Here is a 57671-nt window from a genome sequence, read left to right on the forward strand (position 1 = left end):
ACCGATCGAGTCACAATTTGACTACGCTATTCGTTCTGTACACCCGGTGACTGATTAACTCCTGTTCCTGATCACAGCTTCGTATCCGCTCTCCTTGGTGGAGTGGGTCTGAAACTATAGTGACTCACTTTGGTGCCGAGATTATCTCTTTAGCTCCAGCAGATCAGGGGCTATCAGCTCCCTCTCCCTGTAGGAGAGGGTTGGGGGGAGGGGACCACGCGAAACAGCCGGCGGCAATATTCCAGAAAATAGCCGTATACCACGCCCATCGCCATCGAGATCACCGCATTACTGGTCACCGCGGCCAGGATCTGTTGTCCATCGGCGCCCACGCTCCACAGAATGACGGCGTAAACCGGCGATTGGAAACTGACATAAGCCAACAGATCGGCCAGGTTACGCAGCAAAAACTGCCCGCGTGGGCTGCGGCGTGCGGTGGCGATGAAGAAATCGCGGTAGCGGCCATAGGGCCAGGCGATCACGATATTGACGGGGATCGACACCAGTCTGGAGGAGAGTGATTGGCTAAAGCTCATGCCCGAAATCAGTATTTCAATCGCCATCCCGACGATAAAACAGTACACCACTAGCGCAAAAGTATCGGCGGCAGCGCTGCGCCATGGTGAAACGGCTCTAGACATGACACGATCCCTGAATTTATCGGTTAACATGTTGCTTATTAATGTTAATTAGGTGTTATTAACTGACCTTTAAGCACTTTTGTAGTGTACTTGACTGCATGGAATGTTTTAAGTGGCTTAAAATTTTTATTTTTAACATTTGGCTGATTTTTATCCTGACAACAGGGGGAAAAGCTCGTAAAGCAGGAGTTTAAAATGGTGAATGAAAATATTGTTAATATAAACAATGTATTATGATTGTCTGGTGGCGGCGAGATGACGGTTTTGCGGCTGATTCAGCGATAGGCGCACTAAATTTGCGCATATTCCTAAATGCGCAAAAAAATCCAGGTTAATTGTAAATAGGTGTTTTGAGAATAATCTTACCATTTTGATTTGAATCATAATTAACGGCTTAAGCCAGTGCTTCGCCATTTATTTTATCTTTGGGTTGTTCTTTGACGGAATAATTGAAGTAAAATAGCGCGCCGTTGGCAGCGAAATACTTGCTGAGTGTTATTAAGTCAAGGGTTTATGGCATTTCCCTGCTGGCAAGCGGCTTGTGGCCAAGCCTTGACCGACGCGGGATGCGGTGGGGGTATCCCCGCCGAGAGCGATGTTGAAAAGTGAGACCTGGATTGCAGAAGGACATAATGAGTTATTTAATCGTCAATTTGTGTTTATTTTAATCGCACTCTTTCCGCTTAGAAAATTCTCCTCTTTAATCATGATGTTAATTTATATTCATGCAATAAATAGAGTTCCTTTCGTGAGCCAGCCTCCAGAATATGCCTATAAATATTGCCAAACCGCTCTTGCTCTGGCTTGACAAGGTTTTCATACCCTCCGTAAACTCCCTTATGTGGGAATTTGTGGTGTAAAGTGGTGAAAAGGGTCACGAGGGGGTAGCTCAGGTATGTTTCGTGGGGCAACGATGGTCAACCTCGACAGTAAAGGACGGCTCGCCGTACCGACCCGTTATCGGGATTTACTGAATGAGGAATCGCAAGGCCAAATGGTTTGCACCATTGACCTCCATCAGCCCTGCCTGCTGCTTTATCCATTACCTCAATGGGAAATCATCGAGCAAAAGTTGTCCCGTCTGTCGAGCATGAATCCCGCTGAGCGCCGAGTCCAGCGCTTGCTGTTGGGCCATGCCAGCGAGTGTCAGATGGATAATGCCGGCCGGTTGCTGTTAGCCAATACGCTACGCCAACATGCCGGGCTTACTAAAGAAGTGATGCTGGTCGGGCAGTTCAACAAGTTTGAACTGTGGGATGAACAGACCTGGTATCAACAAGTCAAGGATGATATTGACGCGGAACAATCCACTCAGGAACCGTTGTCTGAGCGGCTACAGGACTTGTCACTATAAGCATGCTGGAAAATTATAAACATACGACCGTACTGTTGGATGAGGCCGTGAAGGGGCTCAATATTCGCAGTAACGGCATCTACATCGACGGTACTTTTGGTCGCGGTGGTCATTCTCGTCTGATCTTGTCCCAACTGGGGCCGGAAGGGCGCTTGTTGGCTATCGATCGCGATCCGCAGGCAATTGCCGCAGCTCAATCTATTGCAGACCCACGTTTTACTATCATCCACGGCCCGTTTTCCGATTTGGCTGACTATGTGCAGCAACGGGAACTGGTAGGCAAGATCGACGGCGTGTTGCTCGACTTAGGTGTCTCTTCCCCGCAGCTGGATGACGCAGAACGCGGATTTTCCTTTATGCGTGACGGCCCGCTGGATATGCGTATGGATCCATCAAGCGGCCAATCTGCCGCCGAATGGTTGATGAAAGCGGAAGCCGACGATATTGCCTGGGTGCTGAAAACCTTCGGTGAAGAACGCTTCGCCAAACGCATCGCCCGCGCCATTGTGGAAAGAAACCAAGTAGAACCGATGACCCGCACCAAGGAACTGGCCGAGCTGATCGCCCATGCCAGCCCGTTCCGTGATAAGCATAAACACCCGGCAACCCGCAGTTTCCAGGCGATCCGTATCTACATCAACAGCGAGCTGGAAGAGATCGAACGCGCGCTGGACGGTGCATTAGCCGTGTTGGCACCAGAGGGCCGCCTGTCGATCATCAGCTTCCATTCGTTGGAAGACCGTATCGTCAAAAGCTTTATGCGCCACCACAGCCGTGGTGCCCAGGTTCCGGCAGGAATTCCGCTAACCGAAGCGCAGTTGCGTGAAATGGGTGGCCGCACGCTGAAAGCCTTGGGCAAAATGAAGCCTGGTGATGTTGAAGTGGCGGAAAACCCACGAGCGCGCAGTTCGGTGCTGCGTATTGCCGAGAGGATGCCTGCGTGATTGGTAATGAGCGCCACGGTTTAGTTGGCGTCATTGGTGGCGATCTGCTGCGTAACGCCAAGATCCCGCTGATTTTGATGATTGCCGCGCTGGTTTCCGCCGTGTTTGTGGTGACCACCGCGCACCGTACCCGCCTGCTGACCGCCGAGCGCGAACAGCTGGTGCTGGAGAGGGATGCGCTGGATATCGAATGGCGCAACCTGATCCTGGAAGAGAATGCCCTTGGCGATCACAGCCGCGTAGAGCGTATCGCCACCGAAAAACTGCAGATGCAACACGTTGATCCATCGCAGGAAATTATCATTGTCAAGCCATGAGTGGTTTAGCCGAAGTCACGATACGGAGCAAATAGCTAACGCATGAAAGCAGTACGTCCCGGTAAGAAGTTGAAACGCCAGGAAGATCAGGCCAGCTTTGTCAGCTGGCGTTTTGCGTTGCTGTGCGGCTGTATTCTGTTGGCGCTGGTTGGGCTGATGCTGCGTGTGGCTTATTTGCAGGTGATCAATCCAGATCGGTTGGTGAAAGAAGGCGACATGCGCTCGCTGCGTGTGCAGGCGGTGCCCACCGCGCGCGGCATGATTAGCGACCGCTCTGGCCGCCCGCTGGCGGTGAGCGTACCGGTGAACGCCGTGTGGGCCGATCCGAAAGAGTTGAACGAACGCGGGGGTATTACGCTGGATTCGCGCTGGAAAGCGCTGTCCGACGCGTTGCAAATTCCGCTCGATCAGCTCTCCAATCGTATTAATGCCAATCCGAAGGGGCGCTTTGTCTATCTGGCCCGGCAGGTTAACCCGGCGATTGGTGATTACATCCACAAGCTGAAATTGCCTGGCATCTACCTGCGCCAGGAATCGCGCCGCTACTACCCGTCTGGCCAGGTTACATCTCATATCATCGGCGTGACCAACATTGACGGCGAAGGGATCGAAGGGGTCGAAAAGAGCTTTGATCGTTGGCTCACCGGTCAACCGGGCGAAAGAACCGTACGTAAAGACCGCTATGGCCGAGTGATCGAGGACATCTCCTCGGTAGACAGTCAGGCGGCGCACAATCTGGCACTGAGCATCGATGAACGCCTGCAGGCGCTGGTTTACCGTGAACTGAATAACGCAGTTGCCTTCAACAAGGCGGAGTCTGGTACCGCAGTGCTGGTGGACGTGAACACCGGAGAAGTGCTGGCGATGGCCAACAGCCCATCGTACAACCCGAACAATATGGCCGATACGCCGAAAGATACCATGCGTAACCGTGCCATCACCGATATTTTTGAACCTGGTTCTACCGTGAAGCCGATGGTGGTAATGACGGCGTTGCAGCGCGGCGTAGTGAAAGAAAATAGCGTGCTCAACACCATTCCTTACCGTATTAACGGCCATGAAATCAAAGACGTGGCGCGTTATTCGGAACTGACCATGACCGGGATCTTGCAGAAGTCGAGTAACGTCGGTGTTTCAAAGCTGGCGTTAGCGATGCCGTCCTCAGCGTTAGTAGATACTTACTCACGTTTTGGGCTGGGAAAAGCGACCAATTTGGGGTTGGTCGGAGAAAGCAGTGGCTTATACCCAAAAAAACAACGGTGGTCTGACATAGAGAGGGCCACCTTCTCTTTCGGCTATGGGCTAATGGTAACCCCGTTACAGTTAGCGCGAGTCTATGCCACGATTGGCAGCCTGGGCGTTTATCGTCCACTGTCGATCACCAGGGTTGACCCTCCGGTTGCCGGTGAACGCGTCTTCCCTGAGGCTACCGTGCGTACGGTAGTGCACATGATGGAAAGCGTCGCCTTGCCGGGCGGTGGTGGGGTGAAAGCCGCCATCAAGGGTTATCGTATCGCCATTAAAACCGGTACGGCCAAAAAGGTCGGCCCGGATGGTAAATACGTCAACCGATATATCGCTTATACCGCGGGGGTGGCGCCAGCAAGCCAGCCTCGTTTTGCTCTGGTGGTGGTCATCAACGATCCACAGGGTGGGAAATACTACGGTGGTGCGATTTCTGCGCCGGTGTTTGGTGCCATCATGGGGGGCGTGCTGCGGATCATGAACATTCAGCCAGATGCCCTGCCTACCGGTGACAAAAGCGAATTAGTGATTAATAACAAAGAGGGTTCAGGTGGCCGATCGTAATTTGCGCGATTTACTCGCTCCGTGGGTGCCAACGGCACCCGAGCGCGCGCTGCGGGAAATGATATTAGACAGCCGTATTGCGGCTGCCGGGGATCTGTTTGTCGCCGTAGTTGGCCATCAAACGGATGGACGCCGCTATATTCCGCAAGCCATCGCCCAAGGGGTTGCCGCCGTTATCGCTGAAGCGGAAGGCGAAGCTGAAGACGGTAAAATTTGCGAAATGCACGGTGTGCCGGTGATTTACCTGAGCCAACTTGGCCAGCGTCTGTCGGCGTTAGCCGGGCGTTTCTATCATCAGCCTGCCGAGCGTCTGCGCCTGATTGGCGTGACGGGGACCAACGGTAAAACCACCACCACCCAACTGTTAGCCCAGTGGAGCCAACTGTTGGGCGAAACGGCCGCAGTAATGGGCACCGTGGGCAACGGTTTGTTAGACCAGGTTTGCCCAACGGAAAATACCACCGGATCTGCCGTCGACGTGCAGCACGTGCTTAACGATCTGGCGCAGCAAGGGGCTACCTTTGCCGCGATGGAGGTCTCCTCTCACGGTCTGGTGCAACACCGCGTGGCGGCTTTACCCTTTGCCGCAGCCGTATTCACCAACCTGAGCCGCGATCATCTGGATTACCACGGTGACATGGCCAGCTACGAAGCGGCCAAATGGTCACTGTTTGCCAGCCACGACGTTGGGCAGGCGATCATCAATGCCGACGATGAAGTCGGGCAGCGTTGGCTGGCCAAATTGCCAGACGCGGTCGCCGTCACCATGCATGACAATTTGCAGCCTGGCTGCCATGGCCGCTGGCTGAAAACCACTGCGGTGGACTATCACGATAACGGTGCCACCATCCACTTCAGCTCAAGCTGGGGCAACGGTGAGATCGAAAGCCGCCTGATGGGAGCATTCAACGTCAGTAACCTGATCATGGCTTTGGCGACGCTGCTGTCACTCGGTTATCCGTTTGAGACGTTGGTAAACACGGCCAATCAGCTACAGCCGGTCTGTGGTCGGATGGAAGTCTTCAATGCGCCAGGCAAGCCGACGGTGGTGGTGGATTATGCCCACACCCCGGATGCTCTGGAAAAAGCGCTGGAAGCCGCTCGCCTGCATTGCCAAGGGCAACTGTGGTGCGTGTTTGGCTGTGGTGGCGATCGTGATAGAGGTAAGCGCCCACTTATGGGTGGCATTGCCGAGCAGTTTGCCGACCGGGTAGTGGTAACGGATGACAATCCGCGCACCGAAGAACCGCAGGCCATCATCAAGGATATTCTGGCCGGGCTGCTGGATGCCGGGCATGTGCAGGTGATCCACGGGCGCGCCGAAGCCGTGACCAGCGCCATCATGCAGGCTAAAGAGCAGGATGTGGTGCTGGTGGCGGGTAAAGGCCACGAGGATTACCAACTGGTAGGTAACCGTCGTCTGGATTACTCCGATCGCACCACCGTCGCACGTTTGCTGGGGGTGTTGGCATGATCCCGGTCTCGCTTCAGACGCTGGCGGCGGTATTGGATGCCGAGCTGATCGGCACCGACTGCATCATTACCGAAGTGACGAGGGATACTCGTCAGGTCACTGCGGGTTGCCTGTTTGTGGCCCTGAAAGGGGAGCGTTTCGATGCTCACGACTTTGCCGCCGATGCTGTCGCCGCTGGCGCAGGCGCTTTGCTGGTAAGTAAGCGCTTATTGGTGGAGGCCCCACAGCTGGTGGTGAAAGATACCAGTCTGGCACTGGGGCAGTTTGCGGCCTGGGTACGTCAGCAGGTGTCAGCCAAAGTGGTGGCGCTGACCGGTTCATCGGGCAAGACCTCGGTGAAAGAGATGACCGCGGCCATTTTACGTGAATGTGGCGAAGTGCTGCATACCGCCGGGAATTACAATAACGAGATCGGTGTGCCGCTAACGCTGCTGCGTTTAGAACCGCAGCATGATTTTGCGGTGATCGAACTGGGTGCCAACCATATCGGTGAGATTGCCTATACCACCGCCTTGGCGCAACCGCAGAGCGCGCTGGTGAATAATCTGGCCGCTGCCCATCTGGAAGGTTTTGGCTCACTGGCAGGCGTTGCGCAAGCCAAGGGCGAAATTTTTGCCGGTTTGCCGGCGGATGGCGTGGCGATCCTCAACGCCGATAGCAACGACTGGCCGCACTGGCAGGCGCAGTTACAGGGCAAGACAGTCTGGCGTTTCTCCCCCCAGGCTGCACAAGCAGTAGATTTCTTTGCCAGCGATATCCAGGTTGAAGGGAGCGTAACTCACTTCACCCTGCACAGCCCGTTCGGCACGGTGGCAATCGAGTTGCCATTGCCAGGCCGCCATAACGTGGCCAATGCGTTGGCGGCAGCAGCACTGGCGATGTCGGTTGGCGCAACGCTGGCTGCTGTGAGTGCTGGCTTGCAACAGCTTCGGGCGGTGCCTGGGCGTTTGTTCCCGATCGCCTTGGCGCAAGACAAGCTGTTGCTTGATGACAGCTATAACGCCAACGTCGGCTCCATGACGGCAGCAGCGCAGGTGCTGGCAGAAATGCCGGGTTATCGCGTGATGGTCGTTGGCGATATGGCCGAGTTGGGCGCAGAGGCCGAAGAGTGCCATCGTCAGGTGGGTGAAGCTGCCCGTCTGGCCGGTATTGATAAAGTCATCAGCGTGGGTGGGCTGAGCCAGGTATTGAGCTCCGCCTCCGGTAACGGTGAACATTATCAGGATAAAACAGCAGTGACCGCGCGCGTAGCGGAACTACTCTCAGCACATGCGGTAATTACCGTGTTAATCAAAGGTTCACGTAGTGCCGCAATGGAGCAGGTAGTACGCGCGTTACAGGAGAAAGCACCATGTTAGTTTGGCTGGCCGAGCATTTGGTCAAATATTACTCAGGCTTCAACGTCTTTTCCTACCTGACGTTCCGGGCCATTGTCAGCCTGCTGACCGCGCTGTTCCTTTCCCTGTGGATGGGGCCGAAGGTGATCAAACGCCTGCAGGAAATGTCCTTTGGTCAGGTAGTGCGTAACGACGGGCCAGAATCGCACTTTAGCAAGCGCGGCACGCCGACTATGGGCGGCATCATGATCCTGACCTCCATCACTATTTCTGTGCTGATGTGGGCCTATCCGTCCAACCCTTACGTGTGGTGCGTGCTGTTCGTGCTGGTGGGTTATGGCATCGTCGGCTTTGTTGATGATTATCGCAAAGTGGTGCGCAAAGATACTCGGGGGCTGATTGCCCGCTGGAAATATTTCTGGCAATCCGTGATTGCCCTGATTGTGGCCTTTGCCATGTATGCCGTAGGAAAAGACACGCCAGCCACCGAGCTGGTTGTGCCGTTCTTTAAGGACATCATGCCGCAGCTGGGCCTGCTGTATGTGCTGTTGGCGTACTTCGTGATTGTCGGCACCAGCAACGCGGTCAACCTGACCGATGGGCTGGATGGCCTGGCGATCATGCCAACCGTGTTCGTGGCGGCGGGCTTTGCGCTGGTGGCCTGGGCGACCGGTAACATGAACTTCGCCAACTACCTGCACATTCCGTATCTGCGTCATGCCGGTGAGTTGGTCATCGTCTGTACCGCGATCGTCGGAGCCGGTTTAGGCTTCTTGTGGTTTAACACCTATCCGGCTCAGGTGTTTATGGGTGACGTGGGTTCACTGGCACTGGGCGGCGCGTTGGGCACCATCGCCGTGCTGCTGCGCCAAGAGTTCTTGTTGGTGATTATGGGCGGCGTGTTCGTGGTTGAAACGTTGTCGGTGATCCTGCAGGTGGGATCGTTCAAGCTGCGCGGGCAACGTATTTTCCGCATGGCGCCGATCCACCATCACTATGAATTGAAAGGCTGGCCAGAACCACGGGTGATCGTGCGCTTCTGGATTATTTCGCTGATGCTGGTGCTGATTGGCCTGGCAACGCTGAAGGTGCGCTGATTATGGTGGATTATCAGGGTAGAAAAGTGGTCATCATCGGGTTGGGCCTCACCGGCCTGTCCTGCGTTGATTTCTTTACGACCCGTGGCGTGACGCCGCGGGTTATGGATACCCGTATTTCGCCACCGGGCCTGGATCAACTGCCCGATAGCGTTGAACGTCATCTGGGCTCCCTGAATCAGGAATGGTTGCTGTCTGCGGATTTGATTGTGGCTAGCCCTGGCATGGCATTAGCGACTCCGGCTTTGAGCGCTGCCGCCGATGCCGGGGTTGAGATCGTCGGTGACGTTGAGCTGTTCTGCCGTGAAGCCCAGGCGCCAATCGTGGCGATCACCGGCTCCAACGGCAAGAGCACCGTCACCACGCTGGTGGGCGAAATGGCCAAGGCAGCCGGTTGGGCCGTGGGCGTTGGGGGCAATATCGGCCTGCCAGCGCTGAGTCTGCTACGCCAGGAGTGCCAACTGTACGTGCTGGAGCTGTCGAGCTTCCAATTGGAAACCACTTACAGCCTGCATGCCGCAGCGGCCACCATTTTGAATGTGACCGAAGATCATATGGATCGCTATCCATTTGGCCTGCAGCAATACCGTGCCGCCAAGTTACGCGTCTATGAAAATGCCGAAGTCTGCGTAGTGAATGCGGACGACGCGCTGACCATGCCGGTACGCGGTGCCGATGAGCGCTGTGTCAGCTTTGGTGCCGACGTGGGGGACTACCATCTCAACCGCCAGCAGGGTGAAATCTGGCTGCGGGTGAATGGTGAGAAAGTCCTCAATACCAGTGAGATGAAGCTCACCGGTCGCCATAACTTTACCAATGCGTTGGCGGCCCTGGCCCTGGCCGATGCCGTCAAGCTACCGCGTGCGTCCAGCCTGAAAGCGCTGACGACCTTTACCGGCCTGGAGCACCGCTTTCAACTGGTGTGGGAACACAACGGCGTGCGCTGGATTAATGATTCCAAAGCCACCAACGTCGGCAGCACCGAGGCAGCGCTGAACGGCCTGCAGGTTAAGGGTACGCTACATCTGCTGTTGGGCGGTGATGGCAAGTCTGCGGACTTCTCGCCGCTGGCGCGCTATCTGCAAGGTGACAACGTGCGTTTGTACTGTTTTGGCCGCGATGGCGCACAGCTGGCACAGCTGCGCCCAGAAGTCGCCACGCAAACAGAAACGATGGAGCAGGCGATGCAAGCCATTGCTCGCCAGGTGACATCTGGCGATATGGTGCTGTTGTCACCGGCCTGCGCCAGCCTGGATCAGTTCCGTAATTTTGAAGTGCGTGGCAATGAGTTTGCCCGTCTGGCACAGGAACTGGGCGGATGAGACTACGGGTGCCGACGTTTGGCCTGACCAACAAGCTGAAAGACTGGGTGATGGGATCGCGTGAAAGCGATACGAGCAGCATGGTGCTGTATGACCGTACCCTGCTGTGGCTGACCTTCGGTCTGGCGATTGTTGGTTTTGTGATGGTGACGTCGGCCTCAATGCCTATCGGCCAGCGCCTGGCAGAGGATCCGTTCCTGTTTGCCAAGCGTGATGCGCTTTACCTTGGCCTGGCGTTCGGCCTGTCGCTGGTGACGCTGCGTATCCCGATGGCCATTTGGCAGCGCTATAGCAACGTGATGCTGCTGTTATCGATAGTCTTGTTGCTGGTGGTGCTGGTGGTTGGCAGCTCGGTAAACGGGGCTTCGCGCTGGATTTCACTGGGCCCGTTGCGTATTCAGCCCGCTGAGTTATCCAAACTGTCGCTGTTTTGCTACCTGGCGAGCTATCTGGTGCGCAAGGTGGAGGAAGTCCGCAGCAACTTCTGGGGCTTCTGTAAGCCAATGGGCGTGATGGTGGTGTTGGCGGTGCTGCTGCTGGCCCAGCCGGATTTGGGGACGGTGGTGGTGCTGTTCATCACCACGCTGGCGATGTTGTTCCTGGCCGGGGCGAAGATGTGGCAGTTCCTGGCGATCATCGGTTCAGGGGTGTTTGCCGTAGTGCTGCTGATCATCGCAGAACCTTACCGTATGCGCCGTGTGACTTCGTTCTGGAACCCGTGGGCCGATCCGTTTGGCAGTGGCTACCAGCTAACCCAGTCGCTGATGGCGTTTGGCCGCGGCGAGTTCTGGGGACAAGGGCTGGGCAACTCGGTACAGAAACTCGAGTATTTACCCGAGGCGCATACCGACTTTATCTTCTCCATTTTGGGCGAAGAACTGGGCTATATCGGTGTGGTTTTGGCCCTGTTAATGGTATTCTTCGTCGCTTTTCGCGCCATGTCGATCGGCCGCAGGGCGTTGGAGATAGACCAGCGATTTTCTGGCTTTCTGGCGTGTTCGATCGGTGTCTGGTTCAGTTTCCAGGCGTTGGTGAACGTCGGTGCGGCAGCGGGGATGTTGCCAACCAAAGGCTTGACCTTGCCACTGATAAGCTACGGTGGTTCAAGTCTGTTAATTATGTCGACGGCGATCGTGCTGTTGCTGCGAATTGATTATGAAACGCGCCTGACCAAAGCGCAGGCGTTTGTGAAGAGGTAGCGGATGAGCGGTAAAGCTAAGCGTTTAATGGTGATGGCAGGCGGTACCGGTGGACACGTGTTTCCGGGGCTGGCGGTCGCGCATCATCTGATGGCGCAGGGCTGGCAGGTTCGCTGGCTCGGCACCGCAGACCGTATGGAAGCCGATCTGGTGCCAAAGCACGGGATCGAGATTGATTTTATCCGCATCTCCGGGTTGCGTGGCAAAGGGCTCAAAGCACAGTTGACCGCACCGGTGCGTATCTGGCAGGCGGTGCGTCAGGCTAAAGCGATTATGCGCAGTTATCAGCCGGACGTGGTGCTGGGGATGGGCGGTTACGTTTCTGGCCCTGGTGGCTTAGCTGCCTGGCAGTGTGGTATCCCGGTGGTGTTGCATGAGCAGAACGGCATTGCGGGCCTGACCAACCGCTGGCTCTCAAGGATCGCCAAGAAAGTGTTACAGGCGTTCCCTGGTGCGTTCCCGAATGCGGATGTTGTGGGCAACCCGGTGCGTACCGATGTGTTGGCGCTACCGCTGCCTGCCGAGCGACTGAACGGGCGTGAAGGGCCAATCCGCGTGCTGATTATCGGCGGTAGCCAAGGTGCGCGCGTGCTGAATCAGACAGTTCCTGAAGTCGCCGCGCTGCTGGGCGATAAAATAGTTCTCTGGCATCAGGTAGGTAAAGGTGCATTGCCAACGGTACTGCAAGACTACGAGAGGGTAGGGCAGACCGGGCACAAGGTGACCGAGTTTATTGATGATATGGCAGAGGCTTATGCCTGGGCTGATGTGGTGGTGTGTCGCTCTGGTGCGCTGACCGTCAGCGAGGTGGCGGCAGCGGGATTACCGGCCATTTTTGTGCCGTTCCAGCACAAAGATCGTCAGCAATACTGGAACGCACGTCCTCTGGAAGAGGCCGGTGCGGCCAAAATTATTGAACAACCGCAGTTTACTGCCGATGTCGTGGCGGAACTGCTGGCAAGCTGGGATCGCCCAACGCTGTTGAAGATGGCCGAAAAGGCCCGCGCGGTGGCGATCCCGGATGCAACAGAACGCGTGGCGGCAGAAATTATTCGTGCAGCCCTGTAAGGCCGTAGGGGTTACCCCTGTTGAGCTAAATCGAACCTGATAGATAGAGAAGTGATGAATACACAACAATTGGCGAAACTACGTACTTTCGTGCCTGAGATGCGACGCGTCCGGCACATCCACTTTGTTGGCATCGGTGGTGCCGGCATGGGTGGTATCGCCGAGGTGTTGGCCAACGAAGGTTATCAGATCAGCGGTTCCGACCTGGCGCCGAACCCGGTCACCCAGCAGTTGAGCGAGCTTGGGGCAACGATTTACTTCCATCACCGCCCGGAAAACGTGCTGGATGCCAGCGTGGTGGTGGTGTCGACCGCCATCCCGGCAGACAACCCGGAGATCGTCGCAGCCCGCGAGGCGCGCATTCCGGTGATCCAGCGAGCAGAAATGCTGGCCGAGCTGATGCGTTATCGCCATGGCATTGCCATCGCCGGTACGCACGGCAAAACCACTACCACGGCGATGGTGTCCAGCATTTACGCTGAAGCCGGTCTTGACCCAACGTTTGTTAACGGTGGGCTGGTGAAGGCGGCGGGTACCCACGCACGTTTGGGCTCTAGCCGTTACCTGATTGCGGAAGCGGATGAGAGCGACGCGTCGTTCCTGCATTTGCAACCGATGGTGGCGATTGTCACCAACATCGAAGCTGACCATATGGACACCTACCATGGCGACTTCGAGAATTTGAAGCAGACGTTTATCACCTTCCTGCATAACCTGCCGTTTTATGGTCGTGCGGTAATGTGCATTGACGATCCGGTCGTGCGTGAGTTGTTGCCGCGCGTGGGTCGCCATATCACCACCTACGGCTTTAGCGAGGATGCGGATGTGCGCATCGAGAGCTACAGCCAGATCGGGCCGCAGGGGCACTTTACCCTGAGCCGTCAGGATAAGCCGTTGATGACGGTGACCCTGAATGCGCCGGGCCGCCATAACGCCTTGAACGCGGCGGCGGCGGTTGCCGTGGCGACGGAAGAAGGCATTGCCGACGAAGCCATTCTGCGTGCGCTGGCCGGTTTCCAAGGGACGGGGCGTCGCTTCGATTTCCTGGGAGAATTCCCACTGGCGGCGGTGAACGAAAAACAGGGTAGTGCCATGTTGGTGGACGATTATGGCCACCACCCAACGGAAGTGGATGCCACCATCAAGGCCGCGCGTGCCGGTTGGCCAACCAAGCGGGTGGTGATGATCTTCCAGCCGCACCGCTATACCCGTACTCGCGATCTGTATGACGATTTCGCCAACGTGTTGTCGCAGGTTGACGTATTGCTGATGCTGGATGTCTATCCGGCGGGTGAAGCTCCAATCCCTGGCGCTGATAGCCGAAGCCTGTGCCGCACTATTCGCAATCGCGGCAAACTGGATCCGATTCTGGTGTCCGATGCGGATACCGTGCCAACACTGTTGGCGCAGCTGTTGCAAGGGGATGACCTGGTGCTGGTGCAAGGGGCCGGTAATGTCGGTAAAATCGCGCGCCGACTGGCTGAACTAAAACTGCAACCACAGATCAAAGAGGAGGATCATCATGGCTGATAAAGTCGCCGTATTGCTGGGTGGTACCTCCGCAGAACGTGAAGTTTCACTGCAATCTGGCGCGGCCGTGCTGGCCGGGTTGCGAGAAGCGGGCATTGATGCACATGGCATCGACACTCGTGACTTCCCTGTCACCGAGTTGAAAGCGCAGGGGTTCACCAAAGTGTTCATCGCGCTGCACGGGCGTGGTGGTGAAGATGGTACATTGCAAGGCCTGCTGGAGTTTTTGCAGTTGCCTTATACCGGCAGCGGCGTGATGGCCTCGGCGCTGACCATGGATAAATGGCGCAGCAAAATGGTGTGGCAGTCGATGGGGTTGCCAGTGGCGCCTTACGTGGCGCTGAGCCGCCGCCAGTATCTGGGCGACGATCGGCAAAGCCAACTGGCTGCCATTGAAGCTCTGGGATTACCGTTGATTGTGAAGCCAAGCCGTGAAGGTTCCAGCGTTGGCATGAGCAAAGTGACCGAACGCGCAGCCCTGGAAGGGGCGTTGGAAGAAGCTTTCCGTCATGATGAGGATGTACTGGTAGAGAAATGGCTCAGCGGTCCGGAATACACCGTGGCGATCCTGGGCGATAAGGTGCTGCCTTCCATCCGTATTCAGCCCGCTGGCGTGTTTTACGATTACCAGGCCAAATATATTTCCGACGATACGCAGTATTTTTGCCCGAGTGGCCTGGATGCACAGCAGGAAGCCGCTATGGCTGCGCTGGCTCTGCGGGCTTACCGGGGCCTGGATTGTAGTGGCTGGGGGCGTGTTGATGTCATGCAAGACAGCGATGGCAGCTTCTATCTGCTGGAGGCGAACACCTCGCCAGGCATGACCAGCCACAGTCTGGTCCCGATGGCGGCCCGGCAGTCTGGATTAACTTTCTCGCAGCTGGTTGCGGGAATTCTGGCGTTGGCTGACTGAGATGTCGCAAGCGGCTCTGAATGCACGCGATCGCGAGGCGGATAACGGCCCACGCCGCAGCAATGGCACCCAGCTGGCAGGGATGATTTTCCTGCTGATGGTGTTAGGCACTATCCTGTGGTGCGGCTGGGTAGTGGTGGGTTGGATGCAAGATGCCAGCCGTCTGCCGCTCTCAAGGCTGGTGTTGACCGGTGAGCGCCATTTCACCACTAACGACGATGTTCGCCAGGCGATCTTGGCTTTGGGAGCACCGGGCACCTTTATGACGCAGGATGTGGACATCATCCAGCAGCAGATCGAACGTCTGCCGTGGATCAAACAGGCCAGCGTACGTAAACAGTGGCCGGATGAGCTGAAAATCCACCTGGTGGAGTATGTCCCGGTGGCGCATTGGAATGATTTGCACATGGTTGATGCCGAGGGCAAGTCGTTCAGCATTCCGGCGCAGCGTTTGGGCAATCAGAAATTACCCTTGCTCTATGGTCCGGAAGGCAGCGAACAGGATGTTCTGGAAGGTTACCGCGCGATGAACGGCGTGCTGGCAGCCAACAAGTATCAGCTTAAGATGGCGTCCATGACAGCCCGGCATTCGTGGCAGTTGGCTTTGGATAACGATGTTCGGCTGGAACTGGGACGTGACGATCGCATGGGTCGTTTGCAACGTTTCATCGGGCTTTATCCGGTGCTGTTGCAGCAGGCGCAGGCGGAAAACAAGCGCGTCAGCTATGTCGATTTACGCTATGACTCCGGTGCCTCAGTCGGCTGGGCTCCGGCGTTTATCGACCCGCAGGCAGCCGCAGGCGATCGGCCAAACAGTAATCAGCAACAGAATCAGGCACAGGCAAAACAACAATGATCAAGTCGACGGACAGAAAACTGGTAGTTGGACTGGAGATCGGTACCGCAAAAGTCTCCGCATTGGTGGGGGAAGTTTTGCCCGATGGCATGGTCAACATTATCGGGGTGGGTAGTTGCCCGTCTCGCGGTATGGATAAGGGTGGCGTTAACGATCTGGAATCGGTAGTCAAGTGCGTACAGCGCGCTATCGATCAGGCCGAACTGATGGCGGATTGTCAGATTTCTTCGGTTTACCTGGCCTTGTCGGGTAAGCATATCAGCTGTCAGAACGAGATCGGGATGGTGCCGATCTCCGAAGAGGAAGTGACGCAGGAAGACGTGGAAAACGTGGTGCATACCGCCAAGTCGGTACGTGTGCGTGACGAACACCGCATCCTGCACGTCATTCCTCAGGAATACGCCATCGACTATCAGGAAGGCATCAAAAACCCGGTTGGTTTATCCGGCGTGCGTATGCAGGCCAAGGTGCACCTGATCACCTGCCATAACGATATGGCCAAGAACATTGTCAAAGCAGTGGAACGTTGTGGTCTGAAAGTGGACCAACTGATTTTCGCCGGTCTGGCCGCCAGTTATGCGGTGCTGACCGAAGATGAGCGCGAGCTCGGCGTCTGTGTGGTAGATATCGGCGGAGGCACCATGGATATGGCGGTGTATACCGGCGGTGCTCTGCGCCACACCAAAGTGATCCCTTACGCCGGGAACGTGGTCACCAGCGATATCGCCTACGCCTTCGGCACGCCGCCGACCGACGCGGAAGCGATTAAAGTTCGACACGGTTGTGCATTAGGGGCGATTGTTAGCAAGGATGAAAGTGTAGAGGTACCAAGCGTGGGGGGAAGGCCTCCTCGGAGTCTGCAAAGACAGACATTGGCTGAAGTGATTGAACCACGCTATACCGAACTGTTGAATCTGGTTAACGATGAAATATTGCAATTGCAGGAGCAACTGCGTCAGCAAGGGGTGAAGCATCATCTGGCAGCGGGTATTGTGCTGACCGGCGGTGCCGCCCAGATTGATGGCCTGGCAGCCTGTGCGCAACGGGTATTTCATACCCAGGTACGCATCGGCCAACCCTTGAACATCACGGGGCTGACGGATTACGCGCAAGAGCCTTACTATTCTACAGCGGTCGGGCTACTGCACTATGGAAAAGAGTCTCACCTGAGCGGTGAGGCAGAAGTAGAAAAACGCGCCTCGGTGGGCAATTGGTTTAAACGCATCAATAGCTGGCTGAGAAAAGAGTTTTAATGTTTAGACAAAGAGATCATGCTGAGTAATCTTTTTATGATCTCGCAGCGACAGGCACAAAACGGAGAGAAACTATGTTTGAACCAATGGAACTAACCAATGACGCGGTGATTAAAGTCATCGGCGTCGGCGGTGGCGGTGGCAACGCCGTTGAACACATGGTGCGCGAGCGCATCGAAGGTGTTGAATTCTTCGCCGTTAATACAGACGCTCAGGCGCTGCGTAAAACGGCAGTTGGCCAAACCATCCAGATTGGTAGCGGTATTACCAAAGGTCTGGGTGCAGGCGCGAACCCGGAAGTGGGTCGTAATTCAGCGGAAGAAGACCGTGAAGCCCTGCGCGCCGCTCTGGAAGGTGCAGACATGGTCTTCATCGCGGCCGGCATGGGTGGCGGTACCGGTACCGGTGCTGCGCCAGTGGTGGCAGAAGTCGCAAAAGATCTGGGTATTCTGACCGTGGCCGTAGTGACCAAGCCTTTCAACTTTGAAGGCAAGAAGCGCATGGCATTCGCGGAGCAGGGTATCGCCGAGCTGTCCAAGCACGTGGACTCACTGATCACCATCCCGAACGACAAGTTGCTGAAAGTTCTGGGCCGTGGCATTTCTCTGCTGGACGCGTTCGGCGCGGCCAACGACGTGCTGAAAGGCGCGGTGCAGGGTATTGCCGAACTGATCACCCGTCCAGGCCTGATGAACGTCGACTTTGCTGACGTGCGCACCGTGATGTCCGAAATGGGCTACGCGATGATGGGTTCTGGCGTTGCCTGTGGCGAAGACCGTGCCGAAGAAGCGGCGGAAATGGCGATCTCCAGCCCACTGCTGGAAGATATCGACCTGTCCGGCGCCCGTGGCGTGCTGGTCAACATCACCGCTGGCTTCGACCTGCGTCTGGATGAGTTCGAAACCGTGGGTAACACCATTCGTGCTTTCGCTTCCGACAATGCGACCGTGGTAATCGGTACCTCGCTGGATCCGGAAATGAACGACGAACTGCGCGTGACCGTAGTTGCGACCGGTATCGGTATGGACAAACGTCCTGAAATCACTCTGGTAACCAATAAACAGGCCAGCCAGCCAGTGATGGATCACCGCTACCAGCAGCATGGTATGTCACCGCTGCAGCAGGAAGTGAAACCTGCCGCCAAGGTGGTGAACGATCAGAGCGCGCAACCAAACAAAGAGCCTGATTATCTTGATATCCCGGCCTTCCTGCGTAAGCAGGCAGACTAGGAATAAGCTGATAATTTGGAATCTCCGCTCTTTGTGCTAAACTGTCCCGCCGGCCTTGCTGTATGCTGGGCTGGTTGGATTGATAACATTGCGAGATAAAACGATGATCAAACAAAGGACATTAAAACGTATTGTTCAGGCGACTGGTGTCGGTTTACATACCGGCAAGAAAGTCACGCTGACAATGCGCCCAGCGTCGGCTAATACCGGGGTCATCTATCGTCGCACTGACTTGAATCCACCGGTTGATTTCCCGGCTGATGCCAAATCCGTGCGTGATACCATGCTCTGTACTTGCCTGGTGAATGAGTCAGACGTGCGTATTTCCACCGTTGAGCATCTTAATGCTGCGTTGGCGGGCTTGGGTATCGACAACATCATTATTGAAGTTGACGCTGCCGAAATCCCGATCATGGACGGTAGTGCCAGCCCGTTTGTCTATCTGTTGCTGGATGCCGGCATCGAAGAGCTGAACTCGGCGAAGAAATTCCTGCGTCTGAAAGACACCGTACGCGTTGAAGATGGCGACAAGTGGGCAGAGCTGTCCCCGCATAACGGGTTCCGCCTGGACTTCACCATCGACTTCAACCACCCGGCGATTGATGCCAGTACCCAACGTTATCGTCTGGATTTCTCAGCCGATTCGTTCGTACGCCAAATCAGCCGTGCGCGTACCTTCGGTTTCATGCGTGATATCGAATATCTGCAGTCCCGTGGCCTGGCCCTGGGCGGCAGCTTCGATTGCGCGATTGTGGTGGATGACTATCGTGTCCTCAACGAAGACGGCCTGCGCTTCGAAGACGAATTCGTACGCCACAAAATGCTGGATGCCATCGGCGATCTGTTCATGTGCGGCCATAACATCATTGGCGCGTTCACCGCGTACAAATCAGGCCATGCGCTGAACAACAAACTGCTGCAAGCCGTGCTGGCGAAGCAGGAAGCTTGGGAATTCGTGACATTCCAGGATGAAGCCGAAATGCCGTTGGCATTCAAGGCTCCGTCAACCGTACTGGCCTAAGCTGCCAAGACGTTAATTACTTATCACGACCGGTTGCGTTGGCTCTCTCTCCTGCCAACGCGGCCAGTCGTTCTAATATCTTGCGTAATTTTTCTGGGCTCTGCGCCGCCAATCCCCGTAATGCATCTGCACTTTCCAAGCTCAAATGACGCATCGGCACCTCCGCTTGCTGGCCATTTTCCGAAGTTTTGCCGAGGTTTTGTACCTGGCTGCTGCCTTTTGCCATCAACGAAGGATTAATCCTGATGTCGATTGATGACAAAGATGGTAGAATTTGCGCTCGTAGTGCGGATAGCAGGCTGGGTTGTTCATAGCGTAAGCGCATCATCCAACTGGCGTTAGCAGTTTCCAGCACTAAAATACCCTGTCTGAAGTTGGCGACACGGCACCAAGGGTGCAACTGAGCGGGCAATAACCCCTTCACGGCACGATTGAGTTTCAGTAGCGCGGTAGCGCGTTGCTGAACGTTATGCAGCGGTCCTTTCTCTGTTGCAGACGCGTCGTCAAACAGGATATCTAATAATTGTGGACGGCTATCGCGCATAATGGGCTCCGGCGGATAATAAACACGTGATCGGTATTCTAAATCGTTGGCGACAATTTGGCAGACGTTATTTCTGGCCTCATCTCCTGTTGGGGATGGTAGCGGCTACGCTTGGCGTACCGCAAAATCTGTCCGGCACCGTCGATCAAAGCGCATTACCGAGCACCTCGTCCAGTCTTAACCGGCAAAATTCCGTCAGTCACGCCTTTAACAGCCTGGCGTTACTGCAAGAAGTGCATCGTCGCCCAACGTTTAACGTTGATTACTGGCACCAGCATGCGCTTCGAACCGTCATTCGTCACCTCTCTTTTGCTCTGGCACCTCAGGCTGTCTATGCCCGGGTGCAGGAAGCGGAGACCGTTGCGGTTGAACCCCCATTACAGGTGGCTCAGCTTGCCCTGCTCTCCACGCTCAATGCGCTACTGACGCACGAGCCAAAACCACCGACCATCATTCGTGATACCCATCACCCTATCGTTCCTTCTTTGGCGCAGCATCAGGCCGGGCTATGGCTCGCTCAGGTGCAAGGTATTCGCGCCGGGCCTGCAGCCCTCGGCTAATCTTTGCCCTCAGGGCAGCAAAAAAACAAACAACACAACAGCTTGTTGACGGCCATTATGGTGTCGTCGCGTAAGAGATATAAAGAATCATGTTAATCAAACTATTGACCAAAGTTTTTGGTAGCAGCAACGATCGTACCCTGCGCCGCATGCGCAAAGCGGTTGAGATGATCAACCGTATGGAACCAGACATGGAAAAACTGTCTGATAGCGAACTGCAGGCCAAGACCGATGAGTTCCGCGCGCGTCTGAAAAAGGGCGAAGTGCTGGAAAGCCTGATCCCGGAAGCCTTCGCCGTAGTGCGTGAGGCCAGTAAGCGAGTCTTCGGCATGCGTCACTTCGACGTGCAGCTGCTGGGCGGGATGGTGCTCAACGACCGCTGTATCGCCGAGATGCGTACCGGTGAAGGTAAAACCCTGACTGCAACCCTGCCTGCCTATCTGAACGCCCTGAGCGGCCGTGGCGTGCACGTGGTTACCGTCAACGACTACCTGGCACAGCGTGACGCCGAAAACAACCGTCCGCTGTTCGAGTTCCTGGGGTTGAGCGTGGGTATCAACCTGCCTGGCATGCCTGCTCCGGCCAAGCGTGAAGCCTATGCCGCAGATATTACTTACGGGACCAACAACGAATACGGCTTTGACTACCTGCGTGACAACATGGCGTTCAGCCCGGAAGAGCGCGTACAGCGTAAGCTGCACTATGCGCTGGTGGATGAGGTTGACTCCATCCTGATCGACGAAGCGCGTACGCCGCTGATCATCTCCGGCCCGGCCGAAGACAGCTCAGAAATGTACAAGCGCGTTAACAAGCTGATCCCGCAGCTGATCCGCCAGGAAAAAGAAGACTCCGACACCTTCCAGGGGGAAGGACACTTCTCGGTCGATGAAAAAGCGCGCCAGGTTCACCTGACCGAACGCGGCCTGATCATGATCGAAGAGATGCTGATGGAAGCGGGCATCATGGATGAAGGCGAATCGCTGTATTCACCAACCAACATCATGCTGATGCACCACGTCACCGCTGCGCTGCGTGCCCACGTGCTGTTCACCCGCGACGTTGACTATATCGTTAAAGACGGTGAAGTCATTATCGTTGACGAACACACCGGCCGTACCATGCAGGGCCGTCGCTGGTCCGATGGTCTGCACCAGGCGGTAGAAGCCAAAGAAGGCGTAGAGATCCAGAACGAGAACCAGACGCTGGCTTCGATCACTTTCCAGAACTACTTCCGTCTCTACGAGAAACTGGCCGGTATGACCGGTACGGCGGACACCGAAGCCTTCGAGTTCAGTTCCATCTACAAGCTCGATACCATCGTGGTGCCGACCAACCGCCCAATGATCCGTAAAGATATGCCGGATCTGGTCTACATGACCGAGAAAGAGAAGATCGCGGCGATCATCGAAGATATCCGTGAGCGTACCGCCAACGGCCAGCCGGTGCTGGTGGGGACCATCTCGATCGAGAAATCGGAAGTGGTTTCCCGTGAGCTGACCAAGGCAGGGATCGAACACAAGGTTCTGAACGCCAAATTCCACGCCATGGAAGCGGATATTGTGGCCAATGCGGGTCAGACTGCCGCAGTAACCATCGCCACCAACATGGCCGGTCGTGGTACCGATATCGTATTGGGCGGCAGTTGGCAGAGTGAAATCTCCCATCTGGAAGAACCGACTGAAGAGCAGATTGCCGAAATCAAAGCAGCCTGGAAAATTCGTCACGACGCCGTTCTGGCCGCCGGTGGCTTGCACATTATCGGTACCGAACGTCACGAATCACGCCGTATCGACAACCAGCTGCGTGGCCGTTCAGGCCGTCAGGGTGATGCCGGTTCTTCCCGCTTCTACCTGTCAATGGAAGATGCGCTGATGCGTATTTTCGCCTCTGATCGTGTTTCTGGCATGATGCGTAAACTGGGTATGAAGGATGGCGAAGCCATCGAGCACCCGTGGGTCACCAAAGCCATTGCCAATGCGCAACGCAAGGTTGAAAGCCGTAACTTCGATATTCGTAAGCAACTGCTGGAATATGATGACGTGGCCAACGACCAGCGTCGTGCGATCTATAGCCAGCGTAACGAATTGCTCGACGTGTCCGACGTGAGCGAAACCATCAACAGCATCCGTGAAGACGTGTTCAAAACCACCATCGACAGCTACATTCCGCCGCAGTCGCTGGAAGAGATGTGGGACGTTCAAGGGCTGGAAGAACGCCTGAAAAACGACTTCGATCTGGATATGCCAATCGCCGAGTGGCTGGATAAAGAACCTGAGCTGCACGAAGAAACGCTGCGTGAACGTATCATGGCGAAGGCGAAGGAAGATTACCTGCGCAAAGAAGAGGTTGTTGGCGCCGAAATGATGCGCAACTTCGAGAAAGGCGTGATGCTGCAGACGCTGGATTCCCTGTGGAAAGAGCACCTGGCGGCGATGGATTACCTGCGTCAGGGTATCCACCTGCGTGGCTATGCGCAAAAAGATCCGAAGCAGGAATACAAGCGTGAGTCCTTCAACATGTTTGCTACCATGCTGGAATCGCTGAAATATGAAGTGATCAGCGTGTTGAGCAAGGTTCAGGTACGCATGCCGGAAGAGGTTGAAGCCCTGGAGCTGCAGCGTCGTGAAGAAGCCGAGCGTCTGGCACGCCAGCAACAGCTGAGCCACCAGGAAGAAAATGCCCTGGCGGTCAGCGATCCGAACGCTCCGGCAGTCGCCGAACGCAAAGTAGGGCGTAACGATCCTTGCCCATGCGGTTCCGGTAAGAAATACAAGCAGTGCCACGGCCGCCTGCAAAAATAAGCCGAGTGCAGTGAACGGCTAATGGTAAGGGCTCAGCATGCTGAGCCCTTTTTTTAAGTGGTAACATCTGGAGGATGCGATGAAGCACCTGAACATCGCCGTAGGGATCATCCGTAACCCGCAGCAGGAAATCTTCATCACACGCCGAGCTGCGGATTCGCACATGGCCGGATTTTGGGAATTCCCTGGCGGCAAGATTGAGCAGGGCGAAACGCCAGAGCAGGCATTGGGCCGCGAATTGCTGGAAGAAACCGGGATCCACGCCAATCAGGCTCGGCTACTGGAGGTGCTGGAGCACCGCTTCACCGATCGGATCGTGACGCTGAATTTCTATCTGGTAGAGGATTGGAAGGGCGAGCCCTATGGTCGTGAAGGCCAGCCGATGCGCTGGGTGAAACAGGCCGACCTGCGTGAGGAAGAATTCCCCGAGGCCAACGTCAGTATCATTAAACTGTTGGTGGCGCAGGCCAGTGCCGCGTAGTGCATTTTAGGCCTGGGCTACCAGGCCTAATAACACCACTTTAAAGATCCTTATCCTCTTCACTCCACTCTTCGCTTTCATTCAGCTCATTATTGCTGGGAATGCGTTTCTCTTCATCGGCCCATTCACCGAGATCGATCAACTGGCAGCGTTTGCAGCAGAACGGGCGATACGGGCTGACTTCACCCCAAACCACGCCTTTGCCACAGGTTGGGCATTTTACTACGGTCATATTCATTCCTTTCTCCCTCATACCCGTCGCCTTTCAAGCTGCAGCGTTGTTACCTGCACTCACTCACCCCAGTCACTTACAAAAGTAAGCTCCTGGGGATGAGTGAGCTTGGTGCCTAGCTGCAACTTGAAATTCTTAGGGTATAAAAGGTTAATTTCATATGCTAGCAACAGGCCAGCTCAAAGGTAAGACGCTCCGGCACCAGGCCGTTTTCGCTGTCTAACGGCAGGAAACGGATGGCATAGCGCGTCTTGTGGCCGGAAATCTGCGGGTAAAGCTGGTAAGCCAGGTTAATACGCAAGCGTAACAGATCTGCCCCTTCGGCGTTATCCTGGAAGAAGCCGTTGAGGCTGATCTGATTGCGAAACGGCCCGGCCTGGCGCACCAGATCCAACACGATGGTCAGCGCCTGATTCAAGGGTTCGAGGGTTTGCAACCAGTCTGCCACGTCGGCATCACGTTCATGCTGCGCTACGTGCATCCACATATGCAGCGTAGGTAAATCAAAGCTGCAACAACCGCCAGGGATGCTCAGACGTTGGCGAACCAGGCTAATCAGCCGGTCTTCACGCAGCGCCTGGCCCATACGCGGGGCAGACATCAGCGCAGAGGCACAGCCTTTCAACTGGCTGCGTAGCTGATTGACCACCGAGATATCGACACCGGGCAATTCTGCCCACTGCATTAGTTTCTGCTGCTGGCGTTCCAGCTCTTTGAGCAGTTCGGTACGTACTTCGCCACGTTCCAATACGTCTAGCAGGTCCGCAACGGTACGGAAAAAGGTCAGGGCGATAGCGGTTTCGCTCAGCGCTCTTTGGCCATGCAGTTGCTGTAATAAAAACTCGATCCGCAGCCAGGTGCGCATTTTTTCATTTAACGGGTGTTCAAAGAGAACGGTCGGGGAAGCGTCACTCATTCGGTGTGATCCTGTCGGGTCGCTGAGGTTGCCAGCTCAAGATAGTGTTGATGCAATGCGGCGACATGGGATTCAATTCCTTGTGCGCTACCGCTATTGTCAATTACGTCATCCGCCACGGCCAGACGTTGTTCGCGCGTGGCCTGTGCAGACAGAATATTCAGCGCCTGCTGACGGCTGATGCCATCGCGGGCCATGGTTCTGGCTAATTGTGTTTCGCTGTCGACATCCACCACTAAAACGCGGTCGGCACGATCCTGCAGGCCGTTTTCTACCAGCAAGGGGACTACCCATAGTACGTAACAACTCTGGGCGTTGGCTAGTTGGCGCTGCGTTTCCCGCTGGATCTGCGGGTGCAGCAACTGGTTTAGCCAGCGTTTTTCGTCGGGATCGCTGAAGATCCTCTGACGCAAAGCCGCACGGTTGAGGGATCCGTCCGCCAGCAACATTTCATTACCAAAATGTGCCGCAATGGCATCCAATGCCGGGGTTCCAGGCTCAACAACCTGGCGAGCAATGATATCCGCATCCACAATGGCCACGCCAAAACGTGCAAAGGCGTTGGCAACGGTGGACTTGCCGCTGCCGATACCGCCGGTTAATGCCACTAGGTAGGCCATGGTCAAAGGGGATCCTGATATTCTCTAAAAATTATAAACGAATCATAAAGCGATCGCGCAGAAGTGCAAGCGGGTGCGTTTGACTTGCCCTGCGGTTGGCGTTTTGAGAGGGATAATTTGAACGGCAGCATCGAGAAAATGAGGCGGCAATCACATTGGGATATCACAGGTAAATTTGTGGGATTGTACCGTAAATAAAGGCGAAATCGCAGTCTTGCCGAGCGATTATTAGTGCGTATGATAACACCACTGGAACTGGCAATAACAATACCCGCCGCCTTTCAAGGTAAAACTTGAAATTCATAGGGTAGTGGTTCGAAATCCCCTTGCGATCCGTCGCCAAAAACCAGGAAATCATAAGTCATGCGTATTGAAGAAGATTTGAAGTTAGGCTTTAAAGATGTGTTGATCCGCCCAAAGCGTTCCACGCTGAAAAGCCGCTCGGAAGTTGAACTGGAGCGCCAGTTTACCTTCAAACATTCAGGTTACAACTGGTCCGGTGTGCCGATTATTGCCGCCAATATGGATACGGTTGGCACCTTCCGCATGGCCGAGGCCCTGGCAACCTTCGACGTTCTTACCGCCGTTCATAAACACTACACCGTTGAGCAATGGGCCGAGTTTGTTCAGCGCTCGTCCGAATCTGTATTGCGTCATGTGATGGTGTCTACCGGCACTTCTGAAGCCGACTTCGTCAAGATGAAGCAGATCCTGGCACTTTCCCCGGCGCTGAAATTTATCTGCATCGACGTGGCCAACGGCTACTCCGAACACTTTGTTGCCTTCCTGAAAAAAGCCCGTGAAGCTTGTCCTAGCCATGTGATCTGCGCGGGGAACGTGGTTACCGGTGAAATGGTGGAAGAGCTGGTGCTGTCCGGTGCCGACATCGTCAAGGTCGGGATTGGTCCTGGTTCGGTCTGTACCACCCGTGTGAAAACCGGCGTGGGCTATCCGCAGCTTTCTGCGGTGATCGAATGTGCCGATGCCGCACACGGCCTGGGTGGGCAGATTGTCAGCGATGGCGGTTGTTCTGTTCCGGGTGATGTGGCGAAAGCCTTCGGCGGCGGCGCAGACTTTGTCATGCTGGGCGGGATGTTGGCCGGGCACGACGAATGTGAAGGCACCGTGGTGGAAGAGAACGGTGAGAAGTTCATGCTGTTCTACGGTATGAGCTCAGAGTCTGCCATGAAACGCCATGTGGGCGGTGTAGCCGGCTACCGTGCTGCGGAAGGTAAAACCGTCAAGCTGCCGCTGCGTGGTGAAGTCGAGTTTACCGTGCGCGATATCCTCGGTGGTCTGCGTTCTGCCTGTACTTATGTGGGCGCAGAACGTCTGAAAGAGCTGACCAAACGCACCACCTTTATCCGCGTGGCGGAGCAGGAAAACCGCGTTTTCGGCAGCAAGTAATTGCCTGACCTTGTACGGGCACAACATGTGCCCGTATCACACAGCGCGAAAATAGAGAGCATTACCCCAATACATTCCCCAATTGGAATATCGGCAAATACATCGCGATCACCAACGTCCCCACAATCCCGCCAACCACTATCATCAGCAACGGCTCCAGCGTTTGCGCCAGCGTATCGGCGAGTTCATAGGTTTGTTGTTCGTGCCAGACTGCCAGCTTGTCCAACAGAATATCCAACGTGCCGGACTCTTCCCCCACCCGCACTAATTGCTGGCACAAAGAAGGAAACAGCGGCTGTTGAGCTAGTGCGCTGTGGAAGGGATACCCTTGAGAGAGCTGCTGTTCGATCGCCGTCAGCGCCTGGCAATAAAACACAATATTCACCGATAGCTTCGCGGCGCTTAGCCCTGCCACCAGCGTCAATCCGGCCTGCTGTGTCATGGCCAGAATACGGAACACCTGGCTCAGGCAATTGCCCTTGACCAATGAGGCAATCAACGGGATACGTAGCAGCATCGCTTGCTCACGTTGTTGCCAATCTGCTAACGGATGCAACCTGCGCCAATAAAATCCTGCCAGCCCAGCCACCGCGAGCAACAGATAAGGCCCGGTAGCGATCAATGCGCCGGACAGTGTCAGCAGCCCTTGGGTAAACCAGGGCAACGGGGCATCGAATGATTGATAAATCTTGGCAAACTCTGGCAGCACCATCACTAACATCAGAATGGTGACTGAAATGGCCACCAGGCAGATAAACAGCGGGTAGCGCAGCGCCTTCAGCACTTTTTTCTGTAGCCTTTGCTGGGCTTCTTGTTGCTGTGCCAACTGTAGGCAACACCGATCCAGATTACCCGTCAATTCGCCGATGGCGATCAGTTGGCGGTAGATTAGGGGGAATACGCGATGTTGTTCTGCAATCACTTCGGAAAAGGGCTGCCCCATCGCCACGCTGTTGCTGATTTCTAACAACAGACAGCGCCAGGCTGCCGACTGATGTTCCTGAGCCAGCAACTGTAGGCTATTGACCAGCGGTAACCCGGCTTGCAACAAGGTAGCCAACTGGCGGGTGAATTGGATCATCGGCTCGCCACGCCATTGACGTGTAGAGACCCGTTTCCCCGCCCCCAGTTGGTAAGGCTGCAATCCTTGCTCCAGCAAATGCTGATAGACCTGATTTTTCCCCTCTGCCAGCATCTCGCCATGGCGAATTCCACCTTGGCTGTCGATGGCTTGCCAAGCAAACAGACGGCGAGTTTTCATGGCGTGCTCTCACCCTGTGCTGTCACCCCGACCACGCGGTACAGTTCCTCCAGCGAGGTTATCCCCTGGGCGACCAACTCCAGGCCCGCTTGCAGCAGTGTTGTTTGACCCTGCTGCTGTGCGATATCGGCCAACTTGATCACCGAGGCATTTTGCATTAGGGCATGTTGGATTTCGGGCGTGATCTTCAGCAGTTCGTAAACGCCGATCCGGCCGTAATAACCGCCAAAGCAGTGCTCACAGCCGGCCGCACGCCACGGGATCAGGGGTTCCGGCCAAATGGTGGTCGGGAAGTGCAGGATCTCAACTTGTGGATAGCGGCAATGAGGGCACAAACGCCGCACCAGGCGTTGGGCGATCACCAGTTTCAGGCAGGCCGCCAGCAGGTAACCGGGAATGCCCATTTGGGTCAGGCGGGTCAGCGTTTCGCAGGTGGAATTGGTATGCAGGGTCGATAGCACCAAATGCCCGGTTTGTGCCGCCTTGACGGCAATTTCTGCCGTTTCTTTATCGCGGATCTCGCCGATCATGATGACATCTGGATCCTGGCGCAGCAGAGCCCGTAACACGCGAGCGAAGTCCAGATCGGTTTTGCTGTTGATCTGCGTCTGGTTAATACCGAACACCGGGATCTCGATAGGATCTTCAACGCTGCACAGGTTGCTCTGTGCATCGTTCAACTGACGTAACCCGCTGTACAGCGTCACGGTTTTACCGCTGCCGGTCGGGCCGGTCACCAGGATCATGCCTTGCGGATTGCAGAGGGCATTGGCATACCACCCAAGTGCTTCCAGGCTCATACCAAGCTGCTCGAGCGGCAATTCCTGGCGATCGGTTTGCAGGATCCTCAGTACCACCTTTTCCCCATGCAGCGTGGGTAAGGTGGATATCCGCATTGAGAAACTGGCATTATCCAGCTGCACGCTGAGTTGGCCGTCCTGTGGCAGGCGGCGCTCGGCGATATCCAGTTGCCCCATGATCTTCAACCTGGCAGTGATCCTGGCCGCCAGCGAAAAGGGGGGAGAGGCAATTGCCTGCAGCACTCCGTCAATCCTGAGTCTGACGCGGAATCGTTGCTGATAAGGTTCAAAATGCACGTCAGAGGCACGCCGTTGAATGGCGCTACGCAGCGTTTGGTTAATAAATTGCACCACCGGCGTGTCGCTGTCGTCGTTAAGCGAAGGGGGCCGTTCCTCGGTATTTTCCGGTGATGGAACCAGGACGAGGGATTGCCGCTGGTTCTGTGCCTGTTCCAACCGGGCAACGGGCCATTGCTCAATCCCCACGCTTTTGCCGGTGGCGAAACGCAGAGCGCTCACCAGTGCCGCAGGGATTTCACCATGCAGGGCGATAGTCAGCCTCTGCTCGTCTTCGCTGAGTGCCAGTGCCTGATAGCGCTGGCACAGCGCGTGGATTTCATCACTGATTGCCATGCCGCCCCTCCTTTACTGCGCTGCATCATCAAAACGGAAAACTTCCTGGCAGGTTTCCTGCAAGCTGGTGTTACTACTGCTGCATTGGCGTGTCCAGCGCATGGGGCCGGTGGAGTCCATTGTGGGAGCCAGCGTCACCGTCAGGCCTTGCAGGCTCTGTGTGCCGATCAGGTTGATGGTTCCCCCGGTGACCTTGATACTGCTGACGTAACGTGTTGTCGCCCCAGCAGGGATCCCTTTGCTGCCCGCATCGCAGCCTGACGGGCCACCGCCTTCCAATGCGCACAATTCAACCGCCATTTTGTACGGCACCATGGCCTGCAACATATCGGTCATGGCGGCCTTCTGGATATAGCGCTGATAGGCAGGAATGCCAATGGCGCTGAGGATGGCGACGATGGCAATCACCACCATTAATTCGATCAGGGTAAAACCGCGTTGTGTTTCCATCTGTTGTTTCCTCCGTGTCATCAGGAGGCAACGTTAAAATGACCAACAGCGGGTGGCGAGGGCGGAATGTGGATTATGCGTGGCTGTTCCACCGCAATATGTCGGTGTTACGCGGCGTTGAAAAACAATGCGTAGTGCTTCACAACCGGGAGGAGATGATGCCTTTTTGATTATACCCCATCGGCTAGGGCCGTTGACTGAGTTGGGGGACGTCCATTTTTTCTCTAAAATTTCACACTCATGGGGTGTGATTATTCTTATCGAATAAGAATAATCCTGTATTTGGCTTTTTTTAACCAATACGATAACTCCTGGGGTTGGCTCTGATTTTATGGGTAAGTACCCTTGTTTTTATAAGAATAATCCTTCATCAATAATTCCGTAATATAATTCTTATATAATATTTATCAATAAAAATACCATTGATCTGTTTTAGAGATCACGGTATCTTTGCCCTCGCCGTAACAGAGAAGTTAATAAATATCATATATTCTGCGCTTTAATAAAGGCATGAGCTATCGTGCCTTTATATTGAGCGTAGATTTGTTCTATCATTGATGATAGACATAACTAGGGCTGCTTTATTTCACTTTTATATAAGGATGATGTTGTGAAAAAATTAAACGTTTCTGAAGCTAGCACAATCGTTGGCGGCACTTGCAAAACCTGTAGCGTTGAGTATGTAAACCTGACTCCAACCACTTGTAATGCTGTTACCACTTGTGTAGACAAAGATGGCAAGGTTGTTAGCGTTGACAGCAAGCCAGTTGCGCTGAGCAGCTGCCCTGCGCAGCCATAATGTAAACATTGGTTTCCTGTCTGACAGGAACTGATGCCAGTGCTGGTGCGGTAGGGTTTATCGCATCAGCCTGTTTGATTCTCGTGCATTTTTAATGGACTGGGATGTGACTGCTGCAAGGATTATTGCCAGCCTACCTGACTAAAACGATCAATATCCCTCCGTTATTAAGTGCTAATCGATTTACCCTTATACATTAAGGTTTGTGATTATTCACACGCAACCTTGAAAGATTTTGGGTATATGTAATTTAGGACGTAGCGCTCATGTTCAAGAAGCCCTTTTATCTTTTCGCCTATACCCTTTTGGTTATTATTATATCTTCGCTGATCACTACGGCTTATTTCCACTATTTTGTGCTGAATCAGAATGCCGGTCCTGAACAACAGACTCTGACTATGGTCAGCGAGAGCGACGTTAAAACCAGCCCGATAAACACGGATAATACGATTGTCGAGATCTTCTCTTACGGTTGCCACTATTGCGCCTTGAACGAAGAGAATGTTACCAAGATGGAAGCGCGGATGCCAGCCGGGACTCAACTGGTCCGTGTGCATATCGCCAACCTGAACAATGATGGCCTGGCGAGCTTTGCCCCGTTGTTTGCCACCCTGACGGTGATGGGCATTGAACCACAGCACCGTGAGAGCGCTTATAACGCCATTATCAAAGACAAAATCGATCTGAGTAATCCAGTCAATCGCGATAAATGGTTAACGAAAAACGGTATCGATCTTGATGCCTATAACAAGGCCAGCCAGACACCGCAGGTGGCAGAGCTACTGGACTATATGACCAAAGTATCCGGGCATTACAAAATCAGGGCGACCCCAACGTTTATCGTCAACAAAAAGTGGATGGCCGTGCAGGATCGCGATTTCCCTGAGTTTGCCGATCATCTGCTGTCACTGTTACAGCATGACAAACCGCTGGAGCAATAATGCGTTTATTTGCCGTGTGGGTGTATCTGGCGTGGAGAGAGGCGCTCACAACCCTGGCACGCGGTTCGTTGCCCTTGCGCAGAGCATACGGCAAGACGGTTTGTTGGCTGCTGCGCCACGGCAACTACCGTTGGTTCCTTGGGCTGGCGGCACTGAGCCGCTGGCTGCGATTAAATGACCGGGGCGATCGTCGGCGTGCCTTTGTGGCCGAGGCGAATAAGCAATCCCTGCTCGGGGCCGACTACCAAGGGAATTTTGCCCGCACCAGTCAGCGCCGCCGTTTACTGGAGCTGGCCGCAACCTATGGTCAGAGCCCTCAGGTCGCAGCCCAACTGGCTCGCTGCCAGGCAGAGCTTAATGCGGTCGTCGAGCCTTTGCATCAGGCAGGGCACCCAGTGGTGCTGGCACCGCTGCATATGCTCTCTGACGTGCTGGCCGGTATGGTCGGTGCCGGGGTATTTCCGGGACAGGCAACGGCGATTGTCTCCGTGAGCGTGGAGGTGTATCACGCCAAGGCGCGGGAATTAGGGGGCGTTAACCTGTCCTATTGCTCGATCCATGATGATAACCGAGAAATTGCTGGCAATCTGATGGGCGCGATTATGGAAGCGGCCGATCATCAACGCAATATCATGATTTTCCCGGATATCTCGCCGGATTACACCGTCAATACCAATACGGCGCAAACGGCAAAGCTCAGTTGCCGTCTGTTTGATCGCCCGGCCAATTTGCACAGCGGCGTGATCCGCATTGCCCGAGCGCTGTCGGCGCAGGTGGTGTTTTATTACCTGTATTACGACAAAGAGATAAAAATCCACATTGAACCGCCGATGCCGGCGCGCAGTGTGAAAGCCAGGCTACCGGAAATTGTTGAGAGTTCGATCGTCCGGCACCCTGAGGACTGGCTGTTATGGCACGCACATTCGTTATTTTTTATCAATGAATAAACCGGAAATTGAAGAAGTCAGATCATGGAAAAGATAATCCCGACGCTGGTCTTTCAAGGCGAAACTAACGAATGTGGGCTGGCCTGCATCGCCATGATGGCGGAAACCCAGGGGATTGATGTCTCGCTGGAAAGCCTGCGTGAACGCTATCCGGCCTCGCAGCATGGCACCTCGCTGGCCAGGCTGTGCGATATCATGGGCGAAATGGCGATGCCCGCTTATCCCGTGGCTTTTGAGCATGACGAACTGGCAGAACTGCCGTTGCCCGCCATTTTGCATTATGGCGCCAGCCATTACGTGGTGCTGGCCTACCGTAAAGGCAACCATGTCTGCGTGATGAATCCGGGCATTGGTCAGCAACTGTTGCCGATTGATGCGCTGAAACTGGATATCAGCGGCTATGCGCTGGTGCTGGACAATGAAACCCAGCCCGATCCGCAGGCGCTGGCCAACGTGCAGCGCAGTAAACGCTTTCGCATGTTCGACACCATGAGTCTGAAAGAAACGGCACGTATCCCCGGCATTTACCGATTGATGATACTGGCGTTTCTGATCTCGTTAACCCTGTTTATCATGCCGACGATGGTCAGTAGCGCCATCAACCAGGTCTTTTCTTCTGCGGGAAAAACAGATTTCCCCTATTTTTACTTCCTGCTGGCGTTTGTCGTTTCGACCACGCTGGCCTTCGGCGTGCGCTGGATCACCGAGCGATTTATTAAACGTTTCGTGGTGGTCAACAGCGTGGCCGGTTTCTCGCGCTTGCTCAGTAATTCACTGAATTTCTTTGATAAACGTGCACCAGGTGACGTCTTTAGCCGTTTTGCCAGTTGGCAGATGGCCTCGGGCATTAAAATCGAGCTGGATAACGGCCTGCGTACCGACTGGATCATCGGTGCCATCGCGCTAGCGGTGATGTGCTATATGAGCCCGCTGCTGGCCATGGTGTCTGGCATCAGTGTCACCCTGATGGGGCTGGTTAGCGTCTGGGCCATCTATCGTGACCGCTATTTTACCCAGCAAATGCAGGTCAAAACGGCCGATCAGAGCGACTTTATCCTTGAGAGCATTCAAGGGTTCGCCACCATCAAGTCCGCTGGGCTCGATAGCCAGCGCAAGGGCCTGTTTGCCAAATATGCCCTGGCGCTGTTTACCTGCCGCCAGCAGCAGAGAATGTACGAGCAGGTCAAAAGCAGCCTGTATCAGCTGATCGGCAGCCTGGAGATGGTGCTGTTTATGTTCCTGGCGCTGCCGTTGTTGAAAAACGAAACTATCACGCTGGGTGAGTTCTTTGCCTATAGCTTTGTGCGTGAAATCTTCACCTCTTACATCACCAAAATTTTCTATTCCATTCTGCAAAAGAATCAGCTGAATGTGATTGATACCCGCGCCCGGGATCTGTTTCCGTCACGTTCTGCACCGGCGTTAGGCAATGATGCGGTCCCTGCGCCCATCCCGTCGTTCACCTCGCAACTGCGTTATAACCATATCGCCTTTGCCTATGACGCCCAGCAACCGGTGCTGCACGATCTTTCGCTGTCGCTCAGGCCGGGGCAAAGCATTGCCATTGTCGGTGAATCTGGCGCGGGTAAAAGCACCTTGCTGAAGGTGATGACCGGCCTGATGCCACCACAGCAAGGGGACGTAATGGTGGATGGTCAGCCGCTCGATTATCAGCAGGTGCACGCGCTGTTCTTCCTGCAAAGCCAGGAGGACATCTTGTTCAATGCCACGGTGTTGGAAAACATCACGCTGTTTGATGAGAACTTTAATGAGCAAAAGCATCGGCAGATTGAGCGTTCGCTGGAGGGGCTGAATCTTGCCCCGGTGATCGAGAAATTGCCAGGCGGCCTGAATGCCCTGATCCGTGAAAGCCATGCAGGGCTGTCTCAGGGGCAACGTCAACGCCTGTTGCTGGCACGTGCCATGTACAGCGATCGTCCGGTACTGGTGTTGGATGAACCCACGGCCAACCTGGATGAGGAAACGGCGCATCAGGTGATGACCACCTTGCTGGCACATTGTCGCGAGCGGCATAAAACGTTGATCACCGTAACGCACAGCGAAAGCGTATTACCGATGTTTGATCGGGTGTTCCGCGTGAGCAATGGCCATGTGGCCAGCGTCGAAACACTACCGACACTGACTACGGCGGTGTGCTGATGAAGCTGAAACGGCTTGGCATAACCAAACGCTGGCTGGTGCCGATGGCCTTGCTGTGTTTGGTGGCGGTGGGTGCGATCGTCTGGTACGTCACTGTACCCACACAGGAAAATGCCTATGACACCGAAGAGATCACCCGTGGCGATATCGAAAAAACCGTGCTGGCCACCGGCATTCTTAAACCGGCACTGCAGGTTAGCGTTGGTGCCCAGGTTAACGGGCAATTGCAAAAGCTGTATGTGAAGCAGGGCGATCGTGTCACCCGCGGGCAGTTGCTGGCGGAAATCGATCCGACCTTGCAACAGAACGCACTGCGTAAATCGCAAGCGGCCCTGCAAAGCGCCGAAGCGCAAAAGCAAGTCACCCAGGCAACGCTCAAACAGTATCAACAGGAGCTGAAGCGTCAGCAAAAGCTGGATCGTGATGGTTCAGGGGTGAAAAGCGAATTGGAAAAGGCACAGGCGCAGTTCCAAACCCAGCTTGCCCAGTTGAAGGTTAACGACGCGCAGATCGTCCAGGCGCAGATGGAACTGGAAACGGCCAAGGCCAATCTGGGCTTTACCCGCATTGTTGCGCCGATCGACGGTGAAGTGCTGGGTATTGTGACCAAGGAAGGGCAGACCATCGTGTCGTCACAAACCGTCCCGACCATTCTGGTGCTGGCGGATGTGGATACCATGACGGTACACACCCGTATTTCGGAGACCGATATCCTGAAGGTGCGCGTGGGGCAACCGCTGTGGTTTTACGTGGTGGCCGATCCAAAACAGCGCTACGAAAGCGTGATGGGCTCGATCCAGGAAGCCCCCAATGAGGCTTTGCAGGAAGACAACGCATCAAGTTCCTCCAATCAGCAGGCTTCGGCGGTGTATTACAGCGGCGTATTTGCTATCGCCAACAGTAAGCGCTTGCTGCGAACTTCGATGACCGCCCAGGTCTTTATCATTACCGAGCAGGTGAAGAACGCCCTGCGTGTCCCGGTAGCCGCCTTTGGTGAACAACAGGGTAAAGATCGTTATCAGGTACAGGTGATGAACGGTAAACAGCTTGAGTCACGCTGGGTGCGCATCGGCCTGAACGACCGCCAGTTTGCCGAAGTAAAAGAAGGGCTGAAAGAGGGCGACCGCGTGGTATTGGCGGGGAGCGCTAGCAATGGTTAAGCCATCTTCGGCGTTGATCTCACTGAGCGGTATCTCCCGGCATTTTGTTTCTGGGTTGCAGACCGTAGCGGTACTGAAAAATGTCTCCCTCTCCATCCAACCGGGCGAGATGGTGGCGATCGTTGGTGCGTCCGGCTCGGGGAAATCCACGTTGATGAACATCATCGGCTGCCTGGATAAACCCACCGAAGGTGAGATGCAGATCAAAGGTATCTCCACCCAACTCGCCAGCAGTGAGCAGTTGGCCGAGTTACGCAGCCAGTACATTGGGTTTATCTTCCAGCGTTATCATCTGATGCCTTATCTGAGCGCCAGCGAAAACGTCGCCATTCCTGCCCTGTATACCGCGATGCCTGCGGCGGAACGCCAGACGCGGGCCGAATACCTGCTGACCCGGCTTGGGTTGCAACAGCGGATGAACTACAAACCCGCGCAGCTCTCCGGCGGGCAACAGCAGCGCGTCAGTATTGCCCGCGCGTTGATGAACGGGGCGGAAATTATTCTGGCCGATGAACCGACCGGTGCGCTCGATCGTGCCAGTGGCCAGGAGTTGATGGAAATCCTGCACTCCCTGCATCGCTCGGGGCACACCATCATTATCGTCACCCACGATCGGGATGTCGCCAACCAGGCGCAGCGTATTATTGAAATCAGCGACGGTGAAATTATTGCCGATAGGCGCAATGAAGCGGTCGCGCCACAGAAAACCCGGCCCGTATTGCCGGTGGTCGCTGCCACAGGACGCATGCCGTTTTGGCAGAGCGTACAAGAGGCGATCAAGATGGCCTGGCGTGCGCTGATGGGGCACCGTGCCAGAGCCTTCCTGTCGATGTTGGGCATCATTATCGGCGTCTCCTCCGTGGTGTCGTCGATGGCGGTGGGTGAGGGGGCAAGGCAAAATATTCTCAGGGAGATCGGCCAACTGGGCAACAGTACGCTGGAAATCCGCCCTGGTGAAGGGAGAGGGAAAGTGCGGCCTGACTTTGCGCGCGCATTGAAGGTTTCCGATGTAGAGCTGTTGGCTCGCCAGCCTTATGTCGACAGTGTATCGCCGGTGGTCAGCACTGCGGTGACCGCGGTGCGCGGTGGCAAAGAGGTTACGGTGGCGATTTCCGGCATCAGCAATGCCTATTTCCGCGTGCAGGGCCTGCATTTTATCTCTGGTAACGGTTTTACCCAGCGCGATCTGGACGAGCGGGAACCGGTGGTGATTATTGATCCGGAATTACGCGATACGCTGTTTGAAACGGATGAAACACCAGAAGGGGAAATCATCCAGCTTGGCGGTACGCCTTACCGGGTGATCGGCGTTGCCGAGCGTAAAGGCGGCAAATTCAGCGGCATGATGCTGGGTGCCTGGATGCCCTATACCGCGCTGCTGGAGCGCATGTCCGGCGATATGCCGATCGAGTCCATGACCTTGCGTGTACGTGACGGGCTTTCACCGCATGAAGTACAGGGGCGCGTGGAAAAACTATTAGAACAGGCTCATGGCCAGCGTGACTTTTACACCCAGACCAACGATCAGATGACGCAGGCCATCCGCAAGGCATCGGACTCCATGAATCTGCTGATCACCGCCATTGCCGGGATTTCACTGCTGGTGGGGGGGGTTGGCGTGATGAACATCATGCTGGTGTCGGTCACCGAGCGTACCCATGAGATCGGTATCCGTCTTTCGGTCGGCGCGCGGCCTGCGGACATCATGCGCCAGTTTCTGATTGAGGCAATGGTGATCTGCTCGCTGGGCGGGCTGATAGGCATTATTGGCTCCGGGTTGGCCGGGGTGATCTTCTCGTGGGTAACCAAAGAGTTCACCATGATCTTTACCTGGCCACCGTTGGTACTTGCCTGCGGGTTCTCTGCACTGATCGGCCTGGGCTTTGGCTTTTTCCCGGCGCGCAATGCGGCACGTCTTCATCCCACGGAGGCGCTGGCGCGCGAATGATGATGAACAAATTCTCTCTAGCCATCTTGTTGCCCCTGCTGCTGGGCGGTTGTGGTTCCTTGACGAAAAGCGATTATCAGCGGCCAATGCTGTCGGTGCCCGCCGAGTGGCGAGTGCAGGATACCGGTTCTGGCTATCTGCAACACACTGACCACTGGTGGGATAACTTCGAGGATCCACAGCTCTCGATGCTGATCGGACGCGCGCTGACCAGCAACAACGATCTGGCTATCGCGGGCATACAGCTCCAGCAGGCCCGATTGGCGGCCGGGTTAACCGATACCAATTTAACGCCTGATGTTTCAGTTACGGGTAGCGCCAACAACAGTAAAAACCTGCGGAATAATACTACTCCGACGGAGTCTTACAGCACGACGTTGTCGCTGAGCTATGAGCTGGATCTGTGGGGTAAATTGGCCCGAGCCAGGGAGCAGTCGCAGTGGCAGGTTGAAGCCACGGAGCAGGATCGGCAAAACACCGCGCTGACGCTCATCGGTAATACGGCGCAGTATTATTGGCAGATCGCCAACCTCAACCAGAAGATAAAACAGCAGCAAACGGGTCTGGAAATCAGTCAGCAGACGCTGGCTCTGGTTCAGTCACGCTATGCTTCCGGTGCCGCTGGGCAGCTCGATCTGTTACAGGCGAAACAGTCGTTGCTCAATCGTGAAAATGCCTATCGCACGCTGCAACAGCAGCGGGAAGAGAACCGTAATGCGCTGGCGATCCTGTTTAACCGTTCGCCTACCGATCGTCAGGCAGAACGCAGCTCGCTGGACATCAATCAGGATGTGCCAATTGCCAAAGTGCTGCCGGTTGAAGTCATTGCCCGTCGCCCAGACGTGAAGGCGGCGGAAGGGCGCCTGCGCGCAGCTCTGGCAGGGTCGGACGTGCAGCGTTTGAGCTTCTACCCATCGCTGTCACTGGCGGCCTCACTCGGTTCTGCCAGCAGCATTTTCTCTCAATGGTTCAGCGATCCGGTCAGGACGCTGGGAGCCAACGCTGCGTTGCCGTTTGTGCAATGGAAGACGGTGCAATTGACCATTGAGAAGTCGGATTTGGACGTCAAACAGGCGGCGATCGTCTTTCGCAGCCAGGTCTACAACGCGTTGGCCGACGTGGATAACGCCATGTCGCAACGCCTTAGCTATCAGCAGCAAAAAATCAATCAGCAACAGAATCTGCAGCTCAGCCAGCAGCGCCTGGTATTGGCCAGAAGCCAGTACCAGGCGGGGGCCGTCTCTTTCCAGAGCCTACTGGATGCTGAGGACGATCTGCTGACCATCGAAACCAATTTGTCAGATCTGCAGTACAACTACCTCAATGCCACTATGAAACTGTGGTTGGCATTGGGCGGCGGTGTGGAAAAAGACAGTGATATAACAGGATGAGATCATGAATAAAGATGCTTTGTCACGTCGCGTGGTGGTTACAGGTTTTGGTGCGGTCACGCCATTGGGGATGAATGCCGAGCAGAGCTGGGCGGCGATTATGGATTATCAGTTGGGCTACCGCTATTTCGATCGGTCTGCCGTGGGGATCCAGTCACGTTTCTTCGGGGTGATCGACGATGAACCCAGCCTGAAGGGCGTCCCTGCTGCGATCCGTCGCCGTCTGCCACGTTTTGCCCGCCTGGCGTTGGGGGCGGCCCGCGAAGCAATGGAGATGGCCTTCCATGGGGAGAGCCCGGCGGCCTATTACGATCTGCTTGAGTGCGGCACCATCATCGGCAGCGGATGGGCGGGTCAGGATGAAACCCACATTAATTACGAAGGTTATCTGCGCACGGGGTTGGGCTCACCCTTTGGCTGTTTCCTGTCCATGCCGAATGCCGCGACGGCCGCCTGTAGCCTGTTCTGGGGCCTGCGCGGCTATCAGAATAGCCCGATTGCGGCCTGTGCGACCGGAACGATCGCCATTGGCGATGCGTTTGAGGTGATCCGCAGTGGCCGTGCCTCGATGATGCTGGCCGGGGCAGGTGAGTCGTTGTGTACCGATGCTGCCGTGTGGAACATCGATATCCTGCGCGCCTTGGCGAGTGAGCAGGATGATGCCAGCAAGGCCTGCTGCCCGTTCAGCCTCGATCGCAACGGCTTTGTCCTTTCCGAAGGCGCTGCCGTGTTGTGCCTGGAAGAGCGCGAAGCCGCGATGGCGCGTGGGGCAACCATCCTGGGGGAAATCAAGGGCTACGGCAATTACTCCGATGCCTTCGACTTTACCGCCCCGGCGGAAGACAAGATTGCCCGGGTGAAAACCATCCAGCACGCCTTGCGGCAGGCTGGGGTGACGGCGGAGGAGATTGACTATATCAATGCGCACGGCACCTCTACGCCCCTCAACGATCTGAATGAAACCCAGGCGATCAAGCTGGCCTTCGGCGAGGCGGCCTACAGCACGCCGCTTTCCAGCACCAAGTCTTACTCCGGGCATCTGATTGCGGCGGCAGGCAGCTTTGAATCCATCATCTGTCTGCAAGCGTTGCAGCACCAACTGATGCCCGCCACCTGTCACCTGAAAAATGCCGATCCGGAGTGCGATCTGGACTACATCAGCGAAGGGCATCGCCCGGCACGGCTACAGAACATCTTGAATCTGAGCTTTGGTTTTGGCGGTGCTAACGCGGCCTTGGTTATCGGGCGGGCATGAGCATGATCCTCAACTACACCTTGGGCGATGCCGAGGAGTGGGCCGCCTTTTCCGGCGACTACAACCCGATCCACTTTGATCTGCAGCACGTGCGCAAAATGGGGGCCGACCAGCTAAGCGTCCATGGGATGCGTGCGATGCTGGATATGAAACGTCATCTGAGTGCGGTGTTGCTTGCGACTCCGCTGGAGCATGACTTTTATGTTTTCAGCACCCGCATGCGCCGGCCGGTGCTGTGTCAGACGCCGTATCACTTGCAGATTGTGGGCAATGGCAAGCAGATCACCGGCAAGATGCTTGACAGTGTCACGCAGGAAAGCTGTTTCAACAGCAAACTGGCTCCGGCTCAGTCGTTAGAGCTGGTAGCTTCTGAGTATGAGCATGCGCTGACCGTTAACGAGGTGATGGCTCTCAGCCAGCGGTTCCCGGGGCAGGCATCAGAGGCCACTCAGGCGTGGAGTTTCTTTGACGCCCTGCTGTTCCAATTGCTGGTGAAATCCCCGGAAACCTTGGCGGCGCTGACGACGGCGCTGCCGGAACTGCAGGTTGCTACGCTGATTGAGGTGTTTGCTCAGATCCCGGTGGTACAGACACACCATGAGACCCACTTCAGCGCCCGATTATTCAACCCCGAAACGCTATTTGAACCCGAAGATCGGCTCTACTACCGCATTCAGCCGATGCTGGTTATCGGGGACCGAAGCAGCGGATTTGTGTTACGCGCGGTGATCGAGGCCAGAACGCAGCGGCAGCCTCTGCTCGTCACCTCGGTGACCTTAAAAACATGGCCATTGGCCGACAATTAACCACAGGGATATAACCATGGAAAACTACCAACAGGTTTACGACACCGTTACGGAAATGATTTGTGATGCCAAAGATCTCGAGATGGCCGATCTGGCGCCAGAGATGCCCCTGCAGCAGTTGAAGCTGGACAGCCTGGACTATGTGGAGCTGATGGTATTGGCCAAACGCGAGTTCGGAGTCACGCTCAACGCCGAAATGTTCATCAATCAGCCGACTATGACGCTGGGTGAACTCTGTCAAAGCCTGGCCGACGCGCAAAAATAACCCTATGACTAAACAATGGGTATTAGTGACTGGCGGTAGCCGGGGGATTGGCCGCGCATTGGTGGAAGAACTGGCCAAGCAATGGAACGTGGTGTTCACCTGCCGTCACGCTCAGTCGGCCAGCACGGCGGTGATTGAAGCCTGCTCGGGTTTGCCGGGTTGGGTGGAAAGCTGCGTCTGTGACGGCAGTGACGAGCAGGCGGTGAACGTTGTGGCTCCGCCGTTGCTGGCACGCCTCGGTGCACCTTTTGCGGTGATCCATAACGCCGGGATCACGCTGGATGATTTGCATATCCAGCAAACCGGTGAGCGCTGGCGGCAGGTGATCGACACCAACCTGAACGCCATCTTCTACTGGAACCACCACCTGCTGCCCGCCATGATGGCGCAGGGGGAGGGGGCGATGGTGCTGATGTCTTCGGTGACGGGCATCAAGGGCAATACCGGACAAACGGCCTATGGGGCCAGTAAGGCGGCGATGATCGGCATGGGGAAATCTCTGGCGCTGGAAGTGGCCCGTTTTGGTATCCGTGTGAACTGCCTGTTGCCCGGGATTATCGAAAGCGAGATGACGCAGGCCATTCCGCCGGAGGCGCTGAAGGCGCTGCGCAAGCAAATTCCTCTGCGCCGCCTGGGCAAAGCCAGCGAAGTGGCGCGTACCACCGCGTTTCTCATCGGTGATGACAGCCGTTATATGACGGGCCAAAGCCTGATCCTTGACGGGGGTTTGACCGTCTAAGGTAAGTCTGATTTACTCTTCTATTGGGGTATCTCTGCATACCCCAAGTACTTTCGATAACCCCCTATTGCCTCACCTCAGAGCATCCACGATCTCCCCCTCTTTCTATCAAATGATGAGTCTAGCTTACGATCTGCGCGGTTAAATAAAGCACCATTGTTAAAATTGACTGTTCAAAAAACAGACTATTCCACACGTTATTACCACGGGGTGAAATGAATAAATGGCACTAAATCCGCTGAAATTCGATTTATTCCACAAAGTTATGCTGAGCATCAGGTTGTCGCTTGACCAGAATTTTCTTATGTCGTTAAATCAAATGTCTTAAAGAAATGTGTATAGGGAAATACCGCATGTCGGCTAACACCAATCGTAAGTTTTTGAGCATGGATGAAGTACAGCGTTTACTTGATGCAATTCCTGATCATAAGAATACCGTCCGTGATAAATGTATGCTGCTGGTTTGCTTCATTCATGGATTGCGCGTCTCCGAACTCTGTAATCTGCGCCTGCAGGATCTGGATTTACTCAGCAAAAAATTGTATGTCAACCGCCTGAAAAATGGCTTTTCTGTCCAACATCCGATCCAGCCGCGTGAGCACTCCGCACTGGTCAGTTGGCTGGCCCTGCGCCCGCAATATCTTGAAGCAGACTGTGATTTTCTGTTTCTGTCACGCCAGGGGGGGCGACTTTCTCGCCAGCAGATGCATCGCCTGTTCCGCGAGTACGGTGAACTTGCTGGACTGAATGTCCCTGTTCATCCACATATGTTACGCCACGCCTGTGGCTATGCACTGGCTGATGGCGGCATTGATACTCGTTTAATCCAAGACTATCTGGGCCATAAAAATATTCAGAATACGGTAATTTATACGGCCAGTAACGCGGGGCGTTTTCGCTCGATTAGAATATAATTAAAATCTGCTTGAAAAACAGTTTATTTAATTCATCTATAATGGTTAAACTCATCCAATCTTGGTTGAGTTTAACATTAGATATATAACTATCCCTAATTTATTATGCGGTCATGGATAAGGATTTCATGAAGGTATAATATATAAATACAATATTGGCTACTGCACTCATTATTGATAAGGTATTTTATTACATTGTGATTGAATTGTTTTTTCGGATTTATCTCTCACTTAAGAAAGGATAATCCTTTAATTTATAGGGTATTGGCATTTCTATGGCGTTTCTTTTTTTTTGTCGGATATCCTTAGCCATTCCATGGCTGTTGTCTTTTTTCCTCTCCGCTATACTGATCTGGGATAGGTTGAAGCTGTAGCAACCCTTGCATCAGCGATCCTATGAATCTTGTAGGTATGTAAAAGGATGAATAGCCCTGCACATTTTTTAGTAAAGTCACAGTGAGGCACTATGAATAATCGCAAGCATCTGACTCCTTCCGAAGTTGCGCGTCTGCTAGGAGCTACTCAGCAGGGTAAACACGCTGAACGCGATTACTGTTTGATTTGGATGTGTTTTATCCACGGATGTCGCGTCAGTGAGATCAACCGCTGGCGCCTTTCCGATATCGATTTGGAGGGCAAAAGCATTTATATTCATCGCTTGAAAAACGGCTTTTCCACTATTCATCCTTTATATGCTAAAGAACATAAAGCGTTACGCGCCTGGTTAAAGGTCAGACGCACTTATCGAGGTGCCGACAGCGACTGGTTATTCCTTTCCGAGAAGGGAAACCATCTCTCCCGCCAGCGTATCTACTGGTTAATGCGTAATTACAGCGAGTTGGCTGGTCTGGAGGTTAACGCTCATCCTCACATGCTGCGACATGGTTGTGGTTTCGCGCTGGCAGACCGCGGGATAGATACTCGGTTGATTCAGGATTTTCTTGGGCATAAGAATATTCAGCACACCGTACTTTATACGGCCAGCAATGCGCGGAGATTTAAAGAAGTCTGGTAAACAAAATGTAATAATTTAATTCACCCGGTACACTTTGAACTAAACTGTCACGCACTCTAAGGATTATCTTTTTGCGAGTCAACAAATTTGTTATGGCAACATTCCTAATTTTTAAACAATGTTCAATATCAATAGGTTAAGTTTATTTCTGAACAACTATTCATCATTGCGCTCTCCCCCATTAGTGGCTGTTCAAGCCCACTACTGATAGGTCTAAAAAATCCCCCTCGGCACTGTAGATAGTCTTAACGTTTCATGTTTGCTCGTTAATTGTTCACTGCTTGAAGTTTAATGCTAATGGCTGTGAAATTTCAGCATAAATAATTGGACGGTACACTTTAGTTCAAAATGACTCGTCGGTTAGATAAGGCTTAACGGCTTGATGGGTTATTTAACGGGAGAGGTTCTCGCTTGGAGCTAAATAAACAGGGAACGACATAAGGCTATGTCAAATAATTTTGCTATGCACATGGGTGCATTACATTAAAGGAAAGTGTTGTATGAAAAAGAATCTGATTGCTGTTGCCGTATTGGCCTCCTCTGTGTTTGCCGTTACCGCTGCTGCCGCTGCTGATGGTCAAGTGGATTTCGTAGGTAAAATCACCGATGACGCTTGTGTTGTGACTAACAACCCAGCCAGCCCACTGCAAGTGAATCTGGGTGAAGTCGCGACCACTTCTTTCAACGTGGGTGGCGTTCCGACTGCGGGTGTTAAATCTTCTGCAACCAATTTCACCATCAAATTGACAGGTTGCCCGGCTGCGGCAACTCAAGCTTCAGTCAAATTTGACGGTATCGCTGTATCTGGTGACAACACCGTTCTGGCACTGACTGCTGGTGGCGCAACAGGTGTTGGTATTCAGCTGAGCGATGACGCTAACGCTGTAGTTCCATTGTTTACCGCATCTAAATCATATCCACTGGTTGTGGGTAATAACGATCTGAACTTCGTTGCACGTTATATCTCTACCTCCTCCACCATCACTTCTGGTGTTGCGAACTCCACCGCTAGCTTCACCCTTAACTACAACTAAGACTTTACCAATTCGACGTAGAGATTAGTTGTTCTGATTTCAGGCCAGCGGTAGTTGAGCTGGCCTTTATGTCTCATTTCACGGGGTGTTTGTATGAAATTTATTCCTGCCACAGTGCTGACGAGCTTGCTGATGATGAGCTGTGCTGCTCAGGCCGGTGTGATTGTGGGCGGTACGCGTCTGATTTATGAAGGCGGTAAAAAGGAGTCTTCACTGAGCGTCAGTAACCCGGACAAGGGGCCGTACCTCATCCAGACCTGGGTAGAGACCACCGCAGGTGGCGCTGAGAAAGCCCCCTTTGTGGTGACCCCGCCGCTGTTCCGCCTGGATGGCGACCAGAAAAACGTCCTGCGCGTGGTACGTGCCGGGGGCAATCTGCCCTCCGATAAAGAATCGTTGTATTGGATGAATATCAAGTCCATCCCCGCAGCCAGCAAATCTGAAGTCCGCAATACGCTGCAAATTGCAGTGAAGACGCGCATCAAGCTGATTTACCGTCCGCAGGGCATCAAAGGCACGCCGGAACAAGTCACAGAGAAACTGACCTGGCAACGCAGTGGTAATAACCTGCAGGTGACCAACCCGACGCCTTTTTATATGAATTTCTATGAAGTGAAGGTTGCAGGCAAGAAATTGAACGATGTGACCTATGTGGCTCCGATGAGTACGGCAAGCTTTGCACTGCCAACCGGAGTGAGCGGCGGCCCGCTCAGCTGGAAGATTATCAATGACTACGGGGCGGTAAGCAAAGAGCAACTCGCGTCGTTATAGCGTTCAGAGAGCAGGGATCCCCACAGGCTGTGGGGCACAGGACACAGGGGGTAGTTTCACCCTGTAGGCAATGGAGTCAAACGGATGAATAATTATAAAAGCCAGGCCGGGCACTCGCCGCGCGTCAGTAGGCTGGCGTATTTGATCGCTGCCCAGCTGGCATTGATGGGAACCCTATCCTTTAGCGTACAGGCGCGTGACTATTTTAACCCTGCACTGCTGCAAATGGATAACCCAAACCAGGGGGCGACAGATTTAACCGTTTTTGAAGAAGGCATAGGTCAGGCACCAGGCACCTATCGGGTCGATATCTATCTCAATAACGAACAGCAGGACACACGGGATGTGACGTTCAGTATGCAAAAAGGGGCTGATGGCAAAGAGCATCTGCAACCTTGTCTGAGCGTAGAGCAACTCAATGCCTTGGGGGTGAAAACCGATTTATTCCCAGGGCTCGGTGATGCCAAGTCACAATGCGCCAACATCAGTGCCATTCCCCAAGCCAGCGCCAAGTTCCGTTTCAGCGAACAGCAATTGCTGATCAGTATTCCTCAGGCTGCCCTCTCACAGAAAGCTCGTGGTTACGTTCCTGAAAGCCAGTGGGATCAAGGTATCCCGGCATTGCTGCTCAACTACAGCATGAGCGGTGCCAACACTTATGCACGTAATGGTAATAGCCAAGACAGCAACAGCCAGTACGTCAACCTGCGGCCAGGTGTCAACCTCGGGGCGTGGCGGTTGCGTAATTACACGACCTGGAGCCGAAGCAGTGACGGCCAGGATAAATGGGACACCATCTATACCTATGCCCAGCGTGACATTATCGCGCTGAAAAGTCAGATGACGCTGGGGGATAGCAGTTCGCCTTCGGACGTGTTCGACAGCGTACCGTTCCGTGGTGGGCAGTTGGCCTCGGACGACGAAATGATACCGGACAGCCTGAAGGGTTATGCGCCAATGGTACGGGGTATTGCACGAACCAATGCGCAGGTGATTATCCGCCAGAACGGCTACGTGATTTACCAGACCTACGTGGCGCCAGGTGCCTTTGAAATCAACGATATGTTCCCTACCGGGGGCAGCGGTGACCTGCTGGTGACCATTAAGGAAGCCGACGGTAGCCAACAGCAGATAGTGGTGCCGTTTGCCTCGCTGCCCGTGCTGCAGCGTCAAGGTCGTTTGAAGTACTCGGTCACCAGCGGGCAGTACCGTTCTTATGACAACAGCATAGACAAGACCCTGTTTAGCCAGGGTACAGCGATTTATGGTCTGTCCAATGGCTTTACCGCCTACGGCGGTGGCCAGTTTGCCAGTAAGTACCAGTCTGTGGCCTTGGGGCTGGGCAAGAACATGGGTGACATCGGTGCCATATCGGCAGACGTGACCCAGGCATGGTCTACGATGCAAGACCAACCTAAAACCGATGGCCAATCATGGCGAGTTCGTTACAGCAAGAACCTCGTACAGACGGGTACCAACTTCTCGATTGCCGGATACCGTTACTCAACCGCGGGCTACTACAGTTTGCAGGAAGTATTGGACACCTACCGTGACGGTAGTAGTTACCGGCTCACCGACCGCAAGCGCAACCGCAGCGAGTTGACCATCAGCCAGAACCTGGGAGATGCGGCGGGAACCCTGTCATTAAACTGGGTTAGCGAAGATTACTGGAACAGCGATCGTACCTTACGCTCGATTGGTGCCGGCTATAACAACAGCTGGAACGGTATCAGCTACGGGTTGAGCTACAGCTATAACGAAAACTCGACGGCCAGTGGCAACAGCAGTGGCGCCGTTTATGACCGCGATCAGATCTTTGCGCTTAACGTCAGCATACCGCTGGATCGTTGGTTGAGCAGGACTTATGCCAGCTACAACCTGAACACCAGCCAGAAGGGGTCCACCAACAACTCCGTCGGCCTGAACGGCACGGCGTTAGCGGACAACAACCTGAGTTGGGGCGTACAGCAAAGCTATGGCAACAAGGGCATCGGCAACGGCGGCAACCTGAATGCCGACTATCGCGGCACCTATGGGGAAGTGTTGGCGGGCTATGCCTACGATCGTAACAGTCAACGACTGAACTACGGCCTGCAGGGCGGCGTTATAGCGCACCAGGACGGGGTGACCTTCGGCCAGCCGTTGGGGGAAACCATTGCGCTGGTGAAAGCGCCAGGAGCCGGTGGCACGGGGGTTAACAACCAGACCGGGGTTAAAACCGACTGGCGTGGCTATGCCATCGTGCCGTACGTCAGCCCTTATCGCAAAAATCAGGTGCAGCTGAATACCGAAACTATGGCGGATAACGTTGAGGTGGAGTTGACCTCTCAGAACGTGGTGCCAACCCGTGGTGCTGTAGTTCGAGCCAACTTCCAGGCTAACGTGGGCCAGCGAATACTGATGACGCTGTTACGCCAGGGCGGCGCACCGGTACCGTTCGGTGCTACGGTGAGCGATCCGGCACAGCAAACAGCACAGGGCTTTATCGTCGGGGACGGTGGCCAGGTTTATCTGACCGGGATGGCAGACAGCGGCAGCCTGAATGTGAAGTGGGGCAGCGGTTCAGACCAACAGTGTCAGGTGAGTTACTCACTGACAAAACAGACAACGGAAAGTGCTGGCATTCAGATGCTGAATGCGCAGTGCCGGTAAGGAACGATGATGAAGTTAATCAGGTTAGTTAAATTAACATTGGGCGGCCTGTTGTGCCTGTTTTCCGTATCAAGCTTTGCTGCAACCGGGTGGTGTACCACGGTAACCGGCACGAAGATATATAACTTCCCCTTTGTCAAACAGTACGACAATCCTGCGGACAACAAGGCTGGCATGTATTTTCATCAAACCTACCAGTGGAATCTAGCGGCGAATTACGCTGCCAACTGTGATTGTACCGCCTCGGCCAACACCTTCTATAAGGCAGAGGTACCGGGTAATCTGACAGCTACGCGGGACTTTGATGGATTACATTTTTATTCAATAAATAAATATCTGGAAGTGGCAACTGAATTATATGTTGGAGGGAACCTGAGGAAATGGATTGCCACCCCATTCCCTGACGTGGACAATCTATTTCCCAGTGCCTGTTCGGGTGTGACGAACTGGATATCCGGCGCTAATGGCTATGTGTCTTTATACTTTACCCGGCCATTTGTGGGGCAGGTCGTCATCCCAAGCACTAAGATCCTGGACCTTTATGGCACAAAAGTCAGTGGATCCTATGGCGGGATGCCGATGTCGTCTGTCTATATGAGCGGATCGGTAACGGTACCACAATCTTGTGAAATTAATGCTGGGCAGGTCATTAATGTCAAGTTTGGCAATATCATGTCAAATGACATCAAGAATCCCGGTGAAATTGCCAATGGGTTTACCCCCAAAGTCGTTGATATGACGCTGGCCTGTAACAATATTTCTAACGGTGTTGTCGTCAGCTTATCCTTTAGTGGTGAGCCATCGGGGGGAGACCCAACTGCATTGAAGACGGACAATAATGATATCGGGGTTCGGGTACGTGACGCGAACGGTAATATCGTGCCGCCGGTCAATGGAAATCTGCCTGTCACCTTCGACTATTCTTCACAAACTGGGACCAGCTCTATGAGTCTGGCACCGATGAACGTGACTGGCAATCCCCCGGCGATAGGGCAGTTTAATGCCGTGGCCACCATTAATGCCGAAATTAATTAAGTTTTTTTAACTCAAGGAAATCAGGCAGGAATTCCCTGCCTGAATACAGACGGGAACAGTAAGGAAACCTCATGAAAAAACAAACTCAACGTACGCTACTGGCCTTATTGGTTTTGGGGGCCGGTGTTAATCAGGCAGTGGCGGCTCCAACTCAAGTTAATATTACCGGCGTTGTGGTCGCTTCGCCCTGCACGGTAGATACCACCAACTCAGATTTGAACGTCAATCTGGGGACCAACATTCAGGCGACCAGCCTGTCGACGGCGGGAAATACTTCTACACCGGTGCCCTTCAAGCTGGTAGTGAAGGACTGTCCGACGACAACCAGCAAAGTTACCGCATCATTTAGCGGCACGACGGACGCTGCGGCTGGCGGGCGCTATGCGACGACCAGCGGTACGGGTATGGCAGGTAACGTGGCGGTAGAAGTTAAACAGGATGCGGCTCCGAATGCCCTGCAAAACCCAGGATCTACCATGGATATGACGGTGGTAGGAAACTCGGCAACATTTGCATTGAGAGCCAGTGCTTATGCCAAAGGGGCGGTTACGCCGGGTAATATCGCTGCGGTAATGTCAGTCGATTTTACCTATAACTGATGAGCAAGGTCAGTTCGCTCAGGGGATAAAACGCGATCGAGTTTGACGGCCGGCGTTGGTTTCCCTGGCTGCTGTGTGTATTGGCGTAGCAAGCTTTAACATCGGCACCCAAGTCTATTTTGGGTGCCAGCACCTATCAGGACAAGCTGAGTCATTAATAACGGAACTATTATCATGATGACATCAACCGTATGGAACAACACACCCCTACCGAAAATGCAGACGGCATGCCGCATCGACCGGGTATTGCTCATGGACGCTTGCCCGATAACGCGTGCCGGGATCTGCTCTGCATTCCAGCCACCACAGTTTCAGGTCATGGATTGTGTGCACGTAGAAAAGGTGTGCGATCTGCCAGTAGCGATGCAGCAAGGCAAGGTGGATGTGGTGATCACCGAACTGTGTGGCGAAGATGAGTCGGTATTGGAGGGGCTGCGAATGATTAGCCATTTACGCCAGTACTGGGCACGGGTGCCGCTTATCGTTGCCACCTCTTTGCAGGAACCGCACCTGCTTGCACAGTTGAGAACGTTGAGGGTCAGCGGTATCTACCTTAAACAGGATCCCCTGTCATCACTGACACAAGGCGTTCTCTGCGCGATGGCGGGGTTGTCCAGTCTTAGCCCGTCAGCGGTGAACCTGATTGGCAATGGCGCGCCGTCATTGTCGCTAACCGGACGTGAGATGGACGTACTGGAGTGCCTATTTGCTGGCAGAACCGTGACCGACACGGCGCGGGTGCTAGCTCGGGATGTGCGCACCATCAGCACCCATAAACGCCGTGCCATGATTAAGCTCGGCTTCCATAGTGATAGCGATCTCTATACCCGTGGAGATTATCTGGCGCGTAATGGATTACTGATCTAGGAGTCGCTCATGAATACGCCTTTATCGGTTGTCAAACTGGCCGTTGTTGCCCCTATCCCCTTGCTTCAGGCAGGAATGGCACATTTTATTCAGAACCTTGATCCCCCTATGCATCTGGTGGTAATGGTCTCTTCGCTTGAGCAATTGCTGGCGCAATGGGCGCCGCCACAAATTGACCTGTTGGCGGTGGTGCTCAGTGGCTCGCCGCAGGAGATTGCCCGCGACACGCAACAGTTGCTGATGCTCTCTGAACGTGCGCCCGCGCTGCGTATCGTGGTGTGCACCTATTGCCGGGACATTGCGTTGTTGACGCGTTTGAATCTCCGGCCGCACATCAGCCTGCTTGCCCGCCAGGAGTCGCAGGAGCAGACTCGCCGTGATATGGCACAGGCGTTGACCGGTGCCAAGGTTTGTAGCCCCAGTATGGCAATGTACCTGCTGCACAGTGCCACTCCTGCGCAAGTGCAGGACAGTTTGGTGGTGTTGACGCAGGCGGAACATAAGGTACTGGAGTACTTGCAGCAGGGAATGAGCGTTTCTGACGTGGCTGATTTACTGCATCGCAGTGTCAAAACCATCAGCGCACATAAGTGCAATAGCATGCGCAAGTTGGGGGTTCGCAATGATGCGGAACTGTTCCAGCATTTACGCAGTCAGGTCACCGACACGCCCTACAGCACGCCAAACTCCCCCTGGTATGTAACGACATGATTGACCAGAAGCGGTACCGGGTGGCAGTAGTTTCACCGTGCCGTTTCTTTCAGGCTGGGATCTGGGCATTGCTCAACACCCACTCGCTATCGCGAGTCTGGCACTGCCAGAAAGCCGCTGAAGCACAATGGTATCTGGATGCACAGCCGGTGGATGTGCTGGTTATGTCATTGCACGTTGGGCAACAGACAGACTTATTGCTAGCCTTGCGCTTTATTCAGCAGGTGCGTATCTCTTTTCCCGGCGTTGCGCTGATGGCTATTCTGGATGACCCCATTCCTTATCTGGTGACTCGGTTGCGCCGTCTGGGGGTGAGACATATCGTGGATCTGGGGCAACCGTTAGTCATGTGGCATGCGCAATTGCGTCAGATTCTGTTGGGGGAGGATAGCCGGGCTGGCTGCACTTTACCGGGGTGTGATGAGGAAACGTTGTCTATGGGGGAGCGGCAGGTGGTCGAGTACCTGATACAGGGGATGACTCCCGCCGAAATTGCCGCGCTGACGAGGCGCAGTATCAAAACCATCTCCACACAGAAGGGCATAGCCATGCACAAGCTGGGGATCCGCCACTATGCCCAACTGATCGCGATACAAAGCGTCTTTACCGACAGTTGGCTGCCCCATGATGGAGTCCAGATGGTCGGGGAGCTGACCCCAAGCCTTTGGTATTATTGCTGAATTTATCAACGTGTTCGCTTAAATCCGCATTGGTAGATAGGGAGATGCTGTGTGAGTGGCTATCACATAAGGAACAACGCCCCAGGAAGAGGCGTTGCCAATAACCGGATCAGTGAAAACGCATTGACAGATCGAGCGCCGTAACGTGTTTGGTCAGCGCCCCGACAGAGATATAATCCACCCCGGTTTCGGCAAACTCGCGCAGGGTTTGATCGGTGACGTTACCGGAAACTTCCAACTGCGTGCGTCCCTGGGCCAGGGCAACGGCATCACGCATCATCTCGACGCTGAAATTATCCAGCATCACAATATCGGCACCGGCATCCAGCGCCTGTTGCAGTTCATCCAACGATTCGACCTCCACTTCTACCGGCACGTCGGCGTGCAGCCAGAAGGCTTTCTCTACCGCGTTTTTGATCGAGCCAGAAGCAATGATGTGGTTTTCCTTGATCAGGAAAGCATCCGAGAGACCTAGACGGTGATTGCTGCCACCGCCGCACAGCACGGCATATTTCAGTGCGGTGCGCAAGCCGGGCAGTGTCTTGCGGGTATCCAGCAGCCGGGTTTGTGTGCCTTGCAGCAACGCTACATAGCGGCTTACCGCCGAGGCCACGCCGGACAGCGTTTGCACAAAGTTCAGCGCGGTACGTTCGCCCGTCAGCAGGATACGCGCCGGGCCGCTCAGGCGGCATAGCGGCTGGTTGGGCACCAGTTTATCGCCATCTTCCACCAACCACTCGATCTTCACTTGCCCACCCAGTTGGATAAACACCTCTTCCAACCAGCGGCGGCCACAGAAGACGCCGGGTTCACGAGTGATCACCGTGGCTTTGGCCTGCTTATCTGCGGGTAGCAGTTGCGCGGTGATATCGCGCTCGGCATCCACGGTTCCCCCTAGATCTTCGCTCAGCGCCTGGGCGACGGTGGCAGGGACATCATTGGCAATACGTTCGAGAAGCGCGGTACGGCGGCTGTCGGCACTGTAGCGACGGGTCGGCATGGCAAACTCCGGAAATGGACGATAGGTCGGTGGATCCACATGCTACTCTGTTTTATAGCCCCGTGCCAGTCGCTAGTTCTACGTAATATCAATAGGTTAGTTATGCTGTCATCCTCCTCACCCTAACCCTCTCCCACAGGGAGAGGGGACTGAATGTGCCACAATTTTACTCCCACATCTGACCTTAACACGGGCGCGACATGCAGCGCCCCTACGGCGTGCCACCTTAGCCATGCTGCAAGTTGTGCTACCGCCAACACAACCGCATTGAATATCTCAACCTTCCATTATTTGGCATACTGTTTATCCAGACAGTGTTCTGTTGGATAAATAAAATCATCAATAGAATTTTGCAATAACTTATAACTTACACCACAGGTGTATTACGAGGATTTAATATGAAAAATCTACCGTTAAATGTTCTCTATCGACTGTATAAAGCAGAAGTTGGCGATACCATTGATAATACTTATGTTCGTCTAACAGGCGGTTGGATGACCAACGATCGGCGTAGTGTCGATAATAATGGGTTGCTCCAGATAGGTCCTATCTATCAGTTCGCATTTAAGGATTTATCCGATGGGCAATACTATCAGGCAAGTCAAGGTGCCACAGAAGTGATCGTTCCCGATTCCAACGGTTACTCTGTGGTAAGGTATAAAGAGCCATTCAGTGATCCCTCGAATCAACCTCATACCGTGTATACTTGCCAATACTCAGCAATTAGAGTGAGCGTGGCTGAATATACGGAAGCTTTGCAGCCTTAATATTATTGCAGGCCAATGGTGACGAACGTGTTTTTTAACCTATAACGTTTTCATCATAGGGTAATCAGGCCTATATTCAGTATTAATAAAATACTGGATATAGGTCATTCACCGCGTTATTTTAGGACTACGTTTGGGCAACTGAAAATAGTGTCCGTCAAGATGATTTTTTGTACTGACTGACATCAACAGGCCACGACTGCCGGGTACCGTGCTTGATGTGGCAGTACAGGAAACTAATCCATTTATTATCAATGCATTAAATTCACTTCTCGGAAACATGCTACTCTGCTGCTGGCACTCGTACCACCGCAAGCATTATGCTGGGGAACAGACAGAAGGAGAGGATTAGCTAATGACGCTGTTTACGCTGTTACTGGTTTTGGCGTGGGAACGCCTGTTTAAACTGGGTGAGCATTGGCAGTTGGACCATCGTTTAGAAGTGGTGTTTCAGCGGCTGCATCGGTTTTCTTTGGCACAAACGTTGGCAATGACCCTGGTCTGGATGTTTATCGTCTGGGGCATCCTGTGGCTGGCCCAGGGCCTGTTCTTCGGTGTTGTGGCGCTACTGCTGTGGATTGTGATTGGTCTGCTGTGCGTTGGGGCCGGTATCACACGCAAACATTATCGGGCCTATTTGCAGGCCGCGCGGCAGGGCGATACCCACGCCAGCGATCAGATGGCGGAAGAGCTGGCGCTGATCCACGGTTTACCGGTGGAATGCAGCGCAGAAGAACGCCTGCGTGAGCTGCAAAACGCGCTGCTGTGGATTAACTATCGCTACTATCTGGCTCCGCTGTTCTGGTTTGCGGTGTGCGGGCCATATGGGCCGCTCGCTCTGGCAGGCTATGCTTTTCTACGGGCCTACCAAACCTGGCTGGCACGGCATCATTCACCGCTGCAACGCTCGCAAACGGGGATCGACTTCCTGCTGCATGTGTTGGACTGGATCCCGGTTCGTCTGGCTGGGGTAGCGTATGCGCTGATTGGGCATGGTGAAAGGGCGCTGCCTGCGTGGTTTGCTTCGCTGGGGGATCGTCATACTCCTCAGTATCAGGTGTTGACGCGTTTGGCGCAGTTCTCTTTGGCCCGTGAACCGCATATGGACCCGGTTCAAACGCCGCGCGCCGCGGTAACGTTAGCGCGTAAAGTGACCCTGATTGTGGTGGTGGTCGTGGCGATATTGACGATTTACGGTACCTTGCTCTGAAGGTAACGGCGGGCGCCGAGTGGCGCCCGCCAGAAGATTACAGCTTGGCGAAGCAGCGGCGTGCAGCATCGACGGTGCGCTGTATATCTTCGTCGCTGTGTGCGACAGACATAAAGCCAGCCTCGAATGCCGACGGGGCAAGATAAACTCCCTCATCCAACATCAGATGGAAGAAGCGCTTGAAGCGCTCGACATCGCAACCCATCACGTCCTGATAGCAGGTGACCGTTGGCGCATCGGTAAAGAACAACCCGAACATGCCGCCTACATGGTTGACGACAAACGGTATGTTCTCTGCCTTGGCTGCCGCCAATAGGCCTTCTGCCAGCTTGTCGGTCAGTTCGGTCAAGGTCTGGTGAATGCCAACCTGGGAAACCTCGGTCAGGCAGGCGAAACCGGCGGCCATGGCAATCGGGTTGCCAGACAGCGTACCAGCCTGATACACCGGCCCGGTAGGCGCCAGAGCGGCCATCACTTCACGGCGGCCACCGAAGGCTCCCACCGGCATACCGCCACCGATAATTTTGCCCAGGCAGGTCAGGTCTGGTTCCACATCGTAATAAGATTGAGCTCCGGCCAGCGCGACGCGGAAACCGGTCATCACTTCGTCAATGATCAACAGCGCGCCATACTTGTCACACAGGGCGCGCAGCCCTGGCAGGAAGTCTGGCAGCGGTGGAATGCAGTTCATGTTGCCCGCCACCGGTTCAACGATGATACAGGCGATCTCTGAAGGATACTGCTCGAATGCGGTACGCACGGAGTCGAGATCGTTATAGGTACAGGTTAGCGTGTGCTTGGCGAAGTCTGCCGGCACGCCCGGTGAGTTCGGCTGGCCCAGCGTCAGTGCGCCGGAACCGGCTTTCACCAGCAGGCAGTCGGCGTGGCCGTGGTAGCAGCCTTCAAACTTGATGATCTTGTCGCGGTTGGTATAGCCACGGGCCAGACGAATGGCGCTCATGGTGGCTTCGGTACCGGAGTTCACCATACGTACCATATCCATGGTTGGCACCAGATTGGTCACCAACTCGGCCATTTTCACTTCCATCTCGGTAGGCGCGCCGAAGCTCAGGCCGCGTTGTGCCGCCTCGATCACCGCATTGCGGATCGCCGGATGGTTATGGCCCAGCACCATCGGGCCCCAGGAACCGACATAATCGATATAGGCTTTACCATCGGCATCAAACAGATAGGCACCGTCGGCACGTTCGATAAACAGCGGGGTACCGCCTACACCGGTGAATGCACGCACTGGGGAGTTGACTCCGCCTGGGATCAGCTGTTGCGCCTGGGCGTACAGACTTTCGGACTTACTGTGTAAGCTCATAAACCGGCTCCTGGGTTTGCTGTTGAATGATTTGACCGCGCTATTCTAGTGGAGAGTGCGGAGTTATGAAACGATCATAGTCCGATACCTATTTAGAGGGGACGGTAGGGCAACGACTGAGCTAGAATAGCTTACATCGCTATTAGTCTGATTTTTCAATTCAATAATGAACTCACTATGACTGAATTACAGCAACAGCCTTCTGCGGCTTCAGGCGTGCGCCTGACTCGCAACCATAGAGTCCGTCAGTTTATTCGCCAGGATAAAACGCCGGTTGCCATCCTGATCATGGCGGCGGTGGTAGGGACATTGGCGGGATTGTTGGGCGTCGCCTTTGATAAAGCGGTGGAGTGGGTGCAACAGCAACGGCTGTCGGGCCTGGCCTCTGTCGCCAACTCCTGGTTCCTGGTGTGGCCGCTGGCGTTTATTTTGTCTGCCATGCTGGCCGCTTTTGGCTTTTATCTGGTCAAACGTTTTGCGCCAGAGGCGGGTGGTTCAGGGATCCCAGAGATTGAAGGGGCGCTGGAAGAGTTACGCCCGGTGCGCTGGTGGCGGGTGATCCCGGTGAAATTTATCGGCGGTATGGGGACGCTCGGCGCTGGCATGGTG

54 protein-coding genes (1 of these 54 running past the window's edge) are annotated in these 57671 nt (G+C 54.5%); 44 read left to right on the plus strand and 10 right to left on the minus strand.

The genetic code is table 11. The annotated features are described in order from the left end of the window. Positions 1-173: 173 nt before the first annotated feature. Positions 174-641 carry an L-alanine exporter AlaE gene (locus N6G83_RS48225; protein ID WP_024527177.1) on the minus strand — a complete coding sequence of 156 codons (468 nt, stop codon included), beginning with the start codon at positions 639-641 and terminating at the stop codon, positions 174-176. 895 nt (positions 642-1536) lie between these two features. Between N6G83_RS48225 and mraZ the strand changes: the two genes are divergently transcribed. From mraZ to lpxC, 16 genes are all read left to right on the plus strand, one after another. Beyond that, positions 1537-1995: a division/cell wall cluster transcriptional repressor MraZ gene (gene mraZ / locus N6G83_RS48230; RefSeq protein ID WP_024483534.1), complete on the plus strand. Its 459-nt coding sequence runs from the start codon at positions 1537-1539 to the stop codon at positions 1993-1995. Positions 1996-1997: 2 nt separating this feature from the next. Further along, positions 1998-2939, plus strand: a complete 942-nt coding sequence (gene rsmH, locus N6G83_RS48235) for a 16S rRNA (cytosine(1402)-N(4))-methyltransferase RsmH (RefSeq protein ID WP_024527176.1) — start codon at positions 1998-2000, stop codon at positions 2937-2939. Continuing rightward, positions 2936-3256, plus strand: a complete 321-nt coding sequence (ftsL, locus tag N6G83_RS48240; protein ID WP_021179318.1) for a cell division protein FtsL — start codon at positions 2936-2938, stop codon at positions 3254-3256. The genes rsmH and ftsL overlap by 4 nt, the downstream gene beginning before the upstream one ends. Before the next feature lie 42 nt (positions 3257-3298). Next, entirely contained in the window at positions 3299-5065 is a 1767-nt protein-coding gene (locus N6G83_RS48245) for a peptidoglycan glycosyltransferase FtsI (protein ID WP_024527175.1), read from the plus strand. Continuing rightward, the gene (gene murE, locus N6G83_RS48250) at positions 5052-6539 is read left to right on the plus strand and encodes a UDP-N-acetylmuramoyl-L-alanyl-D-glutamate--2,6-diaminopimelate ligase (RefSeq protein ID WP_211135848.1); all 1488 of its coding nucleotides are present in this window, start codon (positions 5052-5054) and stop codon (positions 6537-6539) included. The genes N6G83_RS48245 and murE overlap by 14 nt, the downstream gene beginning before the upstream one ends. Beyond that, the gene (murF, locus tag N6G83_RS48255; RefSeq protein ID WP_211135847.1) at positions 6536-7897 is read left to right on the plus strand and encodes a UDP-N-acetylmuramoyl-tripeptide--D-alanyl-D-alanine ligase; all 1362 of its coding nucleotides are present in this window, start codon (positions 6536-6538) and stop codon (positions 7895-7897) included. Before murE ends, murF begins: the two co-directional genes overlap by 4 nt. Continuing rightward, positions 7891-8973: a phospho-N-acetylmuramoyl-pentapeptide-transferase gene (mraY, locus tag N6G83_RS48260; RefSeq protein WP_024527172.1), complete on the plus strand. Its 1083-nt coding sequence runs from the start codon at positions 7891-7893 to the stop codon at positions 8971-8973. The genes murF and mraY overlap by 7 nt, the downstream gene beginning before the upstream one ends. 2 nt (positions 8974-8975) lie before the next feature. After that, positions 8976-10295, plus strand: a complete 1320-nt coding sequence (gene murD / locus N6G83_RS48265) for a UDP-N-acetylmuramoyl-L-alanine--D-glutamate ligase (protein WP_024527171.1) — start codon at positions 8976-8978, stop codon at positions 10293-10295. Beyond that, complete coding sequence (ftsW, locus tag N6G83_RS48270; protein WP_024527170.1) at positions 10292-11494, plus strand: cell division protein FtsW; 1203 nt, start codon at positions 10292-10294, stop codon at positions 11492-11494. The genes murD and ftsW overlap by 4 nt, the downstream gene beginning before the upstream one ends. Before the next feature lie 3 nt (positions 11495-11497). Continuing rightward, positions 11498-12562, plus strand: a complete 1065-nt coding sequence (gene murG, locus N6G83_RS48275) for an undecaprenyldiphospho-muramoylpentapeptide beta-N-acetylglucosaminyltransferase (protein ID WP_024527169.1) — start codon at positions 11498-11500, stop codon at positions 12560-12562. 54 nt (positions 12563-12616) lie between these two features. Then, complete coding sequence (gene murC, locus N6G83_RS48280; RefSeq protein WP_024527168.1) at positions 12617-14092, plus strand: UDP-N-acetylmuramate--L-alanine ligase; 1476 nt, start codon at positions 12617-12619, stop codon at positions 14090-14092. Next, entirely contained in the window at positions 14085-15005 is a 921-nt protein-coding gene (locus tag N6G83_RS48285; protein ID WP_024483524.1) for a D-alanine--D-alanine ligase, read from the plus strand. The genes murC and N6G83_RS48285 overlap by 8 nt, the downstream gene beginning before the upstream one ends. Before the next feature lies 1 nt (position 15006). Continuing rightward, entirely contained in the window at positions 15007-15861 is an 855-nt protein-coding gene (gene ftsQ / locus N6G83_RS48290; RefSeq protein WP_024527167.1) for a cell division protein FtsQ, read from the plus strand. Next, a complete protein-coding gene (ftsA, locus tag N6G83_RS48295; protein ID WP_024527166.1) occupies positions 15858-17114 on the plus strand; it encodes a cell division protein FtsA in 1257 nt (418 codons plus the stop codon). The genes ftsQ and ftsA overlap by 4 nt, the downstream gene beginning before the upstream one ends. A gap of 74 nt (positions 17115-17188) precedes the next feature. After that, positions 17189-18343, plus strand: coding sequence for a cell division protein FtsZ (gene ftsZ, locus N6G83_RS48300; protein ID WP_024483522.1), 1155 nt, complete (start codon positions 17189-17191; stop codon positions 18341-18343). Between the two features lie 103 nt (positions 18344-18446). Further along, complete coding sequence (gene lpxC, locus N6G83_RS48305) at positions 18447-19364, plus strand: UDP-3-O-acyl-N-acetylglucosamine deacetylase (protein ID WP_021179330.1); 918 nt, start codon at positions 18447-18449, stop codon at positions 19362-19364. A gap of 16 nt (positions 19365-19380) precedes the next feature. Here the strand turns inward: lpxC and N6G83_RS48310 are convergent, their stop codons facing one another. Next, complete coding sequence (locus N6G83_RS48310) at positions 19381-19908, minus strand: DUF721 domain-containing protein (protein ID WP_211135846.1); 528 nt, start codon at positions 19906-19908, stop codon at positions 19381-19383. A gap of 26 nt (positions 19909-19934) precedes the next feature. On the opposite strand from N6G83_RS48310, the gene secM reads away from it, so the two are divergent. From secM to mutT, 3 genes are all read left to right on the plus strand, one after another. After that, positions 19935-20468: a secA translation cis-regulator SecM gene (secM, locus tag N6G83_RS48315; RefSeq protein WP_024483520.1), complete on the plus strand. Its 534-nt coding sequence runs from the start codon at positions 19935-19937 to the stop codon at positions 20466-20468. An 89-nt stretch (positions 20469-20557) separates the two neighbouring features. Then, a complete protein-coding gene (secA, locus tag N6G83_RS48320) occupies positions 20558-23269 on the plus strand; it encodes a preprotein translocase subunit SecA (protein WP_211135845.1) in 2712 nt (903 codons plus the stop codon). A 79-nt stretch (positions 23270-23348) separates the two neighbouring features. After that, positions 23349-23750: an 8-oxo-dGTP diphosphatase MutT gene (gene mutT / locus N6G83_RS48325; protein WP_202728618.1), complete on the plus strand. Its 402-nt coding sequence runs from the start codon at positions 23349-23351 to the stop codon at positions 23748-23750. Positions 23751-23790: 40 nt separating this feature from the next. On the opposite strand, the gene yacG is transcribed toward mutT, so the two are convergent. The 3 genes from yacG to coaE all read right to left on the minus strand — a co-directional run bounded on the left by yacG (position 23791) and on the right by coaE (position 25518). Further along, entirely contained in the window at positions 23791-23982 is a 192-nt protein-coding gene (gene yacG, locus N6G83_RS48330) for a DNA gyrase inhibitor YacG (protein ID WP_024527162.1), read from the minus strand. Positions 23983-24145: 163 nt separating this feature from the next. Continuing rightward, the gene (zapD, locus tag N6G83_RS48335) at positions 24146-24898 is read right to left on the minus strand and encodes a cell division protein ZapD (RefSeq protein WP_024527161.1); all 753 of its coding nucleotides are present in this window, start codon (positions 24896-24898) and stop codon (positions 24146-24148) included. After that, positions 24895-25518 carry a dephospho-CoA kinase gene (coaE, locus tag N6G83_RS48340; protein ID WP_024527160.1) on the minus strand — a complete coding sequence of 208 codons (624 nt, stop codon included), beginning with the start codon at positions 25516-25518 and terminating at the stop codon, positions 24895-24897. Before coaE ends, zapD begins: the two co-directional genes overlap by 4 nt. A 363-nt stretch (positions 25519-25881) precedes the next feature. On the opposite strand from coaE, the gene N6G83_RS48345 reads away from it, so the two are divergent. Next, on the plus strand, positions 25882-26925 hold the full coding sequence (locus N6G83_RS48345; protein WP_065687081.1) for a GMP reductase: 1044 nt from the start codon (positions 25882-25884) through the stop codon (positions 26923-26925). Positions 26926-26986: 61 nt separating this feature from the next. Here N6G83_RS48345 and hofC read toward each other — a convergent pair whose 3' ends face one another. From hofC to ppdD, 3 genes are read right to left on the minus strand one after another with little or no spacing between them, the layout of a single operon-like run. Further along, the gene (hofC, locus tag N6G83_RS48350) at positions 26987-28186 is read right to left on the minus strand and encodes a protein transport protein HofC (protein ID WP_199063504.1); all 1200 of its coding nucleotides are present in this window, start codon (positions 28184-28186) and stop codon (positions 26987-26989) included. Then, entirely contained in the window at positions 28183-29619 is a 1437-nt protein-coding gene (gene gspE / locus N6G83_RS48355) for a type II secretion system protein GspE (protein ID WP_211136022.1), read from the minus strand. Before gspE ends, hofC begins: the two co-directional genes overlap by 4 nt. Positions 29620-29631: 12 nt before the next feature. Then, on the minus strand, positions 29632-30069 hold the full coding sequence (gene ppdD, locus N6G83_RS48360) for a prepilin peptidase-dependent pilin (RefSeq protein ID WP_024527157.1): 438 nt from the start codon (positions 30067-30069) through the stop codon (positions 29632-29634). A 610-nt stretch (positions 30070-30679) separates the two neighbouring features. On the opposite strand from ppdD, the gene N6G83_RS48365 reads away from it, so the two are divergent. The 21 genes from N6G83_RS48365 to N6G83_RS48465 all read left to right on the plus strand — a co-directional run bounded on the left by N6G83_RS48365 (position 30680) and on the right by N6G83_RS48465 (position 52758). Continuing rightward, positions 30680-30868: a DUF4762 family protein gene (locus N6G83_RS48365; protein WP_071784393.1), complete on the plus strand. Its 189-nt coding sequence runs from the start codon at positions 30680-30682 to the stop codon at positions 30866-30868. 266 nt (positions 30869-31134) lie between these two features. Then, positions 31135-31809: a DsbA family protein gene (locus N6G83_RS48370; protein WP_211136023.1), complete on the plus strand. Its 675-nt coding sequence runs from the start codon at positions 31135-31137 to the stop codon at positions 31807-31809. Continuing rightward, positions 31809-32756 (plus strand): ABC transporter, encoded by a 948-nt coding sequence (locus tag N6G83_RS48375; protein ID WP_199063501.1) that lies wholly within the window; start codon positions 31809-31811, stop codon positions 32754-32756. Before N6G83_RS48370 ends, N6G83_RS48375 begins: the two co-directional genes overlap by 1 nt. A gap of 24 nt (positions 32757-32780) precedes the next feature. Continuing rightward, positions 32781-34916 carry a peptidase domain-containing ABC transporter gene (locus N6G83_RS48380; protein ID WP_024527153.1) on the plus strand — a complete coding sequence of 712 codons (2136 nt, stop codon included), beginning with the start codon at positions 32781-32783 and terminating at the stop codon, positions 34914-34916. After that, positions 34916-36076, plus strand: coding sequence for an efflux RND transporter periplasmic adaptor subunit (locus N6G83_RS48385; RefSeq protein ID WP_211136024.1), 1161 nt, complete (start codon positions 34916-34918; stop codon positions 36074-36076). The genes N6G83_RS48380 and N6G83_RS48385 overlap by 1 nt, the downstream gene beginning before the upstream one ends. Further along, a complete protein-coding gene (locus N6G83_RS48390) occupies positions 36069-38024 on the plus strand; it encodes an ABC transporter permease (RefSeq protein ID WP_211136025.1) in 1956 nt (651 codons plus the stop codon). The genes N6G83_RS48385 and N6G83_RS48390 overlap by 8 nt, the downstream gene beginning before the upstream one ends. A gap of 2 nt (positions 38025-38026) precedes the next feature. After that, complete coding sequence (locus N6G83_RS48395; protein WP_409529739.1) at positions 38027-39415, plus strand: efflux transporter outer membrane subunit; 1389 nt, start codon at positions 38027-38029, stop codon at positions 39413-39415. 4 nt (positions 39416-39419) lie between these two features. Beyond that, positions 39420-40670: a beta-ketoacyl-[acyl-carrier-protein] synthase family protein gene (locus N6G83_RS48400; protein ID WP_074028513.1), complete on the plus strand. Its 1251-nt coding sequence runs from the start codon at positions 39420-39422 to the stop codon at positions 40668-40670. Further along, positions 40667-41476: a hypothetical protein gene (locus tag N6G83_RS48405; protein ID WP_312847428.1), complete on the plus strand. Its 810-nt coding sequence runs from the start codon at positions 40667-40669 to the stop codon at positions 41474-41476. The genes N6G83_RS48400 and N6G83_RS48405 overlap by 4 nt, the downstream gene beginning before the upstream one ends. A gap of 16 nt (positions 41477-41492) precedes the next feature. Further along, positions 41493-41741 (plus strand): acyl carrier protein, encoded by a 249-nt coding sequence (locus N6G83_RS48410; RefSeq protein ID WP_074028517.1) that lies wholly within the window; start codon positions 41493-41495, stop codon positions 41739-41741. A gap of 4 nt (positions 41742-41745) precedes the next feature. Further along, positions 41746-42480: an SDR family oxidoreductase gene (locus tag N6G83_RS48415; RefSeq protein WP_199063498.1), complete on the plus strand. Its 735-nt coding sequence runs from the start codon at positions 41746-41748 to the stop codon at positions 42478-42480. Between the two features lie 353 nt (positions 42481-42833). Continuing rightward, positions 42834-43394, plus strand: a complete 561-nt coding sequence (locus N6G83_RS48420; protein ID WP_074031856.1) for a tyrosine-type DNA invertase — start codon at positions 42834-42836, stop codon at positions 43392-43394. A 466-nt stretch (positions 43395-43860) separates the two neighbouring features. Beyond that, a complete protein-coding gene (locus N6G83_RS48425; RefSeq protein ID WP_071682197.1) occupies positions 43861-44409 on the plus strand; it encodes a tyrosine-type DNA invertase in 549 nt (182 codons plus the stop codon). 500 nt (positions 44410-44909) lie between these two features. Then, positions 44910-45443, plus strand: coding sequence for a fimbrial protein (locus N6G83_RS48430; protein ID WP_074031855.1), 534 nt, complete (start codon positions 44910-44912; stop codon positions 45441-45443). Between the two features lie 93 nt (positions 45444-45536). Beyond that, on the plus strand, positions 45537-46214 hold the full coding sequence (locus N6G83_RS48435) for a molecular chaperone (RefSeq protein WP_074031854.1): 678 nt from the start codon (positions 45537-45539) through the stop codon (positions 46212-46214). A gap of 84 nt (positions 46215-46298) precedes the next feature. Further along, positions 46299-48866: a fimbria/pilus outer membrane usher protein gene (locus N6G83_RS48440; RefSeq protein WP_081375870.1), complete on the plus strand. Its 2568-nt coding sequence runs from the start codon at positions 46299-46301 to the stop codon at positions 48864-48866. Between the two features lie 6 nt (positions 48867-48872). Further along, positions 48873-49901 carry a fimbrial protein gene (locus tag N6G83_RS48445; protein WP_237734174.1) on the plus strand — a complete coding sequence of 343 codons (1029 nt, stop codon included), beginning with the start codon at positions 48873-48875 and terminating at the stop codon, positions 49899-49901. Between the two features lie 71 nt (positions 49902-49972). Next, a complete protein-coding gene (locus tag N6G83_RS48450; RefSeq protein WP_211136159.1) occupies positions 49973-50500 on the plus strand; it encodes a fimbrial protein in 528 nt (175 codons plus the stop codon). A 174-nt stretch (positions 50501-50674) separates the two neighbouring features. Further along, complete coding sequence (locus tag N6G83_RS48455) at positions 50675-51367, plus strand: response regulator transcription factor (RefSeq protein ID WP_211136160.1); 693 nt, start codon at positions 50675-50677, stop codon at positions 51365-51367. 9 nt (positions 51368-51376) lie between these two features. Further along, positions 51377-52078, plus strand: coding sequence for a response regulator transcription factor (locus N6G83_RS48460; protein ID WP_199063591.1), 702 nt, complete (start codon positions 51377-51379; stop codon positions 52076-52078). After that, positions 52075-52758 carry a LuxR C-terminal-related transcriptional regulator gene (locus tag N6G83_RS48465; protein WP_211136161.1) on the plus strand — a complete coding sequence of 228 codons (684 nt, stop codon included), beginning with the start codon at positions 52075-52077 and terminating at the stop codon, positions 52756-52758. Before N6G83_RS48460 ends, N6G83_RS48465 begins: the two co-directional genes overlap by 4 nt. A 109-nt stretch (positions 52759-52867) precedes the next feature. On the opposite strand, the gene nadC is transcribed toward N6G83_RS48465, so the two are convergent. Next, positions 52868-53758 (minus strand): carboxylating nicotinate-nucleotide diphosphorylase, encoded by an 891-nt coding sequence (gene nadC / locus N6G83_RS48470; protein WP_211136173.1) that lies wholly within the window; start codon positions 53756-53758, stop codon positions 52868-52870. 398 nt (positions 53759-54156) lie between these two features. Between nadC and N6G83_RS48475 the strand changes: the two genes are divergently transcribed. Together N6G83_RS48475 and ampE are read left to right on the plus strand one after the other, a co-directional pair. Further along, a complete protein-coding gene (locus N6G83_RS48475) occupies positions 54157-54525 on the plus strand; it encodes a hypothetical protein (RefSeq protein WP_211136162.1) in 369 nt (122 codons plus the stop codon). 355 nt (positions 54526-54880) lie between these two features. After that, the gene (ampE, locus tag N6G83_RS48480; RefSeq protein ID WP_074031848.1) at positions 54881-55735 is read left to right on the plus strand and encodes a beta-lactamase regulator AmpE; all 855 of its coding nucleotides are present in this window, start codon (positions 54881-54883) and stop codon (positions 55733-55735) included. 37 nt (positions 55736-55772) lie between these two features. Here ampE and hemL read toward each other — a convergent pair whose 3' ends face one another. Beyond that, positions 55773-57062 carry a glutamate-1-semialdehyde 2,1-aminomutase gene (gene hemL / locus N6G83_RS48485; protein WP_211136163.1) on the minus strand — a complete coding sequence of 430 codons (1290 nt, stop codon included), beginning with the start codon at positions 57060-57062 and terminating at the stop codon, positions 55773-55775. A gap of 177 nt (positions 57063-57239) precedes the next feature. Between hemL and clcA the strand changes: the two genes are divergently transcribed. Next, positions 57240-57671: the beginning of a H(+)/Cl(-) exchange transporter ClcA gene (gene clcA / locus N6G83_RS48490; RefSeq protein WP_211136164.1), read on the plus strand. 996 nt of this gene lie beyond the right edge of the window; the window shows 432 of its 1428 coding nt (coding positions 1-432); its start codon is at positions 57240-57242; its stop codon lies beyond the right edge, outside the window.

It is taken from the genome of Serratia sp. PL7 (assembly GCF_945957435.1).

What these genes read in the sequence shown, in the direction of transcription:
- N6G83_RS48225 (WP_024527177.1), bottom strand. Translation starts at nt 641, where the DNA reads ATGTCTAGAGCCGTTTCACCATGGCGCAGCGCTGCCGCCGATACTTTT.
- mraZ (WP_024483534.1), top strand. Translation starts at nt 1,537, where the DNA reads ATGTTTCGTGGGGCAACGATGGTCAACCTCGACAGTAAAGGACGGCTC.
- rsmH (WP_024527176.1), top strand. Translation starts at nt 1,998, where the DNA reads ATGCTGGAAAATTATAAACATACGACCGTACTGTTGGATGAGGCCGTG.
- N6G83_RS48245 (WP_024527175.1), top strand. Translation starts at nt 3,299, where the DNA reads ATGAAAGCAGTACGTCCCGGTAAGAAGTTGAAACGCCAGGAAGATCAG.
- murF (WP_211135847.1), top strand. Translation starts at nt 6,536, where the DNA reads ATGATCCCGGTCTCGCTTCAGACGCTGGCGGCGGTATTGGATGCCGAG.
- mraY (WP_024527172.1), top strand. Translation starts at nt 7,891, where the DNA reads ATGTTAGTTTGGCTGGCCGAGCATTTGGTCAAATATTACTCAGGCTTC.
- murD (WP_024527171.1), top strand. Translation starts at nt 8,976, where the DNA reads ATGGTGGATTATCAGGGTAGAAAAGTGGTCATCATCGGGTTGGGCCTC.
- ftsW (WP_024527170.1), top strand. Translation starts at nt 10,292, where the DNA reads ATGAGACTACGGGTGCCGACGTTTGGCCTGACCAACAAGCTGAAAGAC.
- murG (WP_024527169.1), top strand. Translation starts at nt 11,498, where the DNA reads ATGAGCGGTAAAGCTAAGCGTTTAATGGTGATGGCAGGCGGTACCGGT.
- murC (WP_024527168.1), top strand. Translation starts at nt 12,617, where the DNA reads ATGAATACACAACAATTGGCGAAACTACGTACTTTCGTGCCTGAGATG.
- N6G83_RS48285 (WP_024483524.1), top strand. Translation starts at nt 14,085, where the DNA reads ATGGCTGATAAAGTCGCCGTATTGCTGGGTGGTACCTCCGCAGAACGT.
- ftsQ (WP_024527167.1), top strand. Translation starts at nt 15,007, where the DNA reads ATGTCGCAAGCGGCTCTGAATGCACGCGATCGCGAGGCGGATAACGGC.
- ftsA (WP_024527166.1), top strand. Translation starts at nt 15,858, where the DNA reads ATGATCAAGTCGACGGACAGAAAACTGGTAGTTGGACTGGAGATCGGT.
- ftsZ (WP_024483522.1), top strand. Translation starts at nt 17,189, where the DNA reads ATGTTTGAACCAATGGAACTAACCAATGACGCGGTGATTAAAGTCATC.
- lpxC (WP_021179330.1), top strand. Translation starts at nt 18,447, where the DNA reads ATGATCAAACAAAGGACATTAAAACGTATTGTTCAGGCGACTGGTGTC.
- N6G83_RS48310 (WP_211135846.1), bottom strand. Translation starts at nt 19,908, where the DNA reads ATGCGCGATAGCCGTCCACAATTATTAGATATCCTGTTTGACGACGCG.
- secA (WP_211135845.1), top strand. Translation starts at nt 20,558, where the DNA reads ATGTTAATCAAACTATTGACCAAAGTTTTTGGTAGCAGCAACGATCGT.
- mutT (WP_202728618.1), top strand. Translation starts at nt 23,349, where the DNA reads ATGAAGCACCTGAACATCGCCGTAGGGATCATCCGTAACCCGCAGCAG.
- yacG (WP_024527162.1), bottom strand. Translation starts at nt 23,982, where the DNA reads ATGACCGTAGTAAAATGCCCAACCTGTGGCAAAGGCGTGGTTTGGGGT.
- zapD (WP_024527161.1), bottom strand. Translation starts at nt 24,898, where the DNA reads ATGAGTGACGCTTCCCCGACCGTTCTCTTTGAACACCCGTTAAATGAA.
- coaE (WP_024527160.1), bottom strand. Translation starts at nt 25,518, where the DNA reads ATGGCCTACCTAGTGGCATTAACCGGCGGTATCGGCAGCGGCAAGTCC.
- N6G83_RS48345 (WP_065687081.1), top strand. Translation starts at nt 25,882, where the DNA reads ATGCGTATTGAAGAAGATTTGAAGTTAGGCTTTAAAGATGTGTTGATC.
- hofC (WP_199063504.1), bottom strand. Translation starts at nt 28,186, where the DNA reads ATGAAAACTCGCCGTCTGTTTGCTTGGCAAGCCATCGACAGCCAAGGT.
- gspE (WP_211136022.1), bottom strand. Translation starts at nt 29,619, where the DNA reads ATGGCAATCAGTGATGAAATCCACGCGCTGTGCCAGCGCTATCAGGCA.
- ppdD (WP_024527157.1), bottom strand. Translation starts at nt 30,069, where the DNA reads ATGGAAACACAACGCGGTTTTACCCTGATCGAATTAATGGTGGTGATT.
- N6G83_RS48370 (WP_211136023.1), top strand. Translation starts at nt 31,135, where the DNA reads ATGTTCAAGAAGCCCTTTTATCTTTTCGCCTATACCCTTTTGGTTATT.
- N6G83_RS48375 (WP_199063501.1), top strand. Translation starts at nt 31,809, where the DNA reads ATGCGTTTATTTGCCGTGTGGGTGTATCTGGCGTGGAGAGAGGCGCTC.
- N6G83_RS48380 (WP_024527153.1), top strand. Translation starts at nt 32,781, where the DNA reads ATGGAAAAGATAATCCCGACGCTGGTCTTTCAAGGCGAAACTAACGAA.
- N6G83_RS48385 (WP_211136024.1), top strand. Translation starts at nt 34,916, where the DNA reads ATGAAGCTGAAACGGCTTGGCATAACCAAACGCTGGCTGGTGCCGATG.
- N6G83_RS48390 (WP_211136025.1), top strand. Translation starts at nt 36,069, where the DNA reads ATGGTTAAGCCATCTTCGGCGTTGATCTCACTGAGCGGTATCTCCCGG.
- N6G83_RS48395 (WP_409529739.1), top strand. Translation starts at nt 38,027, where the DNA reads ATGAACAAATTCTCTCTAGCCATCTTGTTGCCCCTGCTGCTGGGCGGT.
- N6G83_RS48400 (WP_074028513.1), top strand. Translation starts at nt 39,420, where the DNA reads ATGAATAAAGATGCTTTGTCACGTCGCGTGGTGGTTACAGGTTTTGGT.
- N6G83_RS48405 (WP_312847428.1), top strand. Translation starts at nt 40,667, where the DNA reads ATGAGCATGATCCTCAACTACACCTTGGGCGATGCCGAGGAGTGGGCC.
- N6G83_RS48410 (WP_074028517.1), top strand. Translation starts at nt 41,493, where the DNA reads ATGGAAAACTACCAACAGGTTTACGACACCGTTACGGAAATGATTTGT.
- N6G83_RS48415 (WP_199063498.1), top strand. Translation starts at nt 41,746, where the DNA reads ATGACTAAACAATGGGTATTAGTGACTGGCGGTAGCCGGGGGATTGGC.
- N6G83_RS48420 (WP_074031856.1), top strand. Translation starts at nt 42,834, where the DNA reads ATGTCGGCTAACACCAATCGTAAGTTTTTGAGCATGGATGAAGTACAG.
- N6G83_RS48425 (WP_071682197.1), top strand. Translation starts at nt 43,861, where the DNA reads ATGAATAATCGCAAGCATCTGACTCCTTCCGAAGTTGCGCGTCTGCTA.
- N6G83_RS48430 (WP_074031855.1), top strand. Translation starts at nt 44,910, where the DNA reads ATGAAAAAGAATCTGATTGCTGTTGCCGTATTGGCCTCCTCTGTGTTT.
- N6G83_RS48435 (WP_074031854.1), top strand. Translation starts at nt 45,537, where the DNA reads ATGAAATTTATTCCTGCCACAGTGCTGACGAGCTTGCTGATGATGAGC.
- N6G83_RS48440 (WP_081375870.1), top strand. Translation starts at nt 46,299, where the DNA reads ATGAATAATTATAAAAGCCAGGCCGGGCACTCGCCGCGCGTCAGTAGG.
- N6G83_RS48445 (WP_237734174.1), top strand. Translation starts at nt 48,873, where the DNA reads ATGATGAAGTTAATCAGGTTAGTTAAATTAACATTGGGCGGCCTGTTG.
- N6G83_RS48450 (WP_211136159.1), top strand. Translation starts at nt 49,973, where the DNA reads ATGAAAAAACAAACTCAACGTACGCTACTGGCCTTATTGGTTTTGGGG.
- N6G83_RS48455 (WP_211136160.1), top strand. Translation starts at nt 50,675, where the DNA reads ATGATGACATCAACCGTATGGAACAACACACCCCTACCGAAAATGCAG.
- N6G83_RS48460 (WP_199063591.1), top strand. Translation starts at nt 51,377, where the DNA reads ATGAATACGCCTTTATCGGTTGTCAAACTGGCCGTTGTTGCCCCTATC.
- N6G83_RS48465 (WP_211136161.1), top strand. Translation starts at nt 52,075, where the DNA reads ATGATTGACCAGAAGCGGTACCGGGTGGCAGTAGTTTCACCGTGCCGT.
- nadC (WP_211136173.1), bottom strand. Translation starts at nt 53,758, where the DNA reads ATGCCGACCCGTCGCTACAGTGCCGACAGCCGCCGTACCGCGCTTCTC.
- N6G83_RS48475 (WP_211136162.1), top strand. Translation starts at nt 54,157, where the DNA reads ATGAAAAATCTACCGTTAAATGTTCTCTATCGACTGTATAAAGCAGAA.
- ampE (WP_074031848.1), top strand. Translation starts at nt 54,881, where the DNA reads ATGACGCTGTTTACGCTGTTACTGGTTTTGGCGTGGGAACGCCTGTTT.
- hemL (WP_211136163.1), bottom strand. Translation starts at nt 57,062, where the DNA reads ATGAGCTTACACAGTAAGTCCGAAAGTCTGTACGCCCAGGCGCAACAG.